We start from the raw sequence: 57,671 nt of genomic DNA on the forward strand, positions 1-57,671 counted from the left end.
AGCTCATGAGGTACGAAGCGAGCTGGCCCTTGCGGTCCCTCCGCTGGGAGAAGCCCACCTGCGTATAGTCATACGTCGCCACCGGGACAGGGATGTCCGCCTCGATGACGAGCGGTTGATTCGGGAGGGTGGGGCCGCAGATGCGCCAGGCGCCGGTGAGCGCCTCGACGTGGGTGGCGGCCGCCCCATTCCACTTCACCTGGGTGATGCCTGGCGGACCCTTCAAGACGGTGCAGTCACCGCCCGAGGCGGGCACCTTCAAGAACAGGCGCGAGTGGGCCGGGTGCGGCGTGTCGCCCGTGGGCCGCAGGTCGAAGCCGTAGTGGTAATGGAGCACCCGCGCGGTGAAGTCGACGGAGGACGGCGGGGGCTCGGTGCCCTCCGGCTCCGTGGGCGGGGGCTCGCCGGGCGGCGTGGGAGGGGTCGTCTGGGGCTGTTCGTTCCCACTCTGGACCGCCCCGGGCTCGGTGACGGGCGGGGCGGGCTCCTCACAGCCGCCCAGGAGGCCCGCGGTCCCCAACACCAACCCCATCAGACAGACAGACGCCTTTCCCTGACGCATGGCCTCGCTGCACCCCCGCGCGAATCGCATCGACGGTGCCCTTCAAGAAAGACAAAACGCAGCGGCGAGCCCATCCCGTGGGTCCGCCAAGAGACGATGCTCTCGCCAGATGTTCATGACCTGATCATGAAGGGTCACCACCACCGCCAGCACCCCACTGCACGCGCCGTGTCCCACCCGGGCAGAAACCTTGAAAACCGGGGTTAAAATATGTTCCCTGTTCTACACCATTAAAATTGTAAATCAAGACTCCCCGGGCTTTTTTTCTCATTTTCCAGTGGAGTTGAAGTCCCCGTCCCTGCTTCCCGTGCGGCGGGCTGTGGACTGGGAAGCAACACTTCGCGTGCGAGCGGGCGTGCGCTGGATGAGAGGGCTTTCGCCACGGAAGGATTCACGCGGCGGGACAGCCTCGTGCTCGAGGCCGCCGCGCCCCCTCCCAGCATGGACGGAGCGCGGCGGGCCGGGTGAAGCGGGGACTCAGCCGCAGATGCCCAGGGGCTGGGAGCCGCCGAGGTCGAGCAGCGACCAGTTGCGCGTGATGCCCGACCAGCTCGCGATCGTCACCCGCCAGGTCTTCTTGATGAAGAGGATCTTCAGCTTGGCGTACAGCTTCAGGGTGCCCGAGAGCGTGTTCAGCTCGAGGTTCGACTTGAGCTTCCAGTCCAGCGTGCAGATCGGCCAGAACAACTCACCCGAGGAGGGCAGGGTGGCGTTGACGAGGGACAGGGCGCCCTCCAGGCCGAAGGCGAGGATGATGACATCCACGGCGGCGGAGGCGTTGACGTTGGCCCAGCCGCCCGGGATCGCGCTGAGCTTGGCGACCGTCGGGCCAATCTGACCCGTCACGGCGAGCTTGACGCCGCCGGCGAGCGAGGCCTTCACCGAGATGGGCACGGGGCCCACCATGAAGCGCTTGGTCGCGGAGAAGAAGGTGCGGCTCCAGTTGATGGGCGTGGGCGAGTAGGTGGCGTAGAGGTTGGTGGACCAGATCTGCTGTCCCACCGCGTACAGCGCCGCGGTGCCACTGTTGTCGCCGCCCTGCTGCCCGGAGATGTTGGCCCGGCCCAGCACGAGCTCCTTCTCGTACGAGAACGCGGTGCCGAAGACCTTGCCCTCGGCCACCGCGTCGACCTTCTTGTCCTGGCTCGTCGTCGCCGTCTCGGCGGTGACCGTCGCGTTCAGCGAATAGCCCGCGCCGAACACGCTGTTGCCGAACCGCTCGATGCGCGTGTAGGTCTTGTTGAACGTCTGGTTGGGATTGGTCCAGGGCAGGAACTCCAGCGGCCCCGGCACCATGTGCTGGTTGGCCTCGGGAATCAGGCCCTGATCGACGCTCACCTCGTAGGTGTAGTCGCTCGGGTCATAGCTGAGCGTGCCACCCGTGCGATTGCGCTCGTCCACGGCGATCGCGTTCTGCTCACCGGGCGTGTACATCCCGTTGGGGTCGAACGGGGCCACCGTGGACTCCCACGGGTAGGCGGGGTTGTCGTTCATGATGTAGCCCGGCGCCAGCGTCGTGGCCGGGTACTTCTGCGGCTGGATTGTATAGGTGGTGGGATCCGTGAAGCTCTGGGCGGCGGCGATACCGGGAGCAGCAACAGCGACCAATGCGAGGGTGCGCAGCGTTTTCATGCTCATGGGCATCCTTCAATGTGGGTGGGAGGACTACGCTTCGATTGAAAGCCGCCCGCCTATTACTTCATTTATTAGAAAATAACAATTAACCGAATAGACAATTTTTCATGACCCGTGGTGATTCCCCGCGTAGGCACCAAGGCCCGGAAGCCCGGGCCGGAGGCGAGCCATGGAATGGGGGCGGCTCAGTGGGCTGGGGAGTCTGGCGGGAGGGGGGAGGGGGCCGTGGGTGTATTGAGGAAGACCGCGGCCATCCGCCGGAGTTCAGGATGGGGCTCGTTCTGGCTGGCCCATTGCAACAACAGCAGGGCTTCCGGCGCGGCGCCCCGCACGGTGCCCAGCAGATTGATGATGTCGGAGCGGACTCCGTCCGAGGCATCCTTCTGGAGGGCCTGCCTCAGCACGGGGAGCAGCGTGCCGAGGGGACGGAAACCACAGGCGAAGACGGCGCCGCGGCGCACCTGGGTGGCGGGATCCGTGAGGAGCCGTTCGGACAGGAGCCGGTCGGCCTCGGGCCCGGGGATGTTGCGCAGTGCTTCCATGGCGGCCACGCGGACCTGGATGGCATTGGAGCGGAGCGCCTCCCGGATCGTGTCCAGGGCGTCGGGTGCCCGGGTATTGCCGATGGCCCGCAGGGCCAGGGCCTGTTGTTCCGGGGTGGTGGCCGAGCGGTAGTTGTTCTTCATCTCATGGACGAGCGCCTCCGCGCCGCGTGCGTCGTCATCCGTCATCTGGTACGCCGCGTTGCCAAAAGCCAATGACGCGGTGTCCCGCAGCATCGCGTCCTGGTCGCGCGTCAGATGGCGCAAGGCATCCACCCCCTCGCGGTTGGGCTCGCCCGCCATGCCCAGGGCGGACACCGCGTCCATCCGGACATCATGGGCGAGGGATGAGTCTCCACTGGCGGTCGCCAGGGAATGGATGGCCTCCGGGGTGCTGGCCGCCGAGAGGGCACCCAGCATGGGACTGGCGGCGAGCTGGGGCATTCCCGAGCGCAGGATGTCCGGAACCTTCAGCGCCTCGCCAGGCTGGAGCATGAAGAGGGCCCGGAGCTGCTCCATCACCTGGGTGCGCGCATCGTCCCGCGCCTTCTCCTCCGCGGGCAGCGAGCGCAGCGCCTGGATGAGTTCATCGAAGGTTCGATTGCCGAGGATCTGCCGGTAGTGCTCCAGGGGATCCTGCGCGCGGCCCTGGAAGGTGGCCATGGTGGCGGTGCTCAACAGGCCCCGGCGGGCCTCGAGCGAGCCTTTCAGCGTCGCGTCCATCCGGCGCTCCAGCAGACGCAGGCTCAGCTCGAGATCGTTGAACACCCGAGGCATGCCCTCGCCCGTGTCCACTTCCAGGTGCTCCTTGTCCTGGAGGGATTGGGTCCAGATGTCCTCGCCCAGCTCGAACACCGCGCTCATATACGTGGTGGTGTGGACGTCCGAGCCCATGGGCTGGAGTCCCTGGGGCGTGGTCAGGTGGGTATACACCTGCTTCTTCTTCTCGAAGCGGTTGTTGCCCTGACGCACGTACACCGCCACGTACTGGCCGGTGGTGTCGAGCTCGTCGCTGCGCCAGGCCTGGGTGAGCTGTCCCGGCACCACGAACTGCGAGGACGCCACGAGCGTGCGGAGGATGCCGCGCGTCAGGTCATCCACCGGCTCCTCGAAGTGGGTGAGCGCCACCGCGCCCGACTTGTCGAGCGTCAGGAAGAAGGGCAGCTCCAGCGCGGCCGTCATCGTGCGCCGCACGTCGGGGGGCAGCGCGTCGTTGCCCTCGACGCTCAGCTGGAACGTGGATGTCTGGAGGTTCACCCGGACATGGACGCGCTCGGCCTCCACCGCCACCACCCCCACGCTCCATTCTCCCTGGAGCGTCAGGTGCATTCCGGGGAGGGAGGGCGCGCCCGCCGGCTGTTTGCTGTTGCCGAAGGAGACCTTCTGCTCCGTGCTCAGCGCGTAGCGGTAGAGCATTCCGGGGGTCCACACGCGCAGTCCATCCGCCTTCGGCGCGGCGAGGCCCGAGACGACGGTGGGCTGGGCGGGCGATGCGGCGGACGCGGTGGCCTGTTCCACGCGCGGCGCTGGCGTGTCACTTCCGGGTTGCCGCCACCAGACCACCCCCAGCCCCATCAGCATGAGGATGACGGCGACCGACGACACCAGAGCACGTCGAAACTTCCACGGCATGAAACCCCCGGGATATCTACCGAGCATTGTTTAGCACGGATACCGGGCGTATTACCTGCCCCCTCCCGTTTTCATTGCATCCGCCGACTCCACCAGCCTGACTGGCCAGGGTGCCTCGCGGGAGTGTATTCGCCAGACACGGCGTGTACGGGAAGGCGTTGGGTTGAAATTTTACCGTGACGCGCGAATTCAGGTGCCCTTGGCTCATGGAGGGCGAATCAGACAATCGCCTCCGTCTCGGTGTTGTCCAGTCTCCCCGTCGCGCGAATTCCTCTCATCTCACGCCACGGCCGTGGGGTCGGAGCCAGGGGGCCGACCCCTTGCTTTTTCAGGAGATAGGGCGTTGAGGGGCCCTGTCGTCGCCGCTCACCGCGTTCGTCCGGGCTCGCATGCGTGGTGTTCGCCATGGCCGCGGCGCTCGCCCCCACGCCCTGAGGCCCCGAGAGGCAACGCCTGGGCCTGCCCCGTCATCGAGGCAGGCCCCAGGGCGAATCAGGCATTCGCCTTGGTGTCACCCTCGTGCGCGCCCTTGACGAGGATGCGCTTGGGCTGCACTTCCGGCTTCTTGGGCACCACCACGTTGAGCACGCCGTCCTTGAGGTCGGCCTGGACGTGCTCCGCGTCGATGCCCTCCGGCAGGGAGAAGGAGCGCGAGAATGAGCCGAAGCCGCGCTCGTAGACGAAGTGCGTCTCCCCCTCGTCCTTCTTCTCCTCGTGGCGCTGGCCGGAGAGGGTCAGCCGGTTGCCGGTGAGGGAGATGTTGAGGTCCTCCTGCTTGACGCCGGGGAGGTCCGCCTTGAAGACGTACGCGTCCTTGGTCTCCTTCACCTCGAAGGCGGGGAGGAAGCCCGTCACGGCGCCACCGCCCGGCACGCCCCGGGACAGCTCCCGGAAGGGGTCCCACTGCAGGAAGTCCCTCATCACCTCGAAGGGGTCCACTCCACGGTTCTGGCTGAGACCCCGGTCCGTGTTGTTCCGACGAATGAGCGACATATCCCAATACCTCCTGGATGGAATGCGGTTGATTGTTGTTCGTGAAGGGCGTCCGAGAAGGTCATCCCTCGCGGAAGCACTCTCTCTTTGCTTCTAATCTAACCAGCTCGCGGCGTTGTCCAGTCGCTCCGGCGAGCCAATCCCTCTCACTTCAGGCCGCGGCCGTGCGGTGCATGAGGACAATCCCCCGCGGACCGACAGCCATTCTCGGCTGGGACAAACGACGGCAGCTGGGGCAGTAGCCCCACACCTGTCCCGGCGTCTTGCGCACGCTCAACGCGCCGCCGCAGCTGGGGCAGCCCCCACCCACGCTCAGATCCGCCATCTGCTGTTCCGAATCCGTCTTCACCTCGAGCATCGGTACCTCCTACGCCCTCACCAGTAACGCAGCGCCGAGGTCTGGCAACTGTCCACGTGCCGACAGGGCCAGGTGTTCCGGGCGTCGCGGTACCGAGTGGCGTAGGGTCGCCTGCTCGTAGGGAATCCGTACAGGCGAGCGGCCCTCGGGGGAGCACGCCCCTCCCCCGGGGGGACGCTCAGTTGAAGCTCAGCGCGCTGTCCTCGGCGTTGCTGACCTTCTGGCCCTCGAAGTCGATCGTGAAGTGCCCACTCGGCCTGGCCGAACCGAGTCCCTTGAAGATCGCGAACACCTGCTTGAACTGGCGCTGGAACAGCACCTGGACGGCATTCTGGTCCGAGGGCTTCCCGCCAATCTCGAGGATCTCCTCCGGGCTGGCCGGGAACGCGCCCATCAACACCTTGTACTGGCTCACGCGCTCGGCGCCCATGTCGCGAAGCGCCAATTCGCCCGCGTACACGGTGCGGTGGAAGTCACCATGAAACTCATAGGCGGAGATCCTGGAGAAGTCGTCCAGTTTCAAGCCCGCGGCGCTGGCGAGCTTGTTGGCCTTGGCGGTGGCCTCGGCCCAGTCGGCACTCAACTGGCTGGCCGGAACCACTGCCGCGGTGGCCGTGCCCTTGGCCGCGCAGGCCGCGCTGATTGGCACGATGCCCGGTGCCTCCTCGAGCTGCGCCAGGGTGACCTGGGTCCGAAGCTGCGAGAGGATCAGCATCTGCTTCGCGTCCAATGACGTCGCCGCTTCCTTCATCTCGCACGGCCAGTACTCGTCCAAGAAGCGCAGGCGCGACAGTTCGCCGAAGTAGTAGCGCGTGAATTCGCCGTAGGACCGGGTGTCCAGGATGGCGCGGTTCCATCGCCTGGCCACATCACCGCTGGCGGTGCTGCCCTGCAGGTAGTCGTGCTCGGCCTGGTAGAGCGGGAACAGCTCGTCATGGCGCGCTACCGAATCCAGGCCGATGGTCCGCACATCGACCGTCTCCTTGTCCGTGTAGGTGACGAGCTTGTAGGCCGCGCCGTACACGGCCAGGGACGGCGACTGGACATTGACGAGGAAATGACCGGCCGCGTCCTGGTAGTCATTGGTGCCGTTGAAATGCATGTGGCCGCCGATATGCAGTCGCAGGCCGGTGGAGGCCAACGCCGCCGTGGTGGCCGCTTCCGGGACTCGGGCGGTCTGGAAGGCGCCGGGCTTGAACACCGCCTTCATCGCATCGGTCTGGTTGGCATAGAAGTCCATGGTCGGATAGTGCGAGAACGCCATCAGGTGCTTGCCCTGGGCCCCGGCGCGCTCGGCCACCGACTTGATCCAATCCATCAGGTGCTTCTTGTGCGTCAGCACCTTGTTCCAGCCCGCGTTGCCGGCGCCATCGAAGCCCTTGGCGGCCTTCGGGTTGGCCGGGTCGAACTTGCCGTTGGGGATGAAGACGTTGGCGTCGATCGACAGCAGCCACAACCCCGGGACCGGCTCCACCAGGTAGCTGGAGTCGATGATGTTGCTGCACCGGGTGTAGGCCCTGCCCAGCTCGGCTTCGCCAGCCGCCTTGTAGCTGCCGCCCTCGCCTTCCGCGCACATCTCGAACTGACGATTCTTCAGCTCGGCCTGGATGACAGCCTCTTCATGGCTGTACCCGCCGTCCTTGTACTGGCTGAAGGGCGTTTCCCAGTACAGGTCCGCCTTGTTCGGCATGAAGCCGAAATCACCCAGCGTGGCGAGCAACTTCTCGTAGCCCTGCTCCATCAATTCCTGGGTGCAGACCACGCTCGGGTCATTGGCGATGCAGGCGGCATTGCCAGGAGCGTAGACCTTCTGCTCCTTGCCCTCCCGGGTCAGGAAGTCGTTCTTGCCGGCCTCCTCATCGTCATGGGGCTCGTTGGGATCGTGGTTGCCGGGCGCGAGGAAGAAGCGCATGCCCTTGGCCTGGTACTCATGCAGGATGTCGGCGAGCCCGTTGACGTTGATGGGTTGGGCATCGTCGGAATAATCGCCAGGAAGCGCCACCAGCCGTACGCCTTTCGCGTACGCATCGTCCAGCGCGGCGCGGAAGGCGAAGGAGTTCTCGTTGAACAGGCGGGTCGAGGTCAGCTGCGCATACATGGTGCGGATGGTCGCGTTCTTTCCCTTCTGGGTCGGGATGCCCGCGAACCGCGCGCTCTTGAAATCGCCATAGACGTTGGCGAAGTGCACATCCGACATGAAGGCGACGCTGGGGCTGCCAGCGGGCGCTTGCTGTTCTGGCGGAGGGGCGTCGTGGTGGCACGCGGACAACGACAGTGCCGCCAGCATCGCCGCGCCGACGTGTGCCGGGCGCGACCTCATCTTGATTCCCATGCCTGAACTCCGTGTGAAGAATAGTTCGAATCCAGGCCCACACCCTTGCATCAAGACCATGGCCTATTGATTACATGTCGGTGACATATCGGTTACCCGCCGAGGGCGGGTATGATCCAGGGCATGGCGAACATCGCGATCATTGGCGCGGGCCAGGCCGGGCTCTTCCTCGGCTTTGGCCTGCTCGAGGATGGACACGACGTCACCCTGTTCTCGGACCGGACTCCCGACGAGATCCTCAATGGTCGGCTGCCCTCGGGCATGGGGCTCTTCGAGGACGCGGTGAAGAAGGAAGCCGCGCTGGGGCTCACCTTCTGGGAAGACGTGATGACGCGAGGCGAAGGCGCCATCCTCGAGCTGATCAACCCCGATGGCTCGGTCGGACTGCACATCGCCCCTCCCGTACCACGGCCACACCGGAGCGTGGATCAGCGGCTGAAGAACTCACGGTGGATGCGGGAGCTGGAGCGCCGCGGCGCGTCCGTTCGCGTCGTCCCCCTAGCGAATCCGGAGCAGCTCGATGCGCACGTGGCCGGCTTCGACCTCGTGCTGGTCGCCACCGGCAAGGGCGCTCTCTCCACCCTGTTCCCGCGAGACGCGAGGCGGAGCCCCTTCGACAAGCCCCAGCGTCACATCACCTGCTTCCTCGTGAAGAACTTCCGGCCCGAGCTGCGCAGCGGGACCATCCGCGTCCTGCCGGGCCTGGGCGAGGTGGTCATCACCCCGTTCTACAGCCGGGAGAACCTCAAGGCGCGCGTCCTCCTCATCGAGGGCATTGCCGGCGGGCCGCTCGATTATCTCTCGCGGGCGCTATCGGGCCGCGAGCTGCTGGAGGAGTGCAAGCAGACCCTGACCAGGTTGCTCCCCGGGCAGCTCGAGGACCTGCGGGAGGCGGAGCTGTCCTCCGAGCAATGCTGGCTGCGCGGCGCCCTCACGCCCACCGTGCGCGAGCCGGTGGGCCGATTGGCCTCGGGCAGGGTGGTGCTCGGCCTGGGAGATGCCCTCATGCTGCATGATCCGCTGGCCGCGCAGGGCGGCAACAACGCGACCCACATGGCGGACTTCTACCGGACTCGCATTCGCGAGCACGCCGGGCAACCCTTCACCGCGGAGTGGATGCAGCGGACCTTCGATGACTTCTGGCTCGCCTATGGCCAGTACGCCATGGGCGTGACGGCTGGCCTGCTCATGCCTCCGGCGCCCCACCAGCAGGCGGTGCTCGTCTCGGCGCACCAGGTGCGCGCGGTGGCCGAGGCGTTGATCGACGGCCTGTATGATCCCAGGGCCCTCTTCCCCTGGTTCGTGGACCCCGCCGTCACCCGCGACTTCCTGCAAGCAAAGGGCGTCCCACCGGCGCTGCTGGCGCGGTTCTGGTGAGGGTGCGGCAACCGCATCCCCGGCCCGAGCACTTCAAGAGGAGCCCGAGGCCATGGGGCTATGCCGCCACGCGTCAGGACTCCCGCACAGGCCTTCCAGACCGCCAGGCCCACTCTCGGCCCCAGGTAGAAAATTTCCAAGAAAGCGAATAAAACAGCTATGACGTTTGTGGCGGTCTAAGCCGTTATTTTTCGTTTAACCCGGTTGTGCCAGTTGCTGCCTCTGTAGTGACAAAGGGTTCGAGAAGGTGCGTGGCCTGCACTCGAGGCGACGCGCCGTACCGCACAACTCGAAGGAGGCGAAATGTTCAACCGTGGGATGCGTCATGCGGCTTTTCTTGCCTTGGGTTTGTTGAGCTCCGCGTGTGGAGATCAAGAGGCGGCAACGGAGCACGAGCGCGAGTTGGAAAACGACGCCGTGTACAACTCACAGTACCCCCAGGGTCAGTCTTTCCAGGTGCGGCTGGCCGGCCTGAAAGACCCCGTCACGGCGGTGCTCAAGGGTGACCATGCCTTTGTCGGCGACCAGGTGATCGGTCAGGTCTCTGGCACGCAGGTGCTCAGCGTGGACAAGCAGGTGCTGTTGGAGCTGGATGGTGAAGCGCGAGTCAGGGCCATGGGCTCTGGCATCGTCAACGCCACCGGTCAGAAGTGGCCAGGGGGCGTGATTCCGTACGAGATCGATCCCGCCGCGTCGGCGGCGACGCGTACGGCTTTCGAGGGCGCCAAGGCCGACTACCACGCGAAGACCTCCATCCGCTGGGTTCCCCGGACCAATCAGGCCGATTACGTTCGGATCGTTACCAGCGACGGATGCTGGAGCTACGTCGGCAAGATCGGAGGACGGCAGGACTTGTCGCTGGGCAACGGCTGCGGTGTGAATCCCGCCCGGCACGAGCTCGGCCACGCGGTCGGGCTGGCGCACGAGCAGGTGCGTCAGGATCGCGATTCATGGGTCACGGTCAACGCGGGCGGCAGCCAGAACGCCATCGATTGGGGGTCGGCGGGCACGCCCATCGGAGCGTATGACTTCGAGTCGATGATGCACTACCGCAACTACTTCGTGAACGGCCGTTGGGATTACGTGCCCAAGAATGGCTTTCCGCCCGAGTGGGTTGGCAACGACCGCGTCAACACCTTCACCGCTGGCGACCTCGGGGCCATTAGCGCCATCTACGGTGGTGGCGCAACCACTGGAGTCTGCTTCTACTCTGACATCGACTACAAGGGCGCGAGCTTCTGCGCGACCAGCGACAGCTCTTGGGTCGGGACGGAATGGAACGACCGCATCTCCTCGGTCAAGGTGAGCCCTGGCTTCGAGTTCACGTTGTTCAATGACCTCAATTTCGGCGGAAATGGTCTGGGGTGTGGTTGTGACATTCCCAACCTGGTGACGCACAACTTCAACGATCTCACCTCTTCGTTCCGGATCAAGCGGCAGTAACGAGACCCCTCGTCCGGGCCCGGGCCGCCCAGCGGCCCGGGCGCTTCACAGGACATCCATGGTGGGGAATCTCGCGCTCGCGCGAATGCATTCCCACAGGAAGCAGGCCAGGCCGAGGTCTCCGGTCCACAAGGAGTAGCGTCGGCGTCCCAGCCGGGCGGCCTCGGCCTCGCTCTGCTGGATGGCGTGCATGGCGAAGGAACGTGCTCGAGCGAGCCATTCGTCGTCACCGGTCCGCTCGAAGAGCTTGAGGAAGGCATAGGCGTTTCCCGCGGTGCCGTGGCAGAGGTTGGCGCCCTTGGCCAGCGGGCCCGCGGTCCAGGTCAGCTCACCCGCTCCGAGCAGCAGCTCGTCGACGGGCGCATCCAGGGCCGACAAGGCCGTCACCATGCCGGGGGCGCCATGGCAGTGCTGCACCAGCAGCGGCGCTCCGGAACGCCGCGCTCCGGTCCGGGGAGCCCAATTGATTCCGTGAGCGCTCCGGATCGCGGTCGCTTCCAGGGTCCTCGCGATACGTGATGACAGCGATGCCCATTGCCCGGGTTCCAGGAGTTCGCGCCCCTGGAGCAGGGCGAAGGCGTTGCCGGCGAAGCCGTGCACCGGTCCCAGGTATTGCGCGCGCTCCCCGTACAGGGTCTGCGTCCAGATATCCGCGCCGAGGCTTTCGTCCCGTTGAAAGGACGCCTCCAGCGCCCGTGCGCCCGCGCGGTAGAGGTCCGCCCAGCGTGCCGAGCCGCTGGCCCGGTAGAGCGCCAGCGCCGCCAGCATCGTCCCCGGCGCTCCCCACATCAGCTCCAGCGCCGGGTCCTCCGTGTTCTCCGCGATGGCCTCGGCCAGGGCGGACAGGACCGGTTCGGATGGCGCCGTCTTCCACCAGGTGAAGAGAACGCCCGCGTCCCCCAGCAGCCATGAGCGCGTCTGCCAGCCGGTCCCCAGCATCCTGCGCCACGCCTCGGACTCGAACAGCCACCGGTTGCGGCGCTGGATGTCGAGGAGGTGGTCCGCGAAGGAGGGGCCGGGGCCCACCGCGCCCTCGCGCGCGAGATGCTCCAGTCCCCAGATGACGCCCGCCGCGCCGAAATAGAGGGACGCCTGTGGGCCGGGAGGGTCATCGGGCTCCGCGTCGTTGGGGTGGATCGGCCACAGGCCATCAGGTGTGAACGTGTCGCGCGTCTCCTGGACGATTTGGTCGATGGCGGCGCGCGCGATGGCGGCATCCCACGCCGCGCCAGCCAACGGTTGATGACGCTCCGGATCGAACAGTGCGCTCATATGCCCCTTCCTCCCCGTTGATGATGCGAGCCCTGGTTGCATGGACCCTCTATCACGGTCGAACAAAGCCCAAGCGGGAGGCCTCTCGACTCCGAGGCGCGTGAGCACGTCATCTGCAACACGTTCGAGAGGTTCGGTTTGGCGGGGCCCATCGATGCCCGGCGCGCTCCCGCTCGGGAAGGGGCCGTGACTCCTCCGCACCCCCCGTCAGTTCAGTGGGCTCTTCCGGTGAAGTATATCTACCGGTTTCACGACCTCGCGGTCCTTCTCATGACTTCGTGTCCTGACGAGAACGAGCTGCTGGAGTGGGAGCAGGGGCGCCTGTCGGCGGGCGCCATGGCCCGACTGGAGGCGCACCTGGATGGGTGCGCGGCATGCTGCGTGGTGGTGGCGGGACTCAGGGGCGGGGAGGGTCCGTCCGCGGAGCTCCTGGCGCCGCTCGGGCCGGGCGGTCCACCGGGGCCCGGGGCGCGGGTGGGGCGCTACGTGCTGCTGCGCCACGTGGGCGAGGGGGGCATGGGCGTCGTCTTCGCCGCGTACGATCCAGACCTGGATCGGGAGGTGGCGCTCAAGCTGCTCAAGCCCGGCGCGGTGGCGGACGCGGAGGCGCGGGGGCGGCTGGTGCGCGAGGCCCAGGCGCTGGCCCGGCTGACCCACCCGAACGTCGTCACCGTGCATGACGTGGGCCTGGACGACGACACCGTCTTCCTCGCCATGGAACTGGTGCGGGGGCGGACGCTGCGCCACTGGCTGGCGGAGGCGCCGCGGTCATGGCGCGAGGTGCTCGCCCGCTTCCTCCTGGCGGGCCAGGGGTTGGCCGCCGCGCACGCGGTGGGGCTGGTGCACCGCGACTTCAAGCCGGACAACGTGCTGCTGGGGGACGACGGCCAGGTGCGCGTCACCGACTTCGGCCTCGCGCGCGCGGGGCCCGCGCCCCTGGCCCCACCAGAGCCGTGGGCCAGCGAGGGCCCCGCCCGGCGGGCCCCGTGGCGCGGAAGCGACACTGTCTCCGGCGTCCGGTTGGGCACGCCCGCGTACATGTCCCCGGAGCAGTGGCGGGGCCTGCGCGCGGACGCTCGCAGCGACCAGTTCAGCTTCTGTGTCGCGCTGTACGAGGCCCTCTTCGGCGAGCGGCCCTTCGCGGGGGCCACGGCGGAGGAGCGCGCCCGGTCCCCGCTCGAGGGGCGGGTGACGCCGCCGCCCCGCGGCTCGCGCGTGCCCGGCGCCGTGCGCGACGCCGTGCTGCGGGGCCTGGCCGCCGAGCCGGCCTCGCGCCACCCCTCCCTGGACGCGCTGCTCGCCCGGCTCGAGTCCGGCTCACGCACGCGCCGCTGGCGCTGGGCGGCGGCGGCACTGGCCACGGGCGTGGCGGCCAGTGCGGCCCTGGGCTTCGGCCTGGCTCGGGGTGACACCGCGCGGGTGTGCACCGGCTTCGAGGCCCGGCTGGAGGGCACCTGGGACGCGGCGCGCCGGGCCCGGTTGGAGCAGCGCTTTCGTCAGGGCGCGCCGCCAGTGACGGGAGACGCCTTCGAGTCCACCGCGCGGGCGCTGGACGCCTATGCCCAGGCACTGGTGGCCCAGGAGCGGCAGTCCTGCGAGGACACGCGCGTGCGGCAGGCCCAGTCCGAGCGGCTGATGGACTTGCGTGCCGCGTGCCTGGATGGCCGGCGCCAGGCGTTGCACGTCCTGGTGGAGCTGCTGGAGGGGGGCGAGCGGGAGGCGCTCACGCGGGCGTCCGAGGCCGCGCGGCAGCTCCCCTCCCTGGCCGCGTGCGCGGACCGGGACGCGCTCGCCCGCGTGGACCCGCTGCCGCGAGCCCCGGAGGCCCGGCGGGAACTGGCGGAGCTGCTCCGGGAACTGGATGGGCTGCGCGTGCGGGGCTCGGCCGGGTTCCATGAGCGCGCGCTGCCCCGGCTGGAAGAGGTGGTGACGGCGCTGCGGGGGCTGGGGCATCGGCCCTCGTTGGCGGGGGCCCTGCTCCTGCTGGGCGAGCTGCGGGGCACCGCCGGGAGCTTCGTCGCGGCGCGCGAGGTGCTGGAGGAGGCGGTGCGCGTGGCGGAGGCCGGGCACGACGACGAGACGGCCGCGCGCGCGTGGAACCGTCTCCTCTATACGGAAGTCCAGGGCATGGGCCTGGCGAAGGAGGCCCAGCGCACCGCGCGCATGGCGGAGGCGGCCCTGGAGCGGCTGGGAGCCGAGGCCTCCCTGGAAGTGGCCGCGGAGCTGCGCCGCGTTCGCGGCAGTCTCAGCTACCGGCAGGGCGAGTACGCGCGCGCGCTCACGGATGCCAGCGAGGCCCTGTCCCTGCTGGAGCGGGCGCGCGGGCCCCAGGACGTGGCGCTCGCCGATGTCCTCACCGTCATGGGCCTGTCCCTCACCGCGCTGGGGCGCTACGCGGAGGCGGAGCAGCACCATGCGCGCGCCCTGGCCCTGGTCGAGGCGGTGTATGGCCGGGAGCACCCGCTATTCGCGGCGCACCTCTGCAACATGGCCACCGCGCTGCGGCTCCAGGGGAAGGTGGCCGAGGCGGTGGCTCGCTACGGCGAGGCGCTCGCGTTGAGCGAGCGCCTGCTCGGGGCCGCGCACTCCAGCACCAGCATGATCCGGGTGAACCTGGGCGATGCGCTCTCGCGACAGGGCCTGCTGGCGGAGGCGCTGCCCCACTACGAGCGAGCCCTGGCCAGCCTGCGCGAGGGAGGGGACGGCGAGCAGCTCCGGGTGGCCAACGTGCTGCTGAGCCTGGGCAATGCCCAGGGGGACCTGGGACAGCTCGCGCGGGCGGAGGCGTCCTACCGCGAGGCGCTCGCGCTCCAGGTGGCGGAGCTCGGCCCCCGGCACCCGGACGTGGCCCTGTCGCGTAACAACCTGGGCTGGGTGGCGATGGACGCGGGACGCCTGCACGACGCGCGTGCCCACTTCGAGGCGGCGCGCGCGCTGTGGGAGGCCACGCTCGGCCCCGGACACCCGAAGGTGGCCAGCGCGCTGTACAACCTGGGGCACGTGGAGCTGCGCCTGCGCCGGGTCCGCCCGGCGCTCGTCCATCTGCGGCGGGCACTGGAGGTGCGCGAGAAGTCGCTCGGGGCGGAGCACCCCCGGGTGGCGCAGACGCTCGCGCTGCTGGGCGAGGCGCTGGTGGAGGGCGGCCAGCCCAGCGAGGCCCGCGAGCCGCTGGAGCGGGCGGTGGCGCTCTCCTCGCGGGTGGAGCTGGCCCCGCACGAGCTGGCCCGGGCACGCTTCGCGCTCGCCCGCGTCCTCTGGCGGTCGCGGGGGGAGCGGCCCCGGGCACTCGCCCTGGCGCGGGAGGCCCATGAGGCCTACGCACGGAGCGCGCCCGTCTACACGCCCCGCGCGCGCGAGGTACGGTCCTGGCTGTCCGCTCATGGCTCCTCCTGAGCCGGGGGGCCTCATTCCCGCTCGTGTGGGCGGGCTTGTTGGTGGAGGTGGTGCGTGGCGTCCGAGCTGACCGAGTCCTTCCTGTCACGGGCGCCGCATGCGCTCGTCCCGGCGTTGCGGGCGCTTCCCGGCCTGGAGGACGTGCTCGCGGGGCTGGTGCGGCGGGCGCGCGAGGCGTGGCCCGAGGTGGGCCTGGACGCGGAGGCCTTCCTGGCGCACGTGGCGGAGCGGCTGCCCTCCACGGGCGAGGCCCGCGAGGTGCTCGCGAGCCTGCGCGCGGAGGACCTGTTCCTCGCCTTCGCCTGCGCGCGGGGGGAGGCGCGGGCGCTCGACGCGCTCGACGCGCACGTGCTGTCCCAGGTGGGCACGTGGCTGCCGCGCGAGGAGCACGCGTTCGTGGACGAGCTGCGGCAGTTGTTGCGCCAGCGGCTGCTGGTCCCGGTGGAGGGGGCACCGCCGAAGCTGGCCTCCTATTCCGGGCGAGGTCCGCTGGGACAGTGGGTGCGGGCGGTGGCGCTGCGGCTCCACATCGACCGGCAGCGCGCCGCGCCGCGCGAGGTGCCCTTGGAGGCGGCCCCGGTGGCGTTGGCGGAGCGGTTGGGCGTGGACCCCGAGCTGGCCTTCATCCGCGAGCGGCACCAGGAGGACTTCCGCGTGGCCTTTCGCGCCGCGCTGGGCCGGCTGGAGGCCCGGGAGCGCAACCTGCTGCGGCTGCACCACGTGCACGGTCTGTCCATGGACGCGGTGAGCGCCACGTATCAGGCGCCCCGCTCCAGTGTGGCGCGTTGGATTGCCCGCGCTCGCGAGCGGCTGCTGGCGCTCACCCGTGAGGAATTGACGGCGCGGTTGGGGCTGACGCCCGACGAGCTGGACAGCCTGCTGCGGCTCGTGCGCAGCCAGCTCGACGTCAGCCTCCGCCAGCTCATGACGGACTGAGCGATGGGCCTCGGCTAGGAGAGAGGGAGCTCCAGGGTGGTGACGGCGCCCTTGCCGGGTCCCTCGCTCTCGATGGTCAGGCGGCCATTGAGCAGTTGGGCCGCCAGCGCGCTGGAGTGCAGGCCGAAGCCATGGCCCTCCTTGCGCGTGGTGAAGCCGTGGGAGAACAGCTTGCCCTTCACCTCGGGGGTGATGCCCACGCCATCATCCACCACCTGGATGCGGACCATGGGCCCCTCCGCCTTCATCCTCACCCATAGGTCGCGCTGACCTTCGGGCATCGGATCCAACGCCTGCTTGGCGTTGCTGATGAGGTTGATGAGGATTTGCAGCACCTTGTGCTTGTCCACCTTCACCCGAGGCACCGGCGACAGCTCCCGGTGCACGGTGACCCCATGGCGTTGCAAGGCCGCCATCTGGATGCGCAGCGCGTCGTCGATGAGCAGGGACAGGTCGCACTCCTCGGTCATCAGCGAGCTCTTCGCATACGTCTGTTGCACCTGGACGATGGCGCGGATGTGCTCGATGTGCCGGCTCATCGCCTCCATGTCCTCCATCAGGCGCGTCTGATCCTTCAGCAACTCCTCCCCCAGCGACACGAAGTATTCCGGCAGGTGTCTGCCCCGGGGGCTTTCGGTCAGGAATCCCACCAGGTCCTCCTGATGCTCCACGAGGAGCGTGCCCGCCTGCTTCACGCGGCCCATGCGCTGCGAGCCCACCGCCTTGCGCATCATCTCGAGGTTGATGACGGCGCTGGTGAGCACGTTGCCCACGTTGTGCAGCACGTTGGCGGCCACCTCCGCCATGCCCACCTCGCGCGCCGTATCCACCAGCCGGGCCTGGGCCTGCTTGAGCTCGCGCGTGCGCTCCTCCACCCGTTGCTCCAGCTCTTCATTGGCCTGGCGCAGCTCCGTCCTGGCGCGTTGCACGTCCTCATAGAGCCGGGCGTTCTCGATGGAGATGGCCGCTTGGGAGGCCAGGTGTCCCAGGAGCACCAATCGCGCGGGGTTGAAGGCATTGGCCGCCAGGTCGTTCTCCAGGTACAGCGCTCCGGAGAACCGCTCCTGCCTCAACAGGGGCAGGCACAACACCGAGCGCGCTCCGCTGTTCGCCAGGTAGACATCGGACGAGAAGGGGTGGGGCTTGGAGGCATCGCCGATGAGCACGTGCTCGCGGGTGCGCCGCACATAGGCGAGGAGCGTCCACGGCAGCAAGGGGACCACTCCCTCCGACGAGGTGTCGGAGAGGGCGGCCACCGAGAGCGAGTCCCCATCCGGCAGCAGCAGGGCGCCTCGCTGGGCGCCCGCGTTCTCGATGGCCGCGCGCAGCAGCGTCTTCACCAGACGCTCCAGTTCGATCTCACTGGAGACGGCCTGCTGGGCCTTGACGACCGTGAGCGCGTCGATGTGGGTGGAATCCGTGGTGCTGGTGGTCTGCGCGTCCTGGATCTCCACGGAAGGGGAGAGGTGGGGCCAGAGGGACTCCAGGTGCTGCACCTTGCCCAGGGCGCCCCACTGTTGGTACGCCGCCTGGGCGTCGCGCGCGAAGGTATACGCGACGGTGGGCGCCTGTCGGGTGCGCCAGAAGTTCGCGGCGAGCTCGCTGGCCAGTGCGACGAAATGGGTGGCTCCGTTCTCCCGGGCCGAGCGGATGGCTTCCTCGTAGGCGCGTGTGGCCTCCTCGGACCGTCCCGCGATGCGGGCCAGCTCCGCGGACACCATCCGCTCGAGCGCGAGGAAGTTCTCGGGGCAGTTCTCCGCCCACTCCGCGAGCTGTCGCTGGTGCCCCTGGATGGCCTCGAGCAGCCGCGGCTGCTCCTCGGGCGTGGCCTCCTCGAAGCACGCCGCCAGGGTCAGGGCGCGGTAGAAGTGGAAGACGCAGAGGGGGAGGGTGCCGCCCATGACCCACAGGAACTCGATCGTCTTGTCCGCGGCCTCCCGGGCTTCCGCGTAGGCACCACTCATGAACCGCGATTGGAGTCTGGCGAGCCAATAGTTGCTCTTCAGGGTCGCCTGGCGTCTGGGGAGCTGCGCCTCGAAGGCCTGCTCATCGAAGCCCTCCCCGTTGAGCGTGCCGAACGCGTGGGTGAGCCCGCGCAGGTTCTGCACGTGGCGTTGATCCAGCAGGACATAGTCCTGGGGCTCCTTGACCCCCGTCTCGCGCAAGAACTGGCCGCGCACGAGCGTTTCCCAGTGGACCTCATCCAGGTGATGCCCCATGAAGAGCCGGTTGTAGACGATGTACCAGTTGCTGAAGGCGGCGCCCAGGATGTCTCCCACCTGGATCGCGTGGTGGAGGGCCTTGATGACGAGCTCCTGCGCCTGGGGCAGGGGCTGGGTCCAATAGCTGCAGAACTGCATGCAGTAGAGAACTCTTCCCCGGTGGGCGGTCAGGTTGTAGCGCTCGACGAACTCGAGGGCGAGCCTGGAGAAGGCAAGGCCTTCCCGGTAGCGCTTGAAGTACGAGCTGGAGATGAAGCCAAACCAACCATATCCGGGCGTGGCGGCATCCACGAAACCGTGGCGGATGGAGAGCGAGGTAATCCTGCTCACGATGATGATGAACAGGTGGTGGTTGGTGGCATACGCGATCGGGTAGAGCTCCAGGAGGGTGCTGACGGCCAGCTTCACGTCCGGGTCGGTCATGAGTGGCAGGTCGATGAGGCTGTCGATGGGGCGCTCCCCCAGCAGGGACCACACCTCCGCATGGGCGGCCACCGCCTCCTCCCAAGTGGGGGTTGGGGAAAGTGGCATGCCGAGCAAGGCCAGACACTCCTGCATGAAGGCCAGGCCCTGCTGGCTCTCGCTCACGGCGAAGTGGACGTCCATCCTCAGGATGGAGACGGCCACGGCGTCCGCACGGGTGCGCGCCCGGGGGTGTAACTCCTCGGCAAGGCGGCGCGCCTCGGCGACGTTGCCTTGCATGAATTCACAGCGAGCCTGGGAGAGTCGCAGTTTGAAGGCCAGCTCGGGCTCCGTCTCCCAGGGGTCTCCCGGGATGAGCGCGAAGGCCGTCGAGAAGTAGGTGATGGCGGGACGCAGCGCCATCGCGGCCCGGGCCTTGTCTCCCGCCTCGGCGTTCAGCCGCATGAGGTGGTGGCGCTCCGCGGGTTCTTCGATGAGCTCCCACCCGGTGTTGAGCTGGCTCACCACGTCGAAGAGCGACTCGCGCAGCGCCTCCGGGGAGAGGCTCGCGAGCAGCAGGCGGCCGATGCGCAGGTGGACGGCCTTGCGCTCGGCTTCGGAGAGGAGGCAGTGGGCGGCCTGCTGGATGCGATCATGTTGGAAGCGGTACTGCTCCGGGCCGGAGCGCACCAGCATGCCTTCCTGGAGCGCGGGCTCGATTCCTTGCTCGAGCTCTCCTTCCGCGGACAGACCGGAGAGGGCGGTCAACATCCGGAGGGAGAAGACATTGCCCACACACGCGGCCAGCCGCAGCAGATGCTGCGTGTCCGAGGGGAACTGGCGCAGCTTGCCCACCATGAAGTCGACGATGTTTTCCGAATAGCCCCGGGACCGTACCCCTTCGGCGTCCCATCGCCAGCCGCCTCCGGGCGCCCGCACCAGCAGACCATCCTGGTGGAGAGCTACCAGCAGTTGCAGCAGGAAGAAGGGGTTGCCGCCCGTCTTCTCGTGCACCAGCGCGGAGAGGGGAGCGACCACCTCTCTCGCCGCACCCGGCAGTGTATCGGTCACCAGGTGCTCCACCTGCTCCGCGCTCAGCGGCCCCAGGTGCATGTCGGTCATCCTCGCTCCCGCCTTGCGCGCCTCCTCCAACACCTGCATCAACGAGTGGGTGGGGCTCACCTCGTTGTCCCGGTAGGCGCCAATCCAGAGCACCGGGAGGACCTCGGGCTGGGACAGCATGTGCGCGAGCCATTGCAGACTGGCCAGGTCCGCCCACTGCAAGTCATCGAGGAACACCACCATGGGGTGCTCCGGGGTGGCGAATACCGAGAGGAATTGGCGGACCACTCGATGGAAGCGGCGTTGGGATTCGTTCGGGGGCAACTGCTGGAGCGCGGGCTGGGGGCCCACCAGCACCTCGAGTTGGGGCACCAGGTCCACGAGCGCCTGGCCCTCCGTGCCCCAGGCCCGATTCACCTGCTCCCGCCACTCGCCGAGTTCCTCCTCACTGCCCGCCAGCAATTGCTGCACGAGACCCCGGAGTGTCTGGGCCGGAGTGGCGTAGGGAATGTCCCGCTGGAACTGGTCGAACTTGCCGCTCAGGAAGAAGCCGCGGCGCTCCACCACGGGCTTGTGCAACTCGTTCACCACCGAGGACTTGCCGATGCCCGAGTAACCACTGACGAGGATCAACTGCGGCTGGCCGGTGCGAGCCACCCGCTCGAAGCCCTCGAGCAGGGTGGCCACCTGGGCTTCACGTCCGTAGAGCCGTTGGGGCAGTTGGAACTGGGTGGGGGTGTCTCGCGTCCCCAGCGTGAAGACCTCTTGCACGTCCTGGCTCAGCGCCTGGCGGCAGCGCTCCAGGTCCGCCAGGAGTCCCTCGGCGCTCTGGTAGCGCTCCTCGGCCACCTTGGCCAGCAGCTTGAGGACGAGGGCGGACAAGGCGGGGGGCACCCGAGGGTTCAGCTCGTGCGGGGGCCGGGGCTGCTGCGCCATATGGGCGTGGAACCACTCGAGCGCGTCCCGCCCCTGGAAGGGGCGCTGCCCCGTGAGCAGCTCGTAGAAGGTGACGCCCAGCGAGTAGAAGTCCGTGCGGTAGTCCACCGCCCGGTTCATCCGTCCCGTCTGCTCGGGCGACATGTAGGCCAGCGTGCCTTCGACCAGGTGGGTCGGGGTTGCGTCCAGGTGCTCGACCTTCTGCAGCGTGGCCACCCCGAAGTCGATGATACGGGTCTCGCCCGAGGACGCCTCGATGATGTTGGAGGGCTTGATGTCCTTGTGGATGACGTTGCGGCAGTGGAGTTCTCCCAGGGTGGAGGCCAGGGAGAGGGCCAGATTCAGGAACCGGGAGAGTTCCAGGGGCTGGCCCGTGAACTCGGACAGGGTCTGGCCGTGCACCTGCTCCAGCATGAGCAGGGGCCGCTCGTGGAGCCGCTCGCAGGCATAGGCCCTGGCCACGCCGCGCACGTCCCGCAGCCGCTGCAGGATGGCGAACTCCCGCCGGTAGCGCTCGCTCTCCCTGGCGCCGGGCGATGGCGCCATGGGCGTCTTGATGATGACGGGCTGGCCGTCGGCCGTGCGCACCGCCTGGAACAGGACGTTCGAGCCCGTGGCTCGGACAGTGCCAAGGACCTTGTACCCCGGAATCTCCAACATGGATGAGCACACCCGTTGGCGAGAACCGGTCCCCATGACCTCGTCGCACCAACGCGCCCGATTGTACGCGTTCGTGGGTGAACAGGTTCCTTGTCCGTGTACTTCATCCTCGAGGGCTCGCCTGCCCGCCGCCGCGGAATGGTGGCACATGCGGCCAGCTGCCTTGGAGGTCCGTGGCCGACTAGGAGAGAGGGAGCTCCAGGGTGGTGACGGCGCCCTTGCCGGGTCCTTCGCTCTCGATGGTCAGGCGGCCCTGGAGGAGCTGTGCGGCCAGCGCGCTGGAGTGCAAGCCGAAGCCATGGCCCTCCTTGCGCGTGGTGAATCCGTGGGAGAACAGCTTGCCCTTCACCTCGGGGGTGATGCCCACGCCATCATCCTCCACCTGGATGCGGACCATGGGTCCCTCCGCCTTCATCTTCACCCACAGGTTGCGCTGGCCCTCGGGCATCGGATCCAACGCCTGCTTGGCGTTGCTGATGAGGTTGATGAGGATTTGCAGCACCTTGTGCTTGTCCGCCCTCACCCGAGGCACCGACGACAGCTCCCGGTGCACGGTGACCCCATGGCGTTGCAAGGACGCCATCTGGATGCGCAGCGCGTCGTCGATGAGCAGGGGCAGCTCGCACTCCTCGGTCATCAACGAGCTCTTCGCATACGTCTGTTGCACCTGGACGATGGCGCGGATGTGCTCGATGTGCCGGTTCATCGCCTCCATGTCCTCCATCAGGCGCGTCTGATCCTTCATCAACTCCTCCCCCAGCGCCGAGAGGTAGTCCGGCAGGCGGCTGCCCCGGGAGTTGTTCGTCAGGAAGTCCACCAGGTCCTTCTGATGCTCCACGAGGAGCGTGCCCGCCTGCTTCACGCGGCCTACGCGCAGCGAGCCCACCGCCTTGCGCATCACCTCGAGGTTGACGACGGCGCTGGTGAGCACGTTGCCCACGTTGTGCAGCACGTTGGCGGCCACCTCCGCCATGCCCACCTCGCGCGCCGTATCCACCAGCCGGGCCTGGGCCTGCTTGAGCTCGCGCGTGCGCTCCTCCACCCGTTGCTCCAGCTCTTCATTGGCCTGGCGCAGCTCCGTCCTGGCGCGTTGCACGTCCTCATAGAGCCGGGCGTTCTCGATGGAGATGGCCGCCTGGGAGGCCAGGTGTCCCAGCAACGCCAGCCGCACCGGGTTGAAGGCATTGGTGGCCAGGTGGTTCTCCAGGTACAGCGCTCCGGAGAATCGCTCCTGCCTCAACAGGGGCAGGCACAACACGGACCGCGCCTGGCCGCGCGCCAGGTACTCATCGGACGAGAAGGGGTGGGGCTTGGAGGCATCGCCGATGAGCACGTGCTCGCGGGTGCGCCGCACATAGGCGAGGAGCGTCCATGGCAGCGCGGAGGCCGCTTCCCCCGATGACGTGTCGGAGAGGGCGGCCACCGAGAGCGAGTCCCCATCCGGCAGCAGCAGGGCGCCTCGCTGGGCGCCCGCGTTCTCGATGGCCGCGTGCAGCAGCGTCTTCACCAGACGCCCGAGCTCGATTTCACTGGAGACGGCCTGTTGGGCCTTGACGACCGTGAGCGCGTCGATGTGGGTGGAATCCGTGGTGCTGGTGGTCTGCTCGTCCTGGGGGTCCGTGGAAGGGGAGAGGTGGGGCCAGAGGGTCTCCAGGTGCTGCACCTTGCCCAGGGCGCCCCACTGTTGGTACGCCGCCCGGGCCTCGCGCGCGAAGGTATACGCGACGATGGGCGCCTCCCGGGTGCGCCAGAAGTTCGCGGCGAGTTCGCTGGCCAGTGCGACGACGGGGGCGGACCCTTTCTCCCGGGCCAGGCGGATGGCTTGCTCATAGGCGCGTGTGGCCTCCTCGGAGCGTCCCTCGATGCGGGCCAGCTCCGCGGACACCATCCGCTCGAGCGCGAGGAAGTTCTCGGGGCAGTTCTCCGCCCACTCCGCGAGCTGTCGCTGGTGTGACTGGATGGCCTCGAGCAGCCGCGGCTGCTCCTCGGGCGTGGCCTCCTCGAAGCACGCCGCCAGGGTCAGGGCGCGGTAGAAGTGGAAGGCGCAGTGGGGGAGGGTGCCGCGCATGACCCACGAGAGCTCGGCGGCCTTGTCCGAGGCCTCCCGGGCCTCCGCGTAGGCACCACTCATGAACCGTGACTTGAGCCTGGCGAGCCAATAGTTGCTCTTCAGGGCCGCATGGCGTCTGGGGAGCTGCGCCTCGAAGGCCTGCTCATCGAAGCCCTCCCCGTTGAGCGTGCCGAATGCGTGGGTGAGCCCGCGCAGGTTCTGCACGTGGCGCTGCTCCAGCAGGAGATAGTCCTGGGGCTCCTTGACCCCCGTCTCGCGCAAGAACTGGCCGCGCACGAGCGTCTCCCGGTAGACCTCATCCAGGTGATGTCCCATGAAGAGCCGATTGTAGACAATGTACCAGTTGCTGTAGGCGGCGCCCAGGATGTCTCCCACCTGAAGCGTGTGGTGGAGCGCCTTGATGACGAGCTCCTGCGCCTGGGGCAGGGGCCGGTTCCAACAGCTGCAGAACTGCATGCTGTAGAGAACCCTTCCGCGGTGGGCGGTCAGGTTGTAGCGCTCGACGAACCCGAGGGCGAGCTTGGAGAAGGCAAGGCCTTCCCGGTACCGCTTGAAATATGCGCAAGAGATGAAGCCAAACCAGCTGTATCCGGGCGTGGCGGCATCCACGAAACCATGGCGGATGGAGAGGGAAACAATCCGGCTCACGATGATGATGAACAGGTGGTTGCTGGTGGCGTGCGCGGTGGGGTAGAACTCCAGGAGGGTGCTGACGGCCAGCTTCACGTCCGGGTCGGTCATGAGTGGCAGATCGATGAGGCTGTCGATGGGGCGCTCCCCCAGCAGGGACCACACCTCCGCATGGGCGGCCACCGCCTCCTCCCAGGTGGGATTCGGGGAAAGTGGCATGCCCAGCAAGGCCAGGCACTCCCGCATGATGGCCAGACCTTGCTGGCTCTCGCTCATGGCGAAGTGGATGCTTATCCTCAGGAGGTAGACGGCCACGGCGTCCGCACGGGTTGGTGCCCGGGGGTGCAACGCCTCGACCTGACGGCGCGCCTCGACGATGTTGCCGTCCATGAATTCGCAGCGCGCCTGGGAGAGTCGCAGTTTGAAGGCCAGCTCGGGCTCCGTCTCCCAGGGGTCTCCCGGGATGAGCGCGAAGGCCGTCGAGAAGTAGGTGATGGCGGGGCGCAGCGCCATCGCGGCCCGGGCCTTGTCCCCCGCCTCGGCGTTCAGCCGCATGAGGTGCTGGCGCTCCGCGGGTTCTTCGATGAGCTCCCACCCGGTGTTGAGCTGGCTCACCACGTCGAAGAGCGACTCGCGCAGCGCCTCCGGGGAGAGGCTCGCGAGCAACAGGCGGCCGATGCGCAGGTGGATGGCCTTGCGCTCCTCCTCGGGAATGAGGGCATGGGCGGCCTGCTGGATGCGGTCATGTTGGAAGCGGTACTGCTCCGGGCCGGAGCGCACCAGCATGCCTTCCTGGAGCGCGGGCTCGATTCCCTGCTCCACCGCTCCTTCCGTGGACAGACCGGAGAGGGTGGTCAACATCCGGAGGGAGAAGACATTGCCCACACACGCGGCCAGCCGCAGCAGATGCTGCGTGGCCGAGGGGAACTGGCGCAGCTTGCCCACCATGAAGTCGACGATGTTTTCCGAATAGCCCCGGGACCGTACCCCTTCGGCGTCCCACCGCCAGCCGCCTCCGGGCGCCCGCACCAGCAGACCATCCTGGTGGAGAGCCACCAGCAGTTGCAGCAGGAAGAAGGGGTTGCCCCCTGTCTTCTCGTGCACCAGGGCCGAGAGGGGACCGACGACCTCTCTCGCCGCACCCGGCAGTGTATCGGTCACCAGGTGCTCCACCTGCTCCGCGCTCAGCGGCCCCAGGTGGATGTCCGTCATCCTCGCCCCCGCCTTGCGCGCCTCCTCCAACACCTGCATCAACGAGTGGGTGGGGCTCACCTCGTTGTCCCGGTAGGCGCCAATCCAGAGCACCGGGAGGACCTCGGGCTGGGACAGCATGTGTGCGAGCCATTGCAGACTGGCCAGGTCCGCCCACTGCAAGTCATCGAGGAACACCACCATGGGGTGCTCCGGGGTGGCGAATACCGAGAGGAATTGGCGGACCACTCGATGGAAGCGGCGTTGGGATTCGTTCGGGGGCAACTGCTGGAGCGCGGGCTGGGGGCCCACCAGCACCTCGAGTTGGGGCACCAGGTCCACGAGCGCCTGGCCCTCCATGCCCCAGGCCCGATTCACCTGCTCCCGCCACCCGCCGAGTTCCTCCTCACTGCCCGCCAGCAATTGCTGCACGAGACCCCGGAGTGTCTGGGCCGGAGTGGCGTAGGGAATGTCCCGCTGGAACTGGTCGAACTTGCCGCTCAGGAAGAAGCCGCGGCGCTCCACCACGGGCTTGTGCAACTCGTTCACCACCGAGGACTTGCCAATGCCCGAGTAACCACTGACGAGGATCAGCTCCGGCTGGCCGGTGCGAGCCACCCGCTCGAAGCCCTCGAGCAGGGTGGCCACCTGGGCTTCACGTCCGTAGAGCCGTTGGGGCAGTTGGAACTGGGTGGGGATGTCCTGAGTCCCCAGCGTGAAGACCTCTTGCTTGCCCTCGCGGCAGCGCTCCAGGTCCGCCAGGAGTCCCTCGGCGCTCTGGTAGCGCTCCTCGGCCACCTTGGCCAGCAGCTTGAGGACGAGGGCGGACAAGGCGGGGGGCACCCGAGGGTTCAGTTCGTGCGGAGGCCGGGGCCGCTGCGCCATGTGGGCGTGGAACCACTCGAGTGCATCCTTCCCCTGGAAGGGGCGCTGCCCCGTGAGCAGCTCGTAGAAGGTGACGCCCAGCGAGTAGAAGTCCGTGCGGTAGTCCACCGCCCGGTTCATTCGCCCCGTCTGCTCCGGTGACATGTAGGCCAGCGTGCCTTCGACCAGGTGGGTGGGCGCCGCGTCCAGGTGCTCCACCTTGTGCAGCGTGGCCACCCCGAAATCGATGATGCGGGCTTCGCCCGAAGGTGTCTCGATGATGTTGGAGGGCTTGATGTCCTTGTGGATGACGGTGCGGCAGTGGATCTCCCCCAGGGTGGAGGCCAGGGAGAGGGCCAGATTCAGGAACCGGGAGAGCTCCAGGGGCTGGCCCGTGGATTCGGACAGGGTCCGGCCCTGCACCTGCTCCAGAACGAGCAAGGGACGCTCGTCGAGTTGCTCGCAGGCATAGGCTTGGGCCACGCCGCGCACGTCCCGTAGCCGCTGCAGGATGGCGAACTCCCGCCGGTAGCGCTCGCTCTCCCTGGCGCCGGGCGATGGCGCCATGGGCGTCTTGATGATGACGGGCTGGCCATCCGCCTCGCGTACCGCCTGGAACAGGACGTTCGAGCCCGCGGCTCGGAGGGTGCCAAGGACCCTATATCCCGGAATCTCCAACATGGATGAACACACCCGTTGGCGAGAACCGGTCCCCATGACCTCGTCGCACCAACACGCTAGATTGTACGCATTCGTGGGTGAACAGGTGTCTTGCCTGGGTTATTTACCCTTGGAGACTCGCCTGCTCTCCACCGTGTCATCAGAGCAAAGAAAAAACCCAGCCACCTCAAGGGGCGGCTGGGTTTCAAACCTGCCGTGACGTCTGGCTTCAGCCGCCCTTGGCCTGTTCCTTGGCCCAGGTGTCCTTGAGCGTCACCGTGCGGTTGAACACGGGCGCTCCGGGCCTGGCGTCGGAGTCCACGCAGAAGTAGCCCAGGCGCTCGAACTGGAAGCGCTCGCCCTCGCTCGCCGAGCCCAGCGCGGGCTCCAGCTTCGCCGTGGTGAGGATCTCCAGCGAGTTCGGGTTGATGTTCTGCTTGTAGTTGAAGCTCGCGGCGGCCTTGGGGTCCTTCGGGGCACGGTCCGGCTCGGCCACGTTGAAGAGCCGGTCGAACAGCCGCACCTCGGCGTTCACCGCGTGCTGCGCGGACACCCAGTGGATGGTGGCCTTCACCTTGCGCCCGTCCGGGGCGTCGCCGCCGCGCGTGGCGGGATCATAGGTGCAGCGCACCGCGGTGATGTTGCCCGCCGCGTCCTTCTCCACGCTCGTGCACTTGACGAAGAAGGCGAAGCGCAGCCGTACCTCCTGGCCGGGCGCGAGCCGGAAGAACTTCTTGGGCGGGTTCTCCATGAAGTCTTCCTGCTCGATGTACAGCTCGCGCGAGAAGGGCACCTGCCGGGAGCCCAGGGACGGGTCCTCGGGGTTGTTCACCGCGTCGAGCATCTCCACCTGGCCCTCGGGGAAGTTCTCGATGATGAGCTTGAGCGGGCGCAAGACGGCCATGCGGCGCGGGGCGCGGCGGTTGAGATCGTCGCGCATCGCGTTCTCGAGCCGGCCCACGTCGATGATGGCGTCGAACTTGGTGACGCCCACGTCCTCGCAGAAGGCGCGCAGGGCCTCGGGGGTACAGCCGCGCCGGCGCAGGCCGGAGAGGGTGGGCATGCGCGGATCATCCCAGCCGCGCACCGAGCCACCCTGCACCAGCTCCAACAGCTTGCGCTTGCTCATCACCGTGTAGGTGAGGTTGAGCCGGGAGAACTCGATCTGCTGCGGGTGGTAGACGCCCAGCTCGTCGAGGAACCAGTCATAGAGCGGCCGGTGGTTCTCGAACTCGAGCGTGCAAAGCGAATGGGTGATGCGCTCGATGGAGTCCTCGATGCCGTGCGCCCAGTCATACATCGGGTAGATGCACCACTTGTCGCCCTGCCGGTGATGGTGGGCGTGGATGATGCGGTAGAGCACGGGGTCGCGCAGGTTGAAGTTGGGCGACGCCATGTCGATCTTCGCGCGCAGGGTGCGCGAGCCATCGGGGAACTCACCCGCGCGCATGCGGCGGAAGAGCTCCAGGTTCTCCTCCACGCTCCGGTCGCGGAAGGGGCTGTTGCGGCCGGGCTCGGTGAGCGTGCCGCGGTGCTCGCGCATCTGCTCCGCGTTCAGGTCGCACACGTACGCCTTGCCCTTCTGGATGAGCTGCTCGGCGTAGGCGTACATCTGCTCGAAGTAGTCCGAGGCGAAATAGAGCCGGTCGCCCCAGTCCGCTCCCACCCACTTCACGTCCTTGAGGATGGAGTCGACGTACTCCTGCTCCTCCTTCGACGGGTTGGTGTCGTCGAAGCGCATGTTGAACAGCCCGCCGTGCTCCACCGCCATGCCGTAATTGAGGTGGATGCTCTTGGCATGCCCGATGTGCAGGTAGCCGTTGGGCTCGGGCGGGAAGCGGGTGTGGACGCGTCCGTCGAACTTTCCCGACTGGTTGTCTTCCGCGATGATCTGCCGGATGAAGTGAACGGGCTTGTTGGACTCGGTCTCGGCCATGCTGGAATCGGTCTCCTGAGGAGCGAACACTCGCCCAACGGCTCCGGGACGTCCAGGGCCGAGGCAGGGGGCTCCCTGGAAAAGTCTCCCCGCGCGGGCGCTATTCCCAGCGGGCGGGTGGACGGGCGTCCGGTGGAACTCCACGAGGGGCCCCCCTCCCGGGGAGGGACGGGCGGCGGCGCTCCCCCTGGGCGCGGTGCGTCTCATACCTGGGGGTGGTCGCGACGGCGGACCCTCCATGTCATCGTTCCCACTGCTTCCCAGCGCAAGGAACGTCCGCCCATGCAACTGCGGCTCAAGTACCCTCCCACACCCGAAGCGGCGCCCCAGCACGCGGCCCTGTGTGTCTCCGCCGCCCTGCTCCTCAACGACATCGACCTGGACTACTCCGTCGACAGCGTGATGCGGCTGGACGGCCTGCTCGAGTACCTGCGTCAGGGGGGCCTGACGTCGGAGCGGATGGCGGAGGTCGTCTTCGCGTTCGGCTGTTACATGGGGGAGGTCTTCGTGCGCCGGGCGGGCGGCGCGTGGCGTGCCACCGTGGGCTCACCGATGGAAGGGGTCACCGGCTTCCCGCTCGTCATCCAGCTCGACGGTCACAGGTACTGCAATCCCATCGGCAAGGTGTTCAAGCGGTTGGATCAGGGCCCGGTCCACGCACTGCCGGCCTTCTACCGGCTCTACACCCGGTGGGACGCGCCCGCCCTGGGGCCCGACCCCGCCGTGCACTGAGCGACCGCTTCAGCCCTGGAACTCCTGGAGGTAGCGCACCGGCTGCCCCGCGCTCTTGCCCAGCGCGATGTAGGTGCTCAGGATGGCCCGGCCCTGGTCGCCCACCTTGGTGAAGTGGACGCGCAGGTAGGTCTCCAGGTCGATGGGCACGACCCGGGAGGCCACCGGCAGGAGCGCCTTGAACAGGGTGGGCCGGAGCAGCGGCAGCACGAAAGAGGCCTTCGCCCCCGTGTGCCGGGCGACGATGCGCACGGCTTCCCGTGCGGCGCGATGCACCCGCTCCAGGGAGTCCGGCTGGAGGAAGCGCTCGAAGCGCCACCCCGCCGCTTCCAGCCCGGCCACCGTCACGGTGAGCACCGCGGTGGGAAGGGCCGCCGCGCGGGTGGCATCCCCGGTGGCGCTCGCCGGATATCCCCCGGCCCGGAGCGTGCGCAGCACGGCCCCGAGGCGCTCCGGTGGGCCGCTGAACAGTCCTCGCGCGAGGGGAGGAAACCAGAAGGCCGTGCCGGAGGGGGGGAAGGTGTCTTCCGGCCGCAGGGGGGCGTGGAAGCTGAGGAAGGGAATCATCCCGGAGACGAGCCGCTCGGGGGGGATGAAGCGCAGGAGGAAGTCGCGGTCATCGAGCGCGGGCTGGAGCATCACCCAGGTGGCCTCCCCGGTGTGCCGGGCGAGCTGCTCCACCCAGTCTCCCGCGCGCAGGGCCGTGGAGGAGACGCACAGCCACACCTGATCGAAGCGCCGCCGCGCGGCCTCCGGCGCCGACACGAGGACGTCGAGGCCGGACAGGTGGGTGGGCTCGGGCGCGCGCTGGCGAGAGCCCAGCTCGTACAGCGTGTAGCCCCGTCGGGCCTCCTCCGCGTACTTCTCCTTCACGAGGAAGGACAGCTCACAGCCCGCGGCCCGCAGGTACTTGCCGAACACCTGGCCCACGGCTCCCGCTCCCACGAGCAGGACTCGAGGTTTGTCGTTCATGGGCCCCTCCTACCGCGCCTCCCCCGGGGGCGCACCTCTTCTCAGCCCACGCTCCTGCCGTGCTCCAGGCCGAAGTGCTCGAGGAGCGAGGGGCCCCCGCACTCGAGTCCGGACTGTCGCAGCTGGGCCGAGACCCAGGGCAGTGCCTCGGACATCCGGGGGAAGATGGCATGGGGCATGGTGAGGGGGCGCACGTGTTGGATGACGCTCAACAGCAGCCGCAGCGGCAGGGAGTCGGTGACGAAGGCGATGCCCACCACCCACTGGCGCATCCGCGCGTCCTCCAGCTTCATCCACTCCACCTGGAGGCGGCGCTGCTCTCCCGAGTTGGTGGGGCTCGACTGGCTCATGTCATGGAGAATCAGGTGCCGTTCGCGGCGATCGAGGTACCGGCTCCTCGCGGCGAGCAGCTCCGCGTATTGCGAAGTCGTCGTGACGCCCCTGTACCGGATGGTGAGCAGGGGCCAGAGCGACTCGTCGATTTCGATGTTCCGGGACGCGGGCACGGTCGACCTCCTCCTCCTTCCGGGTCATTCCGAGAAGAGGGGCAGGCTCTCCCACGCCATCATAGGTGAAATGTTCACGAGTCGACCAGCCAGGCGGACGGGCCGTCTCATGTCTCCTCACCTCCTGGCTCAGGGCGCCGGGCTCTCGCGCAGCACCTCCTCCAGCAGCGAGGTGTCCACCATGCCCGACAGGTCGGAGCTGGGGATGAACTGCAGTTGCCGCGCGTGCTCGGCGGCTTGTTGGAGCTGATCCGGCATGACGTCCATCGCGGGCTCGAGCCGGGAGAAGGCATCGCGCAGGATGGTCTCGGCCAGCGGCTTGCCGGTCACCTTGCCGAAGGCCGCGTTGACGCGGGGGATGAAGGTCTCGGGCTCGCGTTGCCACTGCCGGGTGAGCTCCACGTGGACGCGCAGCAGCTTCTTGAGGGGCTCGCGCTGCTGCTCGAGCGCCTGGCGTGTCGTCACGAGCACGGTGGTATGGAAGCGCCGCTGGGGCCACACCTGGCGCTCGTCCAGGAGGATGTGGCCGCCGCCCTCGGCGACCATGCGCGCGCCCCACGGCTCGGGTACCCAGGCGCCCTCGAGCTTGCCGTGGATGAACAGGCCGAGGATGTCCGGATTGGACAGCGGGGTGACGGTGACGTCGCGGTTGACCTTCAATCCTTGCTGGCCCAACCAGTGGCGCAGCGCGATGTCCTGGGTGTTGCCGAGCTGGGGGCTGGCGAGCGTCTTGTCCTTGAGCTGCGCGGGGGTGCGCGCCGTCTTCGTCACCAGCACCGCGCCGGAGTCCACCGCCACGGCGATGACGCGCAGCTCCCGTCCGCCCTTGAGGAAGGTGTTGATGGCGGGGCCGGTGCCCACGTACGAGGCGTCGAGCGAGCCTGCGGTGAGCGCCTCCATGGCGGCGGGGCCCGCGTTGAACATCTTCAGCTCCACGCCCGGCACCGCCTGCTGGAAGGCCCCCGAGTCATTGCCCACCAGGGCCTGGGCATGGGTGATGTTGGGGAAGAAGCCCACCCGGAGCGGATGCGCCGCGTCCTGCTTCGCCGCCGCCCCCTGTGCCGGCTGCTCCTTCTTGCAACCGGCCGCCGCCACACACAGGACCGAGAGACCTACCGCCAGAAGTCCACCGCGCATATGCCTCCGAGCGTGGAGTGGGCTCCAAGGCCCCTCCACGGAGAACCACCGCGAGCGCTCTCACCCCGAGACCAGACCCCAGCGGCGCCGCACGCGCGTCTCCACGGTCTGGAAGAGGACCCGGTCGATGAGGGTGCCCACGAGGATGATGCACACCATCACCGCCATCACCTGGGCCGTTTCCATCAGCTCGCGTCCCATGGTGAGCAATTGGCCGAGGCCCCCGGAGACGTACAGCAGCTCTCCGGCCATGAGCGCCCTCCAGGCGAAGCTCCAGCCCAGCTTGAGCCCGGTGACGATGCCCGGCAGGGCCGCGGGCAAGAGCACGCCGCCGTAGAAGCGCGCGCCGCGGATGCCGTACGTGGAGGCCACGCGCAAGAGCAGCGGGTCCACGCTCATCACCCCGTCCTCCACCGCGATGGAGATGGCCAGCACCGAGCCCATCACCACCACGAAGATGATGGAGGTCTCCGTCAGGCCGAACCACAGCAGCGCCAGCGGCAGCCAGCAGATGGAGGGCAGGGCCTGCAGGCCCACCACCAGCGGCCGCAGGGTGCGCCGCACGAGCGCGATGCGCCCCATGGCGAGCCCCAGGGGAACCCCGATGAGCACGGAGATGCCATAGCCCTGCGCGAGCCGGCCCATGGAGCGCGCGAGCGCGTCCCACAGCCGTCCATCCCGCGTCATCGCCCAGAGGCTGTCAGCGACCGCCCTCGGGCCCGGGAACAGGTGGTGCGGCCAGGGACCGAAGTGGGCCAGCAGCGCCCACACGCCCAACAACCCCACGAGGACCATCAGCTTTTGTCCCAGGTGCCACACCTTCATGGTGCACTCCCCGTTCACCCGGAGCGCCCGGGCCAGTCATGGACTCGCTCGCCTTGAGCATCACGCGGATGCGCCGCGCCAGCTCCACCAGGGCGGGGTCGTCCGGGCCCCGGGGCATGGGCAGTCGCACCTCCAGGTCCTGGAGGATGCGTCCGGGCCGGGGTGCCATCACCACCACCCGGTTGGCCAGCATCAGCGCCTCGGTGACGTCGTGGGTGACGAAGACGATCGTCTTGCGCGTCTCCATCCACACGCGCTGCAGCAGCTCGTGCATGTGCTGGCGCGTCTGCGCGTCCAACGAGCCGAAGGGCTCGTCCATCAGCATCACCTGCGAGTTGACCGCCAGCGCCCGGGCGAGCGCCGTGCGCATCCTCATTCCCCCCGACAGCTCATGGGGCAGGGTGTTCTCGAAGCCATCCAACTGCACGTAGCGGATGAAGCGGCTGGCGCGCTCGGTGCGCTCGGCCTTGGACAGGCCCCGGGCGGCGAGCACGAACTCCAGGTTCTGCCTCACCGTGAGCCACGGGAAGAGCGCCGCCTCCTGGAACATCAGCAGGCGGTCCGGCCCGGGGCCCTTGATTTCCTTGCCGTCCAGGCGCACGTGGCCGCCGGTGGGGCGGATGTGGCCCGCCAGCGCGTACAGCAGGGTGGACTTGCCGCAGCCCGAGGGGCCCAGGAGGCAGACGAACTCGCCCGAGCGGATGTTGAGATTGACGTCCTGGAGCGCCACCACCTTGTTGGCGTAGCGGTGCTGCATGCCCTTGACGGCGATCTTCGCCGAGTCCTCGCCCACGCGGGCGGGCACCAGCGTTTCCTTCACGGTCTCCTTCACCTGGCGCATGCCCCGGAACAGGGTGCGCCACAGGCGGGAGAAGGGTCCCGGAGTGGGCTGGACGGCCTGGGAGGCAGACGTGCGCGAGGCGGCGGGGTCGGCGAGGCTCATGGCTCGGTCGTAGCGCAACTGGCGCAGTTCACAGCTCGAGTGGAGGGGGTCATAGACGAGGCAGGTATCGATGGGACGGCAGTAGACGTGCAGCGAGATGGCCTGGCCGCCGCGCGCGCCCGGGCGCACCGCGTGCAGATCCTGGAGGGCGTCACGGGAGTCCAGGGCTCCGGGCAGCAGGGTCCGGCGCGGCCCCACGCGCTCGACGAGGGCGTAGCCCGGCGCCTTGCCTCCCGCCACGAGCCGGTAGTCCTCCACCTCCAACTCGCCGGCCACCGTCATCAGGCAGCAGTCCTGGCCGTCATGCCCATGCACGGGCGCGCGCGAACCGCGGCCCCACCCGAGCACGATGACCTCCATGTCCTCGTCCCGGTACACGAGCGTGCGCGTGTACCGGCCCGGTTGCAGCAGGGCATAGGGCTCCACCAGCCCGTGCGGCAGGCGGCTCTCGCGCATCACCTGCTCGATGGCCTGCATGCCTCCCCGGGCGTGGGCCCGCCGAAGCCGGTGGATGTAGTGCGCCAGGGATGAAGGCGCGGTGGCGAGGGTGTTGTCGTGCCGTCGGGTGGAGAGCGAGTCCCTTGTCTGCCACGGACCGCTGAGGCTTTCGTTCATGGCCGCTCTCCTTCCGCCCTCACACCTGACCCCGGGGTCGGGGTGGTACGTCTCGTCAAAGGTGTGTCCTCCACCTTCAGCCGCCAAGGCAGGAAGGGTGTCCCAAAATGGGATTTCCCCTGGTTTTGGGGAGGGGCGATCGACCGACCGAGTGGTCTCGACTGTCCGGATTGTCCGGCCCCGGACCCTGCCGGGGGTTACGGGCGAGGGTTCCAGGGAGCGCTCGCCCGCCAGGCCGGGCCCGGGCGGTGGAAAAAGCGGGGCTCCACGCAACTCCTTCTCGTTTTCAGAGAGAATCAAGAGACGGATTTCTCAGCGGATTTCGCAGGAGCCCCCCGTGTCGAGCATCGATCGCAACCGCAATCTCTCCTCTCCGATTGGAACGGGTGCCCGCCAGGGGCTCGAGAAGACGCCCACGACGGCGGCCCCCACGCCGAACACGGTGAAGCCCCCGGTGGCCGGTACCCCCAAGGGGCTGGCCGCGAAGTCGGACGCCTTCCTCGCGCCGACGGCGCAGCCCGTGTCCCTGTCGGGGACGGGCAAGCCCAAGGAGAAGGAGCTGGACGGCATGCTCGTGGGCGCCGGGGGCCAGGTCTTCGCGCCGGGCACGCCGCTGAGCCAGATTCCGGGCGTCACGCCGCGCAACAACCCCAACCCGGACAAGACCATCATCTACGTCAACGGCATCCTCACGCCGTTGGCCAACCAGTCCAGCGACCTGCAGGCCATCGCCGACAAGTCGGGCGCGAAGGCGATCGGCATCCACAACTCCACCGGGGGCGCCATCGCGGACCTGGCGCAGTGTGTGAAGGACAAGCTGGACAAGGGCAAGAACCCGGCCGTGGACACGCTGGCGGACACCGTCTACTCGGAGCTCAAGGCGGGCCGGCAGGTGAGCCTCATGGGCTACAGCCAGGGCGGCCTCATCACCGCCCGCGCCCTGTTCGACGTGCAGAACCGGCTGCGCATCGAAGATGGGATGAGCAAGGCCGACGTCGAGAAGACGATGGGCCGCGTGAACGTGGAGACCTTCGGGGCGGCCTCGACGAAGTACCCGGACGGGCCCAAGTACGTGCACTACATCAACAACCGCGATGCCGTGCCCACGCTCACCGGGCTCGGGGGCAGCTTCGATCCGCTCAGCTTCCTCAAGGACGCGGGCAAGGGCGCGGTGGTGCACCGCTTCGGCGACGGGGGCCTCAACCTGGTGAAGAACCACAGCATCCAGGAGACGTACCTCAAGCACCGCGTGCCCTTCGAGCAGGCACGCGCCAACCAGTTCTGAGGCCGTCGGCCGCTCAGGATTTCTTGTTGTTCTTCTGCGCGCGCTCGAGCCGCTCGAGCCGCTGCGTGGGGACGTCGTCGCCGAGCTTCTGGGAGACATAGGCGCTCGCCGAGGCGAGCTTGCGCATCAGCCCGCTGGGGGGAGGCGGCGCTTCCCTCGGCATCGAGAAGAAATCGGAGCCCACCTGGAGCAGCGCGCGCGCCATGTCCTGCTCGTCCGGCGAGGCCTGGGGATAGAAGAGCGCGGCGAGCCGGCGGTGGCCGTGCGCGGCGGCCTTGGTGAGGGCGGACTCGCCCAGGCGGTCGGTGAGGGAGGGATCCGCGCCCCCGGCGAGCAGCACCCGCGCGAGCGGCTCCTCCCCCCGCTCGGCGGCGAGCATGAGGGGGGTGCGGCCCTCGGCGTCGAAGGGGTTGGGATCGGCGCCCCCGGCGAGCAGGGCCTCCACGCGCGACACATCTCCCGCCACCACGGCATCGAAGAGGGACATGAACGACCTCCAGGGCGCGGAGCATGGCGCGTTCCCCCGCGCCGCGCCACCAGGAGGGCTCTAACGTCCGGGGTTGCGCGCGGGGGGCCGCGCCGTGGCGGGTGGGGGAGCGCTCGTCTGGAGGTCCGCGAAGCGCCCCTCACGCTCCAGGCGGAGGAGATCCTCGTCGGTGACGAACTCCTGCTTGAGCAGCTCGCGCGCGCGTTTGACCTTGGCGAGCAGCACGGGGTTGGTGATGGGGGTGCTGTTGTCGCGGGTGGGGCGGGGGGGAGGCCGCATGAGGGAGAAGGTGCCGCGGGCGGGGTGGCCGTCGGCGCTCACGCCCTCGAGGGCGTAGGTGATGGAGAAGACGCCGGGCTCGGCCTGGGTGTCGAAGGTGAGCTTCACCTCGGTGCCCGGGCCCTCGGGGATCTCCGACACGGGCAGGCTCGCGGATTCCACCTGCTCCGGGGGAGGCGGACCCTCCTTGTCACCGATGAAGGCGCGGGTGGTGGTGACGCGGGTGAGGCGCACGGGGCCGCGGAAGTGGTGGGAGAGGCGGAAGGTCTGCCGCACCACGCCGTCCGCGTCGAGCACGGGAAAGCGCGGCGTGCTGGCGGCGAACAGGGTGACGATACCCTTCTTGTCGAAGTTCTCGAAGGAGGTGTTGAGCACCTGGAGCGAGGAGCGGCCCGTCTCCTTGCGGCCCGAGGCATCGAAGACCTCCACGCGCACGAGGTGTTGCGTGTACTGGCCGCCGAGGCCCGGGCCGGGGGCGAGGGCATGCGAGACGAGGGGCCCCGAGGTGGTCTCGGGGGCGGAGTCGTCGAAGGTCCACACGTAGCGCGTGGGGACGAAGGGCTTGGGGGCGGGCTGTCCGGGGGCCACGGGCTTGTCCATCACGCGGGCGAAGAACTCGTAGTCGGCCTCGGAGTTGGGCAGGCGCCGGGACATGACGTGCACGAGCCGCTCGGGCTCGCAGTCCTTCACCCGGTAGGCGGGGATGGGCACGGTGACGGACACGTTGTCCTTGGTGAAGACGGTGACGCGGGGCAGCTCGTAGGCGCCGGTGTCGTCGCGCCACACGCGCACGGGGATGCGCTGGCCGGTGCCGTCGCCCACGGTGTAGTGCAGGTAGGCGTCGTTGCCGTCCGGGGTGTGGGCGCGCACGGAGATGAGGTTCTCCTCGCCCGAGCACACCTCCTCCTTCTCCACGCGCACCTCGTCGACGATGGGGAGCGCGGGCGTGGGCGCCTGGGGCGCCGGGGCCGCGGCCAGGGGCGTCGGGGCCGCGGCGGTGGCTGGAGCGGCCGTGTCGCCGGGGGACGGCGCGGTGCGGGTGCGCGCCTGGGTCACGGCGGGCGGCGCGTCTGGCTCCGCGCGCGACAACCACCAGCCCACGGCGGCTCCGAGGGCGAGGAGCGCGAGCAGCACCCACGTCGGGCGTCCGGGGCGCCGGGAAGGGTTCTCGGGGGTCGAGGTCATCTCGGGGGGAGCGTCCTGTCCGGGGGGAGAGCTACTGCCAGCACCCGTAGACGTTGCCGCCCGAGTTCCATTGGAGCTCGTGCGTGTAGTCCACGCCCCAGACGGTGTTCCTCATGGGGTGCACGCCCCAGCCGCCGATGCGATCCGGGCTGATGGAGGTGGCGGTGGCGTTGGGATCATCGCGCACGCTCTTCCAGTAGCCGCCCTCCGTGTTGTCGCACAGGTTGGTGGACATGCAGTTGGCGGCCTGGTTTCCGGCGTTGCCACACACGTTGTAGAAGGGGCAGGCGACGGTGAGCGCCGCGTTGATGAACCAGCCGAGCGACTGTTTGCACTGGTTGTAGACGCCCGTGTAGAGCGAGTTGGAGGCGTTGGCGATCGCCTCGTGCGAGTACGTGTGGGGCGTCACCTGTCCGCGGCCCGCGTAGTTGTGCGCGTAGGCGAGGAAGGTGGAACACACCATGCCGTTGTTCACCGAGTCGCCCGGCACATGGTTGACGGCCTGCAGGTCCCGGTATTGGAAGAGGGAGTAGCTGACGCGCTGCCCATGGCGCAGGGGCCGGTCGATGGCCTGACCGGGATCCGAATGGGACACGTCACTGACGTAGGGGTGGTTGTACCAGATGGCGTCGCCGATGATGGCGGCCTGGGTGGGATCTCCCTGCTGCCAGCCGGCCCACTCGGTGCCGTCATCCGTGTACATGTAATTGTAGATGCCGCCCTGGTTGATCTGCTCCAGGCCCGGGTAGCCGTACTGCAATTGCTGGCCATTCATCGGCTTGGTGCACACGCCCGGCCAGTCCGTCTGCTTGGGGGTGGCCATGGTGGCGTGCGTCACGCCCGCGCCGGGCCCATGCGAGAGCATCGAGTGGGTGCGGTACTCGCCAATCGCATCCAGCACGGAGCGGATGGGACCGGGGCCCCGGTTGAACACCACCGCTCCATTGGGCGCGTTCCATCCGGCGGCGGTCGAGCCACACCCCTCCGCCGCCTGGGCACCAGCCCCCCACAGCAGCGTGGACACCGCGACAGTCCCTGCGAGCAGTAGACGCATTACGACACCTTCATTGGTCACGAGGCTCGGCGCGATCGCGCCCGGATGCATGGTTCCCAGGGCGATGGGGCACCGGATCACACCGAACGAGCGGGAACGGAACCTGGGCCGCTCTTTCTTATTCCTCCCATGCACGGATGACCAGAGAGCCCCGGAAGAATCTCTTGACAGGGTGTGTCAAATGACTCCCGGACAACGTACTGGGATGCAAGGAGTACAGGCGACTGGACGGGCGCGCGAAGGTCTGCCTGGGGAGCGGGCGGGGAGCTCAGCCCTGCCGCGGCCCCTGGGGCTCGGGGGCGGCGGGGAGCTCCAACCGGAAGGTGGTGCCGCCGGTGGCGGGAAAGTCGATGGAGATCTGCCCGCCATGGGCATCCAGGTTGCGCCGGACGATGGCGAGGCCCAGGCCGGTGCCGGTGGCCTTGGTGGTGAAGAAGGGCTCGAAGAGGCGCGCGCGCAGGTGGGGGGGGATGCCGGGGCCGGTGTCGGTGAACTCCACGGTGGCGCCGGGGCCCTCGGCGCGGCGGCGCGCGGAGACGCGCAGCGTGCCGCCCTGGGGCATGGCCTGCACGGCGTTGAGGGCGAGGTTGAGGAAGGCCTGGCGCATCATCCGCTCGTCCACGGGGATGGGGGGCACGTCCGGCGCCAGCGCCCACTCCACCTGGACGTGGGCCTGGGCGGGGGAGGCCGCGTTGACGGCTTCCTCCAGCAGGTTCACCAGGGGGATGGGCTGGGGGTGGGGCTGGGCGGGACGGGCGAAGTCGAGCAGGTCATCCACGAGCCGGTTGAGGCGGTGGGCTTCCTCCGAGACGATGCCCACCAGCAGGTGCCCGGGGCTGTCGGGCTCCTGGTAGCGGCGCAGGGCGGCCAGGGCGTTGAAGATGGCGCCCAGGGGGTTGCGCACCTCGTGGGCGAGCACGGCGGACAGCTCGCCGAGCGCGGCGAGCCGCTCGCGCTCCACGAGCTGGCGCTGGGTGCGCTGCAACTCCTCGTGCAGGCGCGCGAGCTCCTCGGCGCGTCCGCGCACCTCCTGCAGCAGCCGGTGGGACTCGATGGCGGCGGCGAAGTGCACGCCCATGGCGCGCAGGGTTTCCTGCTCCAGGTGGGACAGGACGCGCCGCTGGGCGAAGGCGAGCACGAGCGCGCCCACCATGCGCGAGCCCGTCTTCAGGGGCACCATGGCCACGGCGGAGCGCTGGGTGTCGCGCAGGTGGGTGCGCGTGGGCTCGGGGAACTCCTCGACGTAGCGCACCTGGGGGTAGTCATGGCGCAGCACCGCGTCGGCCATGGTCCCGCCCAGCGGATAGCGCAAGTAGTATTGTGCCGCCTCCTTGCTGAGGCCCCGTTGCCAGACGAGCTGCATCTCATGGCTCTGCTCGAGCCACAGCAGGAAGCTCACGGACTCGCAGCGCATCAGGGCGAAGAGTTCCGCGGCGCCCGGCTCGAAGATGTCCCGGGGTTCCCGGGCGGTGGCGGCCACCGCGGCCAGGCGGTTGAGCGCGGCGAGCGCGGTGTTGTGCGTGGACAGGCGCGAGATGATGCGCGCGGAGGCCAGGGCGGCGGACACCTGGGCGGCGAAGAGGCGCACGGCGGGCAGTTCCTCCTCACTGAGCCAGCGCGCGGCCACCGTCAGCAGGGCGTGTCCTTCTCCCTCTCCATCGATGCGGGCGCACACGGCGGGCAGGGGGGCGAGCAGCCCGAGGAAGGCCCGCACCGGCTCTTCCCGGCCCTTGCCCACGAACTGATCCGCCTCCCAGGCGAGGCTCTCCGCATGGGCGGCTCCCTCCCGCCAGGCACGCCGCAGCAGGGGACTCCACGCGCCCTGGGCATCGACGAGGTGCTGCCCGTTGAAGCGGGTCTCCTGGGGGGTGGTGTGTTCGGCGATGAACGCATGGGCCAGCCGGACGCGGTCTCCCTCGGGAACCAGGTAGCCATGGGACAGCCCCAGCTCGGCGAGCCCCTCGAAGACGCGGTGGAGCACCTCCTGCTCGGAGTGGATACCCGGCAGCGAGGCGCCCAGGGTGGCCATGCGTTGCAGGACCTGGCGCTGGAGCAGGCGGTCGGACAGGTCGCGCACCAACACCAGCACGTCCGGCCCGGACACGGACACGTTGAGCTCCACGCGCAGCTCGCCCCGGGCGGCGCGCAGCGACGTCTCGTAGATTTCCGGGACGCGCTCTCCGCGCATCCGGCGCTGGTGCCGCTCGGTCATGAGCGGGGCCGCGTGGGTGGAGAACTGCTCGATGCACGCGCCCTCCACCTGCTCGCGCGGGTAGCCCATCAAGGTGCAGAACGCCGGGTTGGCATGGATGATGTGGCTGTCGCGGACCACGACCATGGCGTAGGGCAAGGCATCCAGATGGTCGTAGGTGCCCCCCCGGGCCGTTTCAGGCTTCGTCACGGGGAGGACGATGACATTCCGGCCCGGAGGAGGGAAGCGGAGCCGGAGAGGGGGGGGCCTGGACTTCGGCTTGACCCAGGCATTTGCCTTCCTTCTAGACCTGGACCCCCCGGCGCGTCTGAGTTGCGCGGCGCGCGCCTTCAGTGCTAAGCGGCGCCCGCGTGTGAGGACGGCGGGGCGGGCGAGGGCAGGCGAACCCGTGGTTTTCCCGAGGCTGGTCGAGGCGATGGCGGAGAAGGAGCCTGGGGACGAGACGAAGGACGGCGAGTTGTCGGAGACGGCCCGGCAGATGCGGGCGGCCCAGCCGTACATCGCCGCGGTGTGGAAGCTGGTGGGTGGAGCGGTCGTCGGGGTGCTGGGAGGCTACTTCCTGGACAAGGGGTTGGGGTCGTCGCCGTGGGGGATGCTGGGGTTGAGCCTGGTGGGCATCTCCGTGGGCTTCTACGGGTTCCTGCACGAGATGGCCCAGTTGGGAAAGAGGAAGCGGTGAGCGGCGGCGGCGAGCGGTCCTTTCGCACCTACGCGGGGTTGTCGGCGGGGGTGGCGGTGCTGGCGGTGGGTCTGGCGCTCTGGGTGCCGGGGCAGTTGGGGTGGGGACGGGGCGCGTTGTTGGGCGCGCTGTTGGCGGTGGGGTCGGGAGCGCTGGGGTTGTGGCTCAAGCGGCGGGCGTTGCGGCGGGACATGGTGGCCGCGCTGATGGTGGTGGCGGTGGTGTTCGGGCTGAGGGCGGCCCTGGTGGTGGTGGGGCTGGTCTGGGTGGTGCGGCGGGAGTGGGATGTGGTGGCGTTCGTGGCGGGGTTCTTCGGGACCTACTTCGTGCTGCAGTGGATTGAACTGAGCTATGTCATGGCCGCGTCGCGGAACGCGGCGGGCGGAGACGAGTGATGCGCAAGGCAATGATTCTTCTCGCCAGCCTGATGGCGGGCATGGCGTTCGCCGCTCCCACGGAGGGCGAGCACGCGGCGCCCCAGTCGCACCTCGAGAAAGAGGAGCAGGACGTGGCGGGCTACATCCTCCACCACGTCTCCGACTCGAACGAGTACGAGTTCGAGATTCCCCTGAGCGACAACCACATCCTCATCCACCTGCCGCAGTTCGGCATTCCGCTGCGCGCGGGCGTCTCCTGTGAGCCTCGCCCCACGCCGGATGGGCACGGCAAGGCCGTCCCCTCCTGGAGCGAGGGCTGCCTGGACCTGTCCATCACCAAGCACACGCTGATGATGTGGCTGGCGGCGGTGCTGCTCATCGGCTCGGTGCTGCTCTTCAGCAACCGCGACAAGTCGAAGCTGGTGCCCCGGGGCACGTCGGCCAACCTCTTCGAGATGCTCGTGCTCTTCGTGCGCGACGAGCTGGCCATCAAGAACATCGGCAAGGAGGAGGGCCCGCGCTACACGCCCTACCTGCTCACCGCGTTCTTCTTCATCCTCTTCATGAACCTGCTGGGCCTGTTCCCCTGGATGGCGACGGCCACGGGCAACATCGGCGTCACGGTGGCGCTCGCCCTGTGCACCTTCATCCTCACGCAGATCGCCGGCATCCGCGCCGCGGGCCTGGGTGGCTACCTGGCGCACCTCACCGGCGGCGTGGCCCCGTGGCTGTGGCCCATCATGATTCCGGTGGAAGTGCTCGGCCTGTTCACCAAGCCCTTCGCGCTCACCATCCGTTTGTTCGCCAACATGCTGGCGGGCCACATCGTCATCTTCTTCCTGCTCGGCCTCATCTTCATGCTCGGCCACCCCGCGGTGGCCCTGGTCAGCGTGCCCTTCGCCCTGGGCATCTACCTGCTGGAGCTGTTCGTGGCCTTCGTGCAGGCGTACGTCTTCACCATGCTCTCCGCGCTCTTCATCGGCATGGGCGTCGCCATGGCGCACCACCATGATGACCACGGCGCCGAGAGCAAGGAGCTGGGCCACAGCCACGACCACGGCCGTGCCCACATGTAAAGAACCTGGCGGTTCGAAAGGCCGCCGGAGGTAGTCCCCAGGGCCATCACGACCCCCCCAATAAGTGGGTCCCCTTCGCAAGAAAGAAGACGCATTCCCATGACCAGCATTGCGCTCGCCTTCCTCTCCGCCGGTATCGGTGCCGGCCTCGCCATCATCGGTGCCGGCCTGGGCATCGGTAAGCTCGCCGCCGCCGCCATGGACGCCACGGGCCGTCAGCCGGCCGCCAGCGGCGACATCCGCACCACCATGATCATCGCCGCGGCCCTCATCGAAGGCGCCACGCTGTTCGCGCTGGTCGTGTGCATCCTGCTCGCCATCAAGACCTGAGCCGGGCGCGTTGAAGCAGTTCCTGGTCTGGCGCCTTCCCGCATGCCGCGGGGGGCGTCGGCCACCACCCTGACGCCGTACCCCTGAAGGCCGCCATGTTCCTGCCCAACGTTCTCGCCGCCAGCAGCTTCGTGGAGGTCCGCCCGGGCCTCATCTTCTGGACGCTCGTCACCTTCATCATCGTCGCCATCATCCTGCGCTGGAAGGCCTGGGGTCCCATCCTCTCGCTCGTGGAGGAGCGCGAGAAGCAGATCTCCAGCTCCATCGAGGCCGCCAAGCGTGAGCGCGCCGAGGCCGAGAAGCTGCTCGCCGAGCAGAAGACGGCCATCGCCGAGGCCCGCCGCGAGGCCCAGGAGCTCCTGCGCCGCAACCAGCAGGAGGTGGAGAAGTTCCGCGAGGACCTGATGGCCAAGAGCCGCAAGGAGGCCGATGCCTTCAAGGCGTCCGCCCAGCGCGAGATCGAGGAGCAGAAGTCCAAGGCCATCGCCGAGGTGAAGGCCCTGACGGTGGACCTGGCCATGGAAGTGGCCGGCAAGCTGCTCAACGAGCGGCTGGACGACACCAAGCACCGCGCCCTGGCCGAGCAGTTCGTGCAGGGTCTGCCGCCCGCCAAGGGCGGAGCCGAGCGCCGCTCGTAGTCCCCTTCGTCAGGACGTATAGGAGTCCACCATGGCGCTCTCCATCGGCATCGTCGGTCTGCCCAACGTGGGCAAGTCCACCCTGTTCAACGCGGTGTCCGCCGCGGGGGCCCAGGCGGCCAACTACCCGTTCTGCACCATCGAGCCCAACGTGGGCGTGGTGCCAGTGCCCGACGAGCGCCTGGACAAGCTGTCCGCGCTGATCAAGCCGCTCAAGAAGATCCCCACGTCGCTGGAGTTCGTGGACATCGCGGGCCTGGTGCGCGGCGCCTCCAAGGGCGAGGGCCTGGGCAACCAGTTCCTCGCCAACATCCGCCAGGTGGACGCGGTGCTGCACGTGCTGCGCTGCTTCGAGGACGACAACGTCACCCACGTGGAGGGCGGCGTCAATCCGGTGCGCGACCGGGACGTGGTGGACACGGAGCTGTGTCTCAAGGACATGGAGACCGTGGACAAGCGCCGCGAGCGCTCCCAGAAGAACACGAAGATGGGCGGCAAGGCGGCCGAGGAGGCCAAGGCCGAGCTCGCGCTGCTCGATCGCATCAAGGCGGGGCTGGACGCGGGCACCACGGTGCGCGCGCAGAAGCTCACCGACGACGAGCGCGCCGTCATCCGCGATCTCTTCCTGCTGACGGACAAGCCCGTGCTGTACGTGGCCAACATCGGCGAGAAGCAGATCGGCAAGGAGGACTCCGACCCCTTCGTGAAGCAGGTGCGCGACATGGCGGCCAAGGAGGGCGCGGGCGTGGTGGTGCTGGCGGCCGCCATGGAGTCGGAGATCCAGCAGCTTCCCGAGGAGGAGCGTCCGGGCTTCCTGGAGAGCGCGGGCCTCAGCGAGCCGGGCCTGCACAAGGTGGTGCGCGAGGGCTACAAGCTCCTGGGCCTGCAGACCTACTTCACCGTGGGCGAGCAGGAGTGCCGCGCGTGGACCATCCACAAGGGCTACAAGGCGCCGCAGGCGGCGGGCGTCATCCACTCGGACTTCGAGCGCGGCTTCATCAAGGCCGAGGTCATGCGGTGGGAAGACCTCATCAAGCTCGGCAGTGAGTCGGCGGTGAAGGAGAAGGGCCTGCTGCGCGTGGAAGGCAAGGAGTACGTGGTTCAGGACGGCGACTGCATGCACTTCCGCTTCAACGTCTGAGCTGCTTGCCCCCGAGGGCAGGAGAGGGTGCCGGATGGACCGATGCTCGGGTCCCGGCACCCTCTGTCATTTCGACGCCTCCGGCGTGTCCGGCGTCCCCACGTAGCGGGCCCGTGGACGCAACAGCGCTCCCTGCTCGCGCTGCTCCAGCACGTGCGCCACCCAGCCCGCCGCGCGCCCCACCGCGAACAGCGCCGTCGCCGCGCCCGCCGGCAGCTCCAGCGCCGAGGCCAGCGCCACCAGGCCGAAGTCCACGGTGGGCCCGGGGTAGCCCGCCTCCCGCATCGTCTCCTCCACCCCACGCAACACCCGCACGGCCACGGGCTCCGGACGCAGTGCGTACGCGACCTCCAACAGCGGCGGTGTGCGTGGGTCTCCCTCCGGGTAGAGCGGGTGACCGAAGCCCGGCACGTTCTCGCCTCGCCGCAGCCGCTCGAGCACTCCCTGGCGCGCCCGCTGGGGAGTGCCCACCTCGTTGAGCAGGGCCTCGATGCGATCACACGCGCCGCCATGCCGCGGCCCCGACAGCGCCGACAACGCGGCACTCATGCACGCGTAGAGATCCGCTCCCGACGAGGCCGTCACCCGCGCCGCGAAGGTGGACACGTTCAGCTCGTGATCCGCGCACAACACCAGGGCGCGGTTCAACAGCTCGGGCGCGCGCTTTTCCGTGACGCCCCAGGCCACCGCCAGCGAGTCCGCCACGCTCCGCTCCTTGAGCGCCCGGTTCACTCGCGACGGGGCATGGCCTCCGCTCACCCAGGCCGCCAGGTGTCGCAGCAGGTGCCGGGCCCGGATCCGCTCCTGCTCCGCGGGGGCCGCGAAGCGCACGGCGTCCCATGCGCCGAGCAGCGGAACCACCGCCAGCAGCACCGTGAGCGGGGGCGAGTCCCCGGGAAGCAGCGCCGCCACCGAGGCGGGGGGCAGGGGCGGCTCGGGTGTGGGCCACCGCACGGGGCTCACCGGCAGGCTGCCCGTCCAGAGCAGCTCCGCCACGTCCTCCAGGCTCCGGCCCTCCACCGCGAGATTCACCGCGGAGTACTCCCGGTACGCGAGTCCTTCCGCGCCCACCCGTGATACCGCCGAGTCGATGACGGGCTCGCCCCAGCGCAGCGCGCCCGCCGCCACCGCCGCGTGCCCCGCGCGCGCGTCATGCCGGACCTTCAACCGCGCCAGGTCCGCTCGCACGTACCGCTTCTCCTTCGTCCCGGGCTCGGGCACGCACCGCACCAGCCCTCGGCTCACGTAGGTGTAGAGCGTGGCCCGCTTCACCCCGAGCAGCTCCGCCGCCTCCTGCGCGGACACCAGCTCCTCATGTCGACTGTCGAATCGCGATTGAGCAGGTGCCGCTCTCTCCTTGGCCATGTCTCGTATCTCCTCGTGGAGAGTGTCGGCTCGACTCGACTCGACGGGCCGTCGAGTCATGTCCGGAGATCGTACCCCATGCGGGTTGATGGGATGGGGAGTCCGACCGCCGCCGCGCCTGGAGCAGCGCTGAGGTAGGCTCGCGCGGCTCATGGCCTCCCTCCTGGATTCGCTCGACCGTGCGCGCCTCCTCAAGGACCGCGAGGCGGCGCGCGAGGTGCTCCGCTCCGACGACCCCCCCCACCTCTCCCTCTTGCGGCTGTCGGACGCGGGCCTGCTCGCCGGTGGACTCGCCGTGTCGTTCGGGGTTCAGCCCGAGGAACTCATCGCGCCCCTCACGCTCGCCATGGGCGGCGCCGCACGGCGCTTCAAGATCATCGACGTGCGCGAGCGTCCCGTCCTGGAACTCCACATCCTCGCCGGAGACGTGTCCGAGCGCTGGGAGGTGGAGGACCTCGCCGCGCTCGTGCACAACCTCAACGACCTCTACCGGGAGGCACCCGACGTGAGTGCCATCGCCGTGCTCGGGGAGTGGAACGACGCGCTCCACCTGCTGTGCGTGAGCAAGTCCTCCCTGCCCCGGCTCTTGCGCGAGCCCTTCTTCGCCCCGCGCAACCGCGACGTCCTGGAGCGCCTCGTCCCGCGGCGTTGAGTCACACCGCGAGCGGGGTGGCCGCCGGCTCGTCCGCGGCCGTGCGGGTCGCCTGCTTCTTGCGCTCGTGGTACCAGCGGCGGAAGGCGAGCGTGGCCCGGTCCGTCGCCACGCTGCGCTCCTCGGACACCGGTGGCGCCTCGACCGGGTGGCTCGACTCCACGATGGCCCGGTCCTCGTGCAGGATGCGCGTGTTGTAGCGGTCCACCAGGGCCGCCAGCGGCTGCATGCGCACGAAGTCGCGCGCGGCCGCCAGCAGCATCCGCGTGTGGTTGGCGTCCACCGGGATGCACCACATGTGCAACTGCATGAGGCGCCCGGGGATGGGGATGTTCAACCGCATGCCGTTGGGACGCAGCCAGTCCAGCGAGCCCTGGGGCGGGACTCCATCCATGCTGGACCAGGTGCGAAAGCCCGTGGACGTGGGCTCCACCTCCACCTCCATCGTCGACTCCGGCTTCATCCTCCGGCGCAGCCCCCGGCCGATGGTGCGCTGATGCACGAAGGGCAGGTGGGGCGAGTCCAGCATGTTCTCCATCGCCCGCGTCCAGTGCGCGTTCCACGTCTCCGCGTAGAACCCCACGTGCACCCCCGGCTTCTCCAGGGACTCGGGCACGTACGGCTCGTCGGGGGCCTCTCCGCCCGGGCGCGTGTAGAGCCAGATGAGCCCCCCGCGCTCGCGCACCGGAAAGGCCGTGACGGCGTAGCGCTGGCGCTTCTCCTCGGGCAGCGCGTTGAGGGGAATGTGCGTGCACGAGCCGCTCGCGCTGAAGCGCCACCCGTGGAAGGGACACTCCAGGCACCCGTCCGCCCCCACCTTGCCGAGCGACAGCTTCACCCCCCGGTGCGGGCACTGGTCCCTCAGCGCCGACAGCGTGCCCCGCCCATCCCGGAACAGGACGATGCGCTCGCCGGCCAGCGTCAGCCCCAACGGCTTGCCCCGCACCTCGCGGGACATCGCCACGGGCGTCCACACCTCCGCCATGCCCTCCTGGGCGAATCCGTCCAACATCGTTCCTCCCACGCCAGTCTCGCTGGATAGAATATCACGAGTGGTTTATTTAATTTCAAGCCGAAGGGGAGGGAGGCGGACGTCGCGAGCGGAGGAAGGTTGGATTCCGTACGACATCCGGCTTATTCAAAGTCCCATGGCCCGGGTGAAGGGAAGCCGCAACGCGGACTACGAGAAGGAGCGGGCGCGACTGCTGGAGGCCGCGCGCCTGCGGCTGCTCGCGCCGGACGGGGCCCAGGCGAGCTTCCGGGAACTCGCCGAGGCGGCGGAGGTGAGCGTGGCCACGCTGCGCCACTACTTCGGCTCCCGCGAGACGCTGGTGTTGGAGGTGATGGCGGACATGCACCGGCGGGGACTGCCCTACCTGCTCGCCTCGGCCACCGAGCCCCATGGCCCGGTGCGCGAGTCGCTCCAGTGGTTCCTCCAGTCCCTGCTCACCGGCTGGCGCCTGGGCGTGGGCGCGGTGCACGCCTTCGGCCTGTCCGCGGGTCTGGGCCACGGGACGCTGGGGCCGGCGTACGTGAAGGAGTTGCTCGAGCCCACGCTCCAGGCCGCCGAGGCCCGTCTGGCCCGCCACATCGCCGACGGGGAGCTGCGCCGCTGTGACGTGCGCCACGCCGCGCTGGAGCTGGTGTGTCCGGTGGTGCTCGGCCTCCTGCACCAGTTGCAGTTGTCGGGGGCGAGCTGCCGCCCGCTCGACGTGGAGCGCTTCCTGGAGGACCACCTGGACACCTTCCTCCGGGCCCATGCCGTGGCCGCGGAGCCTCCCGCTCCCCCGCGCCCCGGAGCGGGCCGCCGGGCCTAGGCGTTGCCCAGCAGGATGGCGAGGGTGGTCAGGGTCATCGCGGGACCCTGCTGGGTGAGGGCCGGTGGCAGGGAGAGGACCACGGGCCGCTGGGGTATGCCCCCACAACTGCGCGAGCCCTGGTACGTCCCCTCCGGGGTGACCTTCAAGTCATACCCACAGCGGCCCACGCTGCCCGTGAGTGACTGGGGGCCCAGGCTGAGGTTCATCAGCGTGCCGAGGAAGTTGCCGCGCGCCTGGGTGACGCCGTCCTGCTCCTGGAGGTGCAACCGGGTGAGTTGGCCTCCCACCGTGCCCCCCACCTCGTCGGCTTCGAGGTCGAGGAACACCACCCGGCCGAACATCCTGCCCCGCAGCTCCTGGCCTTGGCGGGTGAGCTGGATGTCGGCGCTGGTGATGCTGTCCCCCGTTATCCGGGCGGTGATGGCGCTCTGGGGCGTGCGCAAGGTGAGGTACTGCTCCCGCGGCTGGGCCGTGGCGACCGTCCCCCACGCGAGCGCGGCGGCGGCCACCCCGAGGACCCGGCCCCTTCTCTTGCTGTTCGAGGGCTTCATGGCGGAAGGATAAGGAGGCGGCATGCGCCGTGTTCGTGCCTTCGTCGCGCCGCTCGTGCACCGGCCACCCGGCGGGGGTGTAACGCCGCGCGACATATTCTTCGTTCCCCAACGGTTGGACCCTTCGTTCTCCAAGTGTCGTGCTCTGGCAGGCGGCCAAACTCATCGAGCGGGGAGGGACTGCGCACGCGCGCGCTCCACGTTAATGTGGCGACGCCGCCGAAGCCGTTCGGCCTGCGAAAAGTGGTGCACCGTGTCGTCGTGGTGGAAGCACGTGAAGAGGAAGCTGCGCCGGGCTCGGGTGCGGTTGCTGCGAAGCGCGGGTCAACCGGAACAGATCGCCGGGGGCATGGCGCTCGGCCTGTTCGTGGCGATGCTGCCGCTGCTGGGTCTGCAATTGCCGCTGGTCGTCCTCATCGCCGAGTTGCTGCGCCGCCTGGCGCATATCCACGTGTCGCGAGTCGCCGCCCTCGCGGGCGTGTGGCTCACCAACCCGCTCACCGCCGCGCCGCTCTACGGCCTGTGCTACGTCGTCGGCCGTCCCCTGGCGCACTACCTGCTGCCCGTCTCGTTCCGGTCCGCGAACACCGAGTCCGCGCCGCTCGAGCTGTCCGCGTTGTCGTTCTCCGGCCCCGATGCGCTGGAGGTGGTGCTGGGCCTGGTGCTCGGCAGTTTGATGCTGGGCGTGCCCACCGCCTGGCTCGGCTACCGCATCACCTACGGCATGGTGTCCCGGCAGCGCGCCCAGCGTGAGCAGCGCCGGGCCCGCCGCACCCGCGCCCCGGGTCTGGTCGCCGGAACGTAGCCGCCCACCACGCGGGGGCTCCGGACGCCTGCCCCACGAGCAGCCAGCACCACGCATTTTCCGGGAGGGGAATGTGTCCTCCCGGGCATTCACTGCTCGGTTCCCGCTCCTCTCCAGGATTCTCTTCGTGACCCGACACGGGGGATGATGCGAGGCACGGGTGGTGGTGCGCGGATGCGCTGGCGGACAGGCTCCGGGGTGTGTCCGGAAAGGAAATGCGTGATGGTGTGGACCGAGCAGCTTCCCGGCCGGCGGGAGATGTCCCGATGAAGGCGTCCGCCAGCGAGGCCTCCTCGCGCGAGCGCACCTCCGCCGCGGAGGTCCTCTCGGGAGGAGGCGACACGGGGGCGCTGCTGCGCGCCCTGGACTGGTCGAAGACTCCCCTGGGTCCCATCGAGTCCTGGCCCCAGAGCCTGCGCTCGGCCATCAGCATCTGCCTGGGCTCGGGCTTCCCCATCAACCTCTACTGGGGCTCGGAATACGTGATGCTGTACAACGACGGCTACGCCCCCATCGCCGGAGGCAAGCACCCGTGGGCGCTCGGCCGGGGCGGGCGCGAGGTGTGGCCGGAGATCTGGGACTCCGTCGGCGAGTCGTTCGCGCGGGTGATGGCGACCGGCGAGGCGACGTACCTCGAGGACAGCCTCCTGCTCATGCACCGCCATGGGTACACCGAGGAGTGCTACTTCAACTACTCCCTCAGCCCCATCCGGGGTGAGAGCGGCCGGGTCGAAGGCATCTTCAACGCGGTGATGGAGACGACCTACCGGGTCATCAACGCGCGGCGCAACCAGGTGCTGCGCGAGCTGGGGGAGCGGGTGGTCCTGGCGCGCTCGGCCCGGGATGCCTGCACCCTGGCCGCGAGCACGCTGGGCTCGTCACTCGCGGACGTGACCTTCTGTGCGCTCTACCTCGTGGAGGACGGGTACTCCGACGCGCGGCTCGTCGCGGAGGCGGGACTTCCCGCGGGCTCCTTCCCCGCGCGGCTTCCGGTGGAGGAAGGGCCGCACGCTCCCTGGCCCCTGGCCGAGGCCCGGAACTCGGGCCGTGTGCAGCAGGTGGGGGGACTGTCCGAGCGGCTCGGCTTCGCTCCCCCCGGTGGCAACTGGCCGGAGCCCACGAACACGGCGCTGGTGGCCCCCTTCCTGCCGGGTGGAGCGGGCGAGGCGTCCGGGTTCCTCCTCATGGGCGCCAGCCCCCGCCGGGCCGTCGACGAGGACTACCTCCAGTTCGCCGAGCGCGCGGCGGCGCTCGTGGCCCGTGCCGTGTCGACCGCCACGGCGTTCGAGATCGAGCGCAAGCGGGCCGAGGCGCTCGCGGAGCTGGACCGGGCCAAAACGGTCTTCTTCTCCAACGTGAGTCACGAGTTCCGCACGCCGCTCACGCTGATGCTCGGTCCCACCGAGGACGCGCTCGCGTCGTCGGACCCGGTGCTGCGCGGCCCGGCGCTGGAGATGGTCCACCGCAACGAGCTGCGGTTGTTGAAGCTGGTCAACACGCTGCTCGACTTCAGCCGCATCGAGGCGGGCCGCATCGAGGCCTCCTTCGTCCCCATGGACCTGGCGGAGCTGACGCGCGAGCTGGCGAGCACCTTCCGCTCGGCGGTGGAGCGCGCCGGACTGCGCCTGGGCGTGGAGTGCGCGCCGCTGCCCGCGCCCGTCTACGTCGACCGCGACATGTGGGAGAAGATCGTGCTCAATCTCCTCTCCAACGCGCTCAAGTTCACGTTCGCCGGGGAGATCTCCGTGCGCCTGGAGGCCCGGGGCACGCACGTGGAGCTCACCATCCGCGACACGGGCACCGGCATCCCGCCCGAGTCGATGCCCAGGCTCTTCGAGCGCTTCCATCGCGTCCAGGGCGCGCGCTCGCGCACCCACGAGGGCAGTGGCATCGGCCTGGCGCTGGTGCGCGAGCTCGTGGCGCTGCATGGCGGCTCCGTCCGGGCCGAGAGCACCCTGGGCGAGGGCACCTCCTTCTTCGTCTCGCTGCCCATGGGGCACGCGCACCTGCCGCCCGAGCGCCTCGGGGCTCCCCGCGCGCTCGCCCCGACGAACTCCCGGGCCGACGCCTATGTCGAGGAAGCGCTGCGCTGGGTGGGCGCCGAGGGTGGGCCGTCCTCCGCGCCGGTCCCCGCGTCCCCTGGGGAGCGCGCCCAACCCCTGCCCACCGGGGGCGCCCGCATCCTGCTCGCCGACGACAACGCGGACATGCGCGAGTACGTCTCCCGGCTGCTGGGCGAGCGCTGGCGGGTGGAGGCGGTGGCGGATGGCCGGCGGGCCCTGGAAGCCGCGCTGCGCGAGCCGCCCGAGCTGGTCCTCACGGACGTGATGATGCCGGGGCTGGATGGCTTCGGGCTCCTGCGCGCGCTCCGGGCCGAGGAGCGCACGCGCTCGGTGCCCGTCATCATGCTGTCCGCCCGTGCCGGCGAGGAGGCGCACGTGGAGGGCCTGGAGGCGGGCGCCGATGACTACCTCATCAAGCCCTTCTCCGCGCGCGAGCTGCTGGCGCGCGTGGGCGCCCGGCTGGAGATCTCCCGGCTGCGCCGCGCCAACGAGGAGCAGGTCCGTCAGCTCAACGCGCAGCTCGAGCTCAAGGTGATCGAGCGCACCGCCCAGCTCCAGGAGTCCAACCAGGAGCTGGAGAGCTTCAGCTACTCGGTGAGCCACGACCTGCGCGCGCCGCTGCGCCACATCCTGGGCTTCGCCGAGCTGCTCGGGAAGAGCGCCGGAGGGGGCCTCGACGACAAGTCGCGACGCTACCTGCGCACCATCATGGAGTCGGCCCAGAAGGGCGGCCAGCTCGTGGATGATCTGCTCGCCTTCAGCCGCCTGGGGCGGGGCGAGCTCAAGCGCAGCCGGGTGGACCTGGTGCCCCTGGTGGACGACCTGCGCGCGGAGCTGGCTCCCGAGGCCGAGGGGCGCCGGGTGCTCTGGCACGTGGCGCCCCTGCCCCTGGTGCTGGGAGACCCCGCGCTCTTGCGGCTGGTCCTCAAGAACCTGCTGTCCAACTGCCTCAAGTACACGCGGCCCCGGAGCGAGGCCCTCATCGAGCTGTACGCCGAGCAATCCCCCCGCGAGGTGGTCATCCACGTGCGCGACAATGGCGTGGGCTTCGAGATGCAGTACGTGGACAAGCTCTTCGGCGTCTTCCAACGCCTGCACACGTCCGAACAGTTCGAGGGAACGGGAATCGGCCTGGCGAACGTGCGACGCATCATCTCCCGACACGGTGGCCGCGTCTGGGCCGAGGGGGCCGTGGACGAGGGAGCCACCTTCCATTTCACCCTGCCCAAGGCGAGCCCGCCCGAAGCGGAGACCTCCACGACATGAGCAACCTCAAGCGAATCCTTCTCGTCGAGGACAGTGACAACGACGTGCAGTTGACCCTCGCCGCCCTCGAGGAGACGCACCTGGCCAACGAGGTGGACGTGGTCAAGGACGGCCAGCAGGCGATCGACTACCTCTTCCGCCGCGGGTCCTTCACGGCACGGGGCGAGGAGCACCCGGCGGTGGTGCTGCTGGACCTGAAGCTGCCCAAGTTGAATGGCCTCGAGGTGCTCGCCCGGCTCAAGGGCGATCCCGAGCTCAAGACGATTCCCGTGGTGATGCTCACTTCGTCCCGGGAGGAGCCGGACCTCAAGCGCGCCTATGGTCTGGGCGTCAACGCCTACGTGGTGAAGCCCGTGGGCTTCAACGCCTTCACCTCCGCGCTCAAGGAGCTGGGACTGTTCTGGGCCATCCTCAACGAGCCACCTCCGGGCACGGTGCGCAAGGACAGCCACTGATGCGCGTCCCGGACCCGGAGGACTCCGCGCGGGCTCCGTCCAGGACGGGGCGCCCGCTCGCCGTGCTGATGCTGGAGGACAGCGCGCTGGACGCCGAGCTCATCCAGGCCCGCCTGGAGGACGGAGGCCTGAAGGCTCACGTGGTGCGGGTGGACACCCAGGAGGCGTTCACCGCCGCGCTCGGCCGTGAGCGCTTCGATGTCATCCTCTGCGACTACAGTGTCCCGGGCTTTGGCGGCACCGACGCGCTCGCCACGGCGCGCCAGGCCTGCCCCGACACGCCCTTCCTCTTCGTCTCGGGCGCGCTGGGCGAGGACCGGGCCATCGAGCTGCTCAAGAGCGGCGCCACGGACTACGTCCTCAAGGACCGGCTCGAGCGCCTGGTGCCCAGTGTCGAGCGCGCCCTGCGCGAGGCCCAGGGCACGCTCGAGCGCGAGCGCGCCGAGGTGGCGCTGCGTCAGTCCGAGGAGCGCTACCGCCTGGCCACCCTGGCCACCTCGGACGCCGTCTGGGATTGGGACCTGCTCACCCACGTGGTGCAGTGGAACGACGCCGTGGAGACGCTCTTCGGCTACTCGAGGGAGGAGATCCGCCAGGACGTCTTCTGGTGGGAGAAGGCCATCCACCCCGAGGACCGTGAGCGCGTGAAGCGGGGCATCGAGATCGCCGTCCACTCGGGGGCGCGGCGCTGGCAGGAGGAGTTCCGCTTCCGCCGCAAGGATGGCCGCTACACCCACGTGGTGGACCGGGGCCACGTCTCCCATGACGCCTCGGGCCGGCCGGTGCGCATGGTGGGCGTGATGCAGGACATCTCCGCGCAGAAGGAGGTGGAGGCGGTGCTGTCGCGCCAGGCCCGCCTCGGCCAGTTGATGGCGGACGTGGGGCTGGCGCTCACCCGGGGCACGCACCGGCGGGACATGCTGGGGCGGTGTGTCGAGGCCCTGTCCCGGCACCTGGACGCGGCGCTCGCCCGGGTGTGGTTGCTCGAGGAGTCCGTGGAGCTGCTCGTGCCCGAGGCCAGCGCGGGCACGTGCGCTCCGCCCGAGGAGCTGTTCGGCCAGGTGCCGCTCGGCGCGCCGCTGCTGGTGGGCCGTCTGGCCCGGACGCACACACCCGTCGTGTTCACCCCCCCGGGGGAGGGGGCGCGGGAGGCGGAACTGGAGTGGGTGGAGCGCGAGGGCCTGGGGGGCTTCGTGGGCCATCCGCTGCGCGTGGGGAACAAGACGCTGGGCGTGGTGGTGGTGGTGGCACGCAACCCCTTCACCCAGGGCTGCCTCGACACCCTCCATCACGCCGCGGACAGCATCGCCCTGGGGCTGGAGCGGCTGCGCGCCGAGGAGGACGCCGCGCGCCTGTTCGCCGGAGAGAAGGCCGCGCGCACCGCCGCCGAGGAGGCCAGCCGCCTCAAGGATGAATTCCTCGCCACGGTGAGCCATGAGCTGCGCACCCCCCTCACCGCCATGCTCGGCTGGGTGCGCCTGTTGCGCATGGGCGGCCTGTCCGGGGACAAGCGCGAGCGCGCCCTGGAGACCGTGGAGCGCAACGCACGCGCCCAGGCCCAGCTCATCGAGGATCTGCTCGACGTGAGCCGCATCATGTTGGGCAAGCTCAAGCTGGACGTGGTGCCGGTGGAGTTCTCGTCCGTGGTGGCGCAGGCGCTCGAGGTGGTGCGCCCCGCCGCGGATGCGAAGAACATCCAGGTGCGGCTCGTGCTCGACGCCTCGTGCCGGGTGATGGGCGACGCGCAGCGGCTGCAACAGGTGGCGTGGAACCTGCTCGCCAACGCGGTGAAGTTCACGCCCCCGTCGGGCCAGGTGTGGGTGGAGATGGCGCGGCGCGGCGCGTTGGTGCACCTCACCGTGACGGACACCGGCGAGGGCATTTCCCCGGACTTCCTGCCGCATGTCTTCGAGCGCTTCCGTCAGGCCGATGGCAGCACCACGCGCAGGTTCGGCGGGCTCGGCCTGGGCCTGTCCATCGTGCGCCACCTGGTGGAGATGCATGGGGGCACGGTGGCCGTCGCCAGCGAGGGCGTGGGCCGGGGGGCCACCTTCACGGTGGACCTGCCCGAGGCCTCGTCCTCACGCCGGGCGAACACCCCGCTCCCCGGCGACACGCGGCTGGAGCGGGCTCGGGCCTCCGAGTCCTGTCCTCCCGAACTCGTCGGCCTGCACGTGCTCGTGGTGGAGGAGGACGCGGACACCCGGGAGCTGCTGCGCACGTGGCTGGAGTCCTGTCAGGCCCGTGTCTCGGTGGCCGCCTCCGCCCGCGAGGCCCTGGAGGCGCTCGCGCGCCTGTCCCCCGACGTCCTGCTGTCCGACCTGGAAGGGCCGGGAGGCGAGGGCGAGGCCCTCATCCGGTGGGTGCGCTCCCTTCCCCTGGAAGCCGGAGGCGGCATCCCCGCGGCGGCCCTCACCGCCTTCGCTCTCGCGGAGGACCGCACACGGGTGCTGCGCGCCGGCTTCAACAGCCACGTGCCCAAGCCCGTGGATCCGCTCGAGTTGTTCGCCGTCCTGGCCTCCCTCTCCGGACGGGGCGGCCGGGGTGGCGCGCGGTGAGCCGCTCAACCCCTCAGCCGCTCTGGAGCATGAACCGCGGGGGCTCGGCGTGCGCCTCGGGCCGCGCTCCTTCCGCGCGCAGGCGCGCCTCGGTGAGCACCCGCGCCTCCACACAGATGTCCGTGCCGAGGAAGTCCCGGCCGAGCCGCGCCGCCGCCACGCCCACCGAGCCCGAGCCCATGAACGGGTCCACCACCACGTCCCCGGGCTCGCTGCTCTGGCGGATGAGCACCTCGCTCAAGCCGGCGGGCTTCTCCGTCGGGTAGCCCCGGTGGATGCGCGGCACGCTCAGCACGTCCGCCACGCCCAGGTCGCTCAAGCGCCGCCGGCCCTTCTCGAAGAAGAGGATGAACTCGTAGCGCGCCCGGTAGTGGTAGCCCATTCCAATGTGCTGCTTGTCCCACACGAGCGGCTTCCAGAACCGGAAGCCCGCGGCCTCCGCGAGCGGCCGGGCGATGAACATCGTCTCCGCGTCACAGAAGAGATAGAAGTGCGAGTCGCGCTTCATCACCCGCCACAGCCCCTGGAACAGCTCCGGGAAGCGCGCGTTCGGG

Annotated in this window: 41 protein-coding genes (2 of these 41 running past the window's edge); 18 read left to right on the forward strand and 23 right to left on the reverse strand. The window is 69.1% G+C overall.

Features of this window, described 5'->3' with window-relative positions; translation table 11 throughout:
- From D187_RS34950 to D187_RS34975, 6 genes are all read right to left on the reverse strand, one after another.
- Nucleotides 1-562, reverse strand: partial view of a M1 family aminopeptidase gene (locus D187_RS34950; protein WP_002624730.1) — the 5' portion only. The gene continues 1,241 nt to the left of window position 1, outside the view; only the first 562 of its 1,803 coding nucleotides appear in the window; it begins with the start codon at nt 560-562; its stop codon lies off the left edge, out of view.
- A gap of 477 nt (nt 563-1,039) precedes the next feature.
- Entirely contained in the window at nt 1,040-2,200 is a 1,161-nt protein-coding gene (locus D187_RS34955; RefSeq protein WP_002624733.1) for a hypothetical protein, read from the reverse strand.
- A gap of 182 nt (nt 2,201-2,382) precedes the next feature.
- Nucleotides 2,383-4,344, reverse strand: coding sequence for a HEAT repeat domain-containing protein (locus D187_RS34960; protein ID WP_043432986.1), 1,962 nt, complete (start codon nt 4,342-4,344; stop codon nt 2,383-2,385).
- Nucleotides 4,345-4,863: 519 nt separating this feature from the next.
- Nucleotides 4,864-5,364, reverse strand: coding sequence for an Hsp20/alpha crystallin family protein (locus D187_RS34965; protein ID WP_002624736.1), 501 nt, complete (start codon nt 5,362-5,364; stop codon nt 4,864-4,866).
- 151 nt (nt 5,365-5,515) lie between these two features.
- Nucleotides 5,516-5,722: a hypothetical protein gene (locus tag D187_RS34970; protein WP_002624738.1), complete on the reverse strand. Its 207-nt coding sequence runs from the start codon at nt 5,720-5,722 to the stop codon at nt 5,516-5,518.
- 178 nt (nt 5,723-5,900) lie between these two features.
- A complete protein-coding gene (locus D187_RS34975) occupies nt 5,901-8,054 on the reverse strand; it encodes a metallophosphoesterase family protein (protein WP_020918483.1) in 2,154 nt (717 codons plus the stop codon).
- A 123-nt stretch (nt 8,055-8,177) separates the two neighbouring features.
- On the opposite strand from D187_RS34975, the gene D187_RS34980 reads away from it, so the two are divergent.
- Together D187_RS34980 and D187_RS34985 are read left to right on the forward strand one after the other, a co-directional pair.
- A complete protein-coding gene (locus D187_RS34980; RefSeq protein ID WP_063725064.1) occupies nt 8,178-9,431 on the forward strand; it encodes a styrene monooxygenase/indole monooxygenase family protein in 1,254 nt (417 codons plus the stop codon).
- A gap of 303 nt (nt 9,432-9,734) precedes the next feature.
- Entirely contained in the window at nt 9,735-10,874 is a 1,140-nt protein-coding gene (locus D187_RS34985) for a M12 family metallopeptidase (protein WP_002624744.1), read from the forward strand.
- A gap of 45 nt (nt 10,875-10,919) precedes the next feature.
- Here the strand turns inward: D187_RS34985 and D187_RS34990 are convergent, their stop codons facing one another.
- A complete protein-coding gene (locus D187_RS34990) occupies nt 10,920-12,146 on the reverse strand; it encodes a lanthionine synthetase C family protein (protein WP_002624745.1) in 1,227 nt (408 codons plus the stop codon).
- 270 nt (nt 12,147-12,416) lie between these two features.
- Between D187_RS34990 and D187_RS34995 the strand changes: the two genes are divergently transcribed.
- Nucleotides 12,417-15,539 carry a serine/threonine-protein kinase gene (locus D187_RS34995; protein ID WP_051256681.1) on the forward strand — a complete coding sequence of 1,041 codons (3,123 nt, stop codon included), beginning with the start codon at nt 12,417-12,419 and terminating at the stop codon, nt 15,537-15,539.
- Nucleotides 15,540-15,593: 54 nt separating this feature from the next.
- On the forward strand, nt 15,594-16,475 hold the full coding sequence (locus D187_RS35000; RefSeq protein ID WP_002624749.1) for a sigma factor-like helix-turn-helix DNA-binding protein: 882 nt from the start codon (nt 15,594-15,596) through the stop codon (nt 16,473-16,475).
- Between the two features lie 14 nt (nt 16,476-16,489).
- On the opposite strand, the gene D187_RS35005 is transcribed toward D187_RS35000, so the two are convergent.
- From D187_RS35005 to D187_RS35015, 3 genes are all read right to left on the reverse strand, one after another.
- Complete coding sequence (locus tag D187_RS35005; protein ID WP_043432989.1) at nt 16,490-21,757, reverse strand: trifunctional serine/threonine-protein kinase/ATP-binding protein/sensor histidine kinase; 5,268 nt, start codon at nt 21,755-21,757, stop codon at nt 16,490-16,492.
- 181 nt (nt 21,758-21,938) lie between these two features.
- Nucleotides 21,939-27,194 carry a trifunctional serine/threonine-protein kinase/ATP-binding protein/sensor histidine kinase gene (locus D187_RS35010; RefSeq protein ID WP_020918485.1) on the reverse strand — a complete coding sequence of 1,752 codons (5,256 nt, stop codon included), beginning with the start codon at nt 27,192-27,194 and terminating at the stop codon, nt 21,939-21,941.
- Nucleotides 27,195-27,402: 208 nt separating this feature from the next.
- Nucleotides 27,403-29,109 (reverse strand): glutamine--tRNA ligase/YqeY domain fusion protein, encoded by a 1,707-nt coding sequence (locus tag D187_RS35015; protein ID WP_002629233.1) that lies wholly within the window; start codon nt 29,107-29,109, stop codon nt 27,403-27,405.
- A gap of 282 nt (nt 29,110-29,391) precedes the next feature.
- On the opposite strand from D187_RS35015, the gene D187_RS35020 reads away from it, so the two are divergent.
- Complete coding sequence (locus tag D187_RS35020) at nt 29,392-29,841, forward strand: hypothetical protein (RefSeq protein ID WP_002629232.1); 450 nt, start codon at nt 29,392-29,394, stop codon at nt 29,839-29,841.
- 9 nt (nt 29,842-29,850) lie between these two features.
- Here the strand turns inward: D187_RS35020 and D187_RS35025 are convergent, their stop codons facing one another.
- From D187_RS35025 to D187_RS57250, 5 genes are all read right to left on the reverse strand, one after another.
- The gene (locus D187_RS35025; protein ID WP_002629231.1) at nt 29,851-30,813 is read right to left on the reverse strand and encodes a ketopantoate reductase family protein; all 963 of its coding nucleotides are present in this window, start codon (nt 30,811-30,813) and stop codon (nt 29,851-29,853) included.
- Nucleotides 30,814-30,854: 41 nt separating this feature from the next.
- Nucleotides 30,855-31,319 carry an STAS/SEC14 domain-containing protein gene (locus D187_RS35030; protein WP_002629230.1) on the reverse strand — a complete coding sequence of 155 codons (465 nt, stop codon included), beginning with the start codon at nt 31,317-31,319 and terminating at the stop codon, nt 30,855-30,857.
- 129 nt (nt 31,320-31,448) lie between these two features.
- The gene (locus D187_RS35035) at nt 31,449-32,456 is read right to left on the reverse strand and encodes an ABC transporter substrate-binding protein (protein ID WP_002629229.1); all 1,008 of its coding nucleotides are present in this window, start codon (nt 32,454-32,456) and stop codon (nt 31,449-31,451) included.
- A 60-nt stretch (nt 32,457-32,516) separates the two neighbouring features.
- Complete coding sequence (locus D187_RS35040; protein ID WP_211241609.1) at nt 32,517-33,251, reverse strand: ABC transporter permease; 735 nt, start codon at nt 33,249-33,251, stop codon at nt 32,517-32,519.
- A complete protein-coding gene (locus D187_RS57250; RefSeq protein ID WP_002629227.1) occupies nt 33,157-34,839 on the reverse strand; it encodes an ATP-binding cassette domain-containing protein in 1,683 nt (560 codons plus the stop codon). The genes D187_RS35040 and D187_RS57250 overlap by 95 nt, the downstream gene beginning before the upstream one ends.
- A gap of 337 nt (nt 34,840-35,176) precedes the next feature.
- Here D187_RS57250 and D187_RS35050 point away from each other — a divergent pair, with 337 nt between their 5' ends.
- Complete coding sequence (locus D187_RS35050; protein ID WP_002629226.1) at nt 35,177-36,124, forward strand: hypothetical protein; 948 nt, start codon at nt 35,177-35,179, stop codon at nt 36,122-36,124.
- 13 nt (nt 36,125-36,137) lie between these two features.
- Here the strand turns inward: D187_RS35050 and D187_RS35055 are convergent, their stop codons facing one another.
- From D187_RS35055 to D187_RS35070, 4 genes are all read right to left on the reverse strand, one after another.
- A complete protein-coding gene (locus D187_RS35055) occupies nt 36,138-36,611 on the reverse strand; it encodes an ankyrin repeat domain-containing protein (protein ID WP_002629225.1) in 474 nt (157 codons plus the stop codon).
- A gap of 60 nt (nt 36,612-36,671) precedes the next feature.
- A complete protein-coding gene (locus D187_RS35060; RefSeq protein WP_051256682.1) occupies nt 36,672-38,075 on the reverse strand; it encodes a hypothetical protein in 1,404 nt (467 codons plus the stop codon).
- A 31-nt stretch (nt 38,076-38,106) separates the two neighbouring features.
- The gene (locus D187_RS35065; protein WP_002628620.1) at nt 38,107-39,129 is read right to left on the reverse strand and encodes a hypothetical protein; all 1,023 of its coding nucleotides are present in this window, start codon (nt 39,127-39,129) and stop codon (nt 38,107-38,109) included.
- 268 nt (nt 39,130-39,397) lie between these two features.
- Entirely contained in the window at nt 39,398-41,530 is a 2,133-nt protein-coding gene (locus tag D187_RS35070) for an ATP-binding protein (RefSeq protein ID WP_020918487.1), read from the reverse strand.
- A 226-nt stretch (nt 41,531-41,756) separates the two neighbouring features.
- Here D187_RS35070 and D187_RS35075 point away from each other — a divergent pair, with 226 nt between their 5' ends.
- The 6 genes from D187_RS35075 (at nt 41,757) to ychF (ending at nt 45,582) form a co-directional block, all read left to right on the forward strand.
- Entirely contained in the window at nt 41,757-42,020 is a 264-nt protein-coding gene (locus tag D187_RS35075) for an AtpZ/AtpI family protein (protein ID WP_002628617.1), read from the forward strand.
- Nucleotides 42,017-42,415: a hypothetical protein gene (locus D187_RS35080; protein WP_002628616.1), complete on the forward strand. Its 399-nt coding sequence runs from the start codon at nt 42,017-42,019 to the stop codon at nt 42,413-42,415. Before D187_RS35075 ends, D187_RS35080 begins: the two co-directional genes overlap by 4 nt.
- On the forward strand, nt 42,415-43,473 hold the full coding sequence (gene atpB / locus D187_RS35085; RefSeq protein ID WP_002628615.1) for a F0F1 ATP synthase subunit A: 1,059 nt from the start codon (nt 42,415-42,417) through the stop codon (nt 43,471-43,473). Before D187_RS35080 ends, atpB begins: the two co-directional genes overlap by 1 nt.
- 99 nt (nt 43,474-43,572) lie before the next feature.
- Nucleotides 43,573-43,803: an ATP synthase F0 subunit C gene (locus D187_RS35090; protein WP_002628614.1), complete on the forward strand. Its 231-nt coding sequence runs from the start codon at nt 43,573-43,575 to the stop codon at nt 43,801-43,803.
- Between the two features lie 95 nt (nt 43,804-43,898).
- Nucleotides 43,899-44,441 (forward strand): F0F1 ATP synthase subunit B, encoded by a 543-nt coding sequence (gene atpF, locus D187_RS35095; RefSeq protein ID WP_002628613.1) that lies wholly within the window; start codon nt 43,899-43,901, stop codon nt 44,439-44,441.
- 31 nt (nt 44,442-44,472) lie between these two features.
- Nucleotides 44,473-45,582 carry a redox-regulated ATPase YchF gene (gene ychF, locus D187_RS35100; protein ID WP_002628612.1) on the forward strand — a complete coding sequence of 370 codons (1,110 nt, stop codon included), beginning with the start codon at nt 44,473-44,475 and terminating at the stop codon, nt 45,580-45,582.
- A gap of 66 nt (nt 45,583-45,648) precedes the next feature.
- Here ychF and D187_RS35105 read toward each other — a convergent pair whose 3' ends face one another.
- Nucleotides 45,649-46,947, reverse strand: a complete 1,299-nt coding sequence (locus tag D187_RS35105; protein ID WP_002628611.1) for a citrate/2-methylcitrate synthase — start codon at nt 46,945-46,947, stop codon at nt 45,649-45,651.
- Nucleotides 46,948-47,098: 151 nt separating this feature from the next.
- Here D187_RS35105 and D187_RS35110 point away from each other — a divergent pair, with 151 nt between their 5' ends.
- Nucleotides 47,099-47,599, forward strand: coding sequence for a hypothetical protein (locus tag D187_RS35110; protein WP_002628610.1), 501 nt, complete (start codon nt 47,099-47,101; stop codon nt 47,597-47,599).
- Between the two features lies 1 nt (nt 47,600).
- Here the strand turns inward: D187_RS35110 and D187_RS35115 are convergent, their stop codons facing one another.
- Nucleotides 47,601-48,611, reverse strand: a complete 1,011-nt coding sequence (locus tag D187_RS35115; protein WP_051256683.1) for a Rieske 2Fe-2S domain-containing protein — start codon at nt 48,609-48,611, stop codon at nt 47,601-47,603.
- Nucleotides 48,612-48,747: 136 nt separating this feature from the next.
- Between D187_RS35115 and D187_RS55715 the strand changes: the two genes are divergently transcribed.
- Nucleotides 48,748-49,416, forward strand: a complete 669-nt coding sequence (locus D187_RS55715) for a TetR/AcrR family transcriptional regulator (RefSeq protein ID WP_002628608.1) — start codon at nt 48,748-48,750, stop codon at nt 49,414-49,416.
- Here the strand turns inward: D187_RS55715 and D187_RS55720 are convergent.
- Nucleotides 49,413-49,994 (reverse strand): hypothetical protein, encoded by a 582-nt coding sequence (locus D187_RS55720; RefSeq protein ID WP_002628607.1) that lies wholly within the window; start codon nt 49,992-49,994, stop codon nt 49,413-49,415. The two genes, D187_RS55715 and D187_RS55720, sit on opposite strands and share 4 nt — an antisense overlap.
- A 250-nt stretch (nt 49,995-50,244) precedes the next feature.
- On the opposite strand from D187_RS55720, the gene D187_RS50840 reads away from it, so the two are divergent.
- From D187_RS50840 to D187_RS50845, 4 genes are all read left to right on the forward strand, one after another.
- Nucleotides 50,245-50,775, forward strand: coding sequence for a DUF2062 domain-containing protein (locus tag D187_RS50840; protein ID WP_051256685.1), 531 nt, complete (start codon nt 50,245-50,247; stop codon nt 50,773-50,775).
- A gap of 266 nt (nt 50,776-51,041) precedes the next feature.
- Nucleotides 51,042-54,104 (forward strand): ATP-binding protein, encoded by a 3,063-nt coding sequence (locus tag D187_RS35135; protein WP_002628605.1) that lies wholly within the window; start codon nt 51,042-51,044, stop codon nt 54,102-54,104.
- A complete protein-coding gene (locus D187_RS35140) occupies nt 54,101-54,559 on the forward strand; it encodes a response regulator (protein ID WP_002628604.1) in 459 nt (152 codons plus the stop codon). Before D187_RS35135 ends, D187_RS35140 begins: the two co-directional genes overlap by 4 nt.
- Entirely contained in the window at nt 54,559-57,117 is a 2,559-nt protein-coding gene (locus tag D187_RS50845; RefSeq protein ID WP_002628603.1) for an ATP-binding protein, read from the forward strand. Before D187_RS35140 ends, D187_RS50845 begins: the two co-directional genes overlap by 1 nt.
- 13 nt (nt 57,118-57,130) lie before the next feature.
- Here the strand turns inward: D187_RS50845 and D187_RS35150 are convergent, their stop codons facing one another.
- On the reverse strand, nt 57,131-57,671 hold the 3' portion of the coding sequence (locus tag D187_RS35150; protein WP_002628602.1) for a DNA-methyltransferase. The gene runs 182 nt beyond the window's last position; 541 of the gene's 723 nt are visible here — the last part of the coding sequence; its start codon lies off the right edge, out of view; it ends in the stop codon at nt 57,131-57,133.

The organism is Cystobacter fuscus DSM 2262 (genome assembly GCF_000335475.2).
Classification (GTDB): Bacteria; Myxococcota; Myxococcia; order Myxococcales; family Myxococcaceae; genus Cystobacter; species Cystobacter fuscus.

Bases quoted from the DNA above. Each gene is read 5' to 3' on its own strand.
- D187_RS35140 (WP_002628604.1), top strand. From the start codon at position 54,101: ATGAGCAACCTCAAGCGAATCCTTCTCGTCGAGGACAGTGACAACGAC.
- D187_RS34975 (WP_020918483.1), bottom strand. From the start codon at position 8,054: ATGGGAATCAAGATGAGGTCGCGCCCGGCACACGTCGGCGCGGCGATG.
- D187_RS34990 (WP_002624745.1), bottom strand. From the start codon at position 12,146: ATGAGCGCACTGTTCGATCCGGAGCGTCATCAACCGTTGGCTGGCGCG.
- D187_RS35055 (WP_002629225.1), bottom strand. From the start codon at position 36,611: ATGTCCCTCTTCGATGCCGTGGTGGCGGGAGATGTGTCGCGCGTGGAG.
- D187_RS35110 (WP_002628610.1), top strand. From the start codon at position 47,099: ATGGCCTCCCTCCTGGATTCGCTCGACCGTGCGCGCCTCCTCAAGGAC.
- D187_RS35075 (WP_002628617.1), top strand. From the start codon at position 41,757: ATGGCGGAGAAGGAGCCTGGGGACGAGACGAAGGACGGCGAGTTGTCG.
- D187_RS55715 (WP_002628608.1), top strand. From the start codon at position 48,748: ATGGCCCGGGTGAAGGGAAGCCGCAACGCGGACTACGAGAAGGAGCGG.
- D187_RS35025 (WP_002629231.1), bottom strand. From the start codon at position 30,813: ATGAACGACAAACCTCGAGTCCTGCTCGTGGGAGCGGGAGCCGTGGGC.
- atpF (WP_002628613.1), top strand. From the start codon at position 43,899: ATGTTCCTGCCCAACGTTCTCGCCGCCAGCAGCTTCGTGGAGGTCCGC.
- D187_RS35065 (WP_002628620.1), bottom strand. From the start codon at position 39,129: ATGCGTCTACTGCTCGCAGGGACTGTCGCGGTGTCCACGCTGCTGTGG.
- D187_RS55720 (WP_002628607.1), bottom strand. From the start codon at position 49,994: ATGCCGCCTCCTTATCCTTCCGCCATGAAGCCCTCGAACAGCAAGAGA.
- D187_RS35010 (WP_020918485.1), bottom strand. From the start codon at position 27,194: ATGTTGGAGATTCCGGGATATAGGGTCCTTGGCACCCTCCGAGCCGCG.
- D187_RS34965 (WP_002624736.1), bottom strand. From the start codon at position 5,364: ATGTCGCTCATTCGTCGGAACAACACGGACCGGGGTCTCAGCCAGAAC.
- atpB (WP_002628615.1), top strand. From the start codon at position 42,415: ATGCGCAAGGCAATGATTCTTCTCGCCAGCCTGATGGCGGGCATGGCG.
- D187_RS35015 (WP_002629233.1), bottom strand. From the start codon at position 29,109: ATGGCCGAGACCGAGTCCAACAAGCCCGTTCACTTCATCCGGCAGATC.
- D187_RS35105 (WP_002628611.1), bottom strand. From the start codon at position 46,947: ATGGCCAAGGAGAGAGCGGCACCTGCTCAATCGCGATTCGACAGTCGA.
- D187_RS34970 (WP_002624738.1), bottom strand. From the start codon at position 5,722: ATGCTCGAGGTGAAGACGGATTCGGAACAGCAGATGGCGGATCTGAGC.
- D187_RS34985 (WP_002624744.1), top strand. From the start codon at position 9,735: ATGTTCAACCGTGGGATGCGTCATGCGGCTTTTCTTGCCTTGGGTTTG.
- D187_RS35090 (WP_002628614.1), top strand. From the start codon at position 43,573: ATGACCAGCATTGCGCTCGCCTTCCTCTCCGCCGGTATCGGTGCCGGC.
- D187_RS35060 (WP_051256682.1), bottom strand. From the start codon at position 38,075: ATGACCTCGACCCCCGAGAACCCTTCCCGGCGCCCCGGACGCCCGACG.
- D187_RS35040 (WP_211241609.1), bottom strand. From the start codon at position 33,251: ATGGTCCTCGTGGGGTTGTTGGGCGTGTGGGCGCTGCTGGCCCACTTC.
- D187_RS34980 (WP_063725064.1), top strand. From the start codon at position 8,178: ATGGCGAACATCGCGATCATTGGCGCGGGCCAGGCCGGGCTCTTCCTC.
- D187_RS50845 (WP_002628603.1), top strand. From the start codon at position 54,559: ATGCGCGTCCCGGACCCGGAGGACTCCGCGCGGGCTCCGTCCAGGACG.
- D187_RS35005 (WP_043432989.1), bottom strand. From the start codon at position 21,757: ATGTTGGAGATTCCGGGGTACAAGGTCCTTGGCACTGTCCGAGCCACG.
- D187_RS34995 (WP_051256681.1), top strand. From the start codon at position 12,417: ATGACTTCGTGTCCTGACGAGAACGAGCTGCTGGAGTGGGAGCAGGGG.
- D187_RS35135 (WP_002628605.1), top strand. From the start codon at position 51,042: ATGAAGGCGTCCGCCAGCGAGGCCTCCTCGCGCGAGCGCACCTCCGCC.
- D187_RS35035 (WP_002629229.1), bottom strand. From the start codon at position 32,456: ATGCGCGGTGGACTTCTGGCGGTAGGTCTCTCGGTCCTGTGTGTGGCG.
- D187_RS35020 (WP_002629232.1), top strand. From the start codon at position 29,392: ATGCAACTGCGGCTCAAGTACCCTCCCACACCCGAAGCGGCGCCCCAG.
- D187_RS57250 (WP_002629227.1), bottom strand. From the start codon at position 34,839: ATGAACGAAAGCCTCAGCGGTCCGTGGCAGACAAGGGACTCGCTCTCC.
- D187_RS35115 (WP_051256683.1), bottom strand. From the start codon at position 48,611: ATGTTGGACGGATTCGCCCAGGAGGGCATGGCGGAGGTGTGGACGCCC.
- D187_RS34955 (WP_002624733.1), bottom strand. From the start codon at position 2,200: ATGAGCATGAAAACGCTGCGCACCCTCGCATTGGTCGCTGTTGCTGCT.
- ychF (WP_002628612.1), top strand. From the start codon at position 44,473: ATGGCGCTCTCCATCGGCATCGTCGGTCTGCCCAACGTGGGCAAGTCC.